Here is a 55829-nt window from a genome sequence, read left to right on the forward strand (position 1 = left end):
ATGCTCGGCAAGGGGCATTACCGGGAAAGCTCCTGCCGAGCATGGCTCGGCACTACATTGCACCTTTACCCGGAAAGCCCCTGCCGAGCATGGCTCGGCACTACATTGCACCTTTACCGGGAAAGCCCCTGCCGAGCATGGCTCGGCACTACATTGCACCTTTACCGGGAAAGCCCCTGCCGAGCATGGCTCGGCACTACCGGTCACGCGGCTCAGCGATCGAGGGCTTCGCGTAGCGGCTTGAGGAACGTCGCAGCCGCAGCCTCCGGGTCCGCCGTCTCAGCCATTGCCGAGACCAGCGCACTGCCAACCACCACGCCATCAGCATCCACCGCCATCGCCGCCGCACTGGCCGCGTCCTTGATGCCGAAGCCGGCTACCACCGGTGCACTTGAACGACTACGCAACAGGCGCAGGCGCTCGCTGGCGGCCGTACTGTCCAGGCGTTCGGACGCGCCGGTCACCCCGGCAAAGCTCACGTAATACAGATAGCCCTGCGCCGTCTGGCACAGACTGTCCAGGCGCGCATCACTGCTGGTCGGCGAAGCCAGCAGAATCAAGGCCAGCCCGGCGGCCGCAAACGCGGCGCGCGGCTCATCAGCCTCTTCCGGCGGCAGATCGACCAGCAGAATGCCGTCCACGCCTGCGGCCACTGCCTCCTCGGCATAACGCGCATAGCCACGGATCTCGACCGGATTCAGATAACCCATCAACACCACCGGGGTTGTCGTGTCGGTCTGGCGGAAACGCGCCACCGTATCCAGCACGTATTGCCGCCCCGCCCCGCGTTCCAAGGCGCGTTCCGAACTGCGCTGGATGGTTGGGCCATCGGCCATCGGGTCGGAGAACGGCACACCAAGCTCGATTACGTCAGCACCAGCCTCAACCAGCGCATGCATCACCGGCACGGTCGCCTCCAGCGAGGGATCGCCGGCGGTAATAAAGGGAATCAGTGCCTTGCGGCCGGAGCTACGCAGGCGGTCGAAGCATTCATCAATTCGGGTAACAGCCATCTCAGGCACATCCTTCAATCAGTTCAACCGCATCGGGCCGGCCCCAGTAGATGGAGGTAACCAGGCCATTGAGTGTTTCCAGGCGCAGGGCCAGCTTGGCGTCCTTGTCGGTCCAGGTCAGGTAGTCGCCGTTCGGCGAGTTGTAAGCGTGCGGACTGGTGACCACACCGGCCGGCAAGCGCTGCTTGGCCTCACTGACGGTCATGCCGACCCACAAGCCATATGGCAACGCCACTGCACCGGCTGGCGGTGCGCTCACGCGCTCGCCGGGGTCATCGACAGCGTCCACCTCGAAACGGGCGATGCGATCGGCAATCACCATCATCGACATGCCTTCAGGCAGCGAGCCCTTGTCGTAATACTCGCAATCGCCTTCCATCGCTTCGCGCATGCCGGCCGAGACGAAGGCCTTGTCGCCAGGAGCCTTGCCAAACGGCGCACCGATGCGCAGCTCGCCCACCTGGCCCAGCTCGACCGGGACGCTGGCGACAGGCTTCGGCGCAGGGGCCGGCGGAGCCGGTGCAGCCGCCGGCGCCGTCGGCAGATCGGTCGCCGCTGCAGGTGCCGCCGGTTCCGGCGCCGGGGAGGACGGCGCACACGCTGCCAAGGCCGCGGCCAGACCCAGCAGCAACGGCGTGCGCAACAATGGATTGCACGGGAGGCCCGCCATCACAGCACCAGACCTTCGCGCGCGGCAATGGTGTGCACGTCCTTGTCGCCACGACCGGACAGATTGCACAGCACCAGCGCGTCCTTGGGCAATTCACGCGCCAGCTTGATCGCATGGGCGACCGCATGACTGGATTCCAGTGCCGGCAAGATGCCCTCGATGCGGGTCAAGCGATGGAAGGCAGCCAGCGCTTCCTCATCGGTGATACCCACGTACTGGGCGCGACCGGTATCGGACAGGAAGGAGTGCTCGGGGCCGACACCGGGGTAATCCAGCCCGGCGGAAATCGAATGGGTTTCGGTGATCTGGCCATCGTCATCACACAACACATAAGTGCGATTGCCGTGCAGCACGCCGGGGCGACCGGCCGAGATCGAGGCGGCGTGACGACCGGTATGGATGCCATCGCCGGCAGCTTCGGCGCCGTAGATCTTGACCTCGCGGTCGTTGAGGAAGGCATGGAACAGGCCGATCGCATTGGAGCCGCCACCGACGCAGGCGGTGATCGCATCGGGCAGACGGCCGTAGTCCTCCAGCATCTGCGCACGCGCCTCGCGGCCAACGATGGCGTTGAAGTCACGCACCATGCGCGGGTACGGGTCGGGACCGGCAACGGTGCCAATGATGTAGAAGGTGTCGCGCACATTGGTGACCCAGTCGCGCATCGCCTCGTTGAGTGCGTCCTTGAGCGTGGCCGAGCCGCTGCTGACCGGCACCACGGTGGCGCCAAGCAACTTCATCCGATAGACATTTATCTTCTGCCGCTCGATATCGGTGGCGCCCATGTACACCACGCACTCCAGGCCCAGCCGCGCGGCAACTGTGGCCGAGGCCACGCCGTGCTGGCCAGCACCGGTCTCGGCGATGATGCGGGTCTTGCCCATGCGCGCGGCCAGCAAGGCCTGGCCAATGGTGTTGTTCACCTTGTGCGCGCCGGTGTGATTCAGGTCTTCGCGCTTGAGCAGGATCTGCGCGCCGCCCACGTCCTTGCTCAGGCGCTCGGCGTGGTAGATCGGGCTGGGGCGGCCAACGTAGTGCTTCAGATCCTTGTCGTAGGCGGCAATAAAGGACGGATCGACCCGGGCCTGGTCATAGGCAGCTGCCAGTTCCTGCAGCGGCCCAACCAGGGTTTCGGCGACGAAGCTGCCACCAAAACGGCCAAAGTGCCCACGCGCATCAGGGAAGGCGTGGAAATCGGAGATCGACGGATCAGTCATGGCGTCACGGCTACAAGGAACAGGCAAGCACTCTAACGCAGGGCCGATGACATAAAAATGGATAATTCAGCCACCTCATGTTAGAAAAACTCACATGAAGACCAGTCAATCCCTGCCCTCGCTCAATGCCTTGCGTGCCTTCGAGGCCGCGGCACGGCTGCGCAGCGTCAGCCAGGCTGCCGCCGAACTGCATGTCACCCATGGCGCGGTGAGCCGGCAACTGCGGGCACTGGAGGAAGAACTGGGACTGACCCTGTTTGAACGCGACGGCCGCGGCATCCGCCCCAGCGCCGCCGGCCATCGCTTGCTGGAAGCAACCTCAGGCGCGTTCTCGCAACTGCGCGATTGCATTTCCTCGCTGCGCCGACCGCAGCGCACCGATGCCTTCGTGCTGGGCTGCCCCGGCAGCCTGCTGGCCCGCTGGATGATCCCGCGCCTGCAGGACCTGCAGCGTGATCTGCCCGGCCTGACCCTGCACCTGGCGGCACAGGATGGCGATTTCGCCCCGCGCCTGGATGGGCTGGATGCAGCGCTGATGCTCGGCCAGGCGCCCTGGCCCAACGGCTGGCAGGTACACACGCTGGCACCCGAGCGGATCGGCCCGGTGTTCAGCCCATCAATGCATGGCGCGCATGTATTGGCCCGGCAGCCTGTCGATGCCGTGCGCGAGCATGCGCTGCTGCATACGCGCTCGCGCCCCCAGGCCTGGCCAACCTGGGCTGCACGCAATGGCATTGATGCGGATGCGCTGACTTATGGGACCGGCCTGGAGCACCTGTACTACATGCTGGAAGCGGCAGTCGCCGGATTGGGCATCGCGATTGCGCCGGAGCCCCTGGTCGCCGACGATCTGGTCAACGGCCGCTTGATCGCGCCGTGGGGCTTTGTTGAGACGGAAGGCTGCTGGGCCTTGTGCACGACCGGCGAGCAGCAGGACCCGCGTGTGGCTGCACTGGCGGATTGGCTGCGCAAGCAGCTGCTTTAGGCATTTGTAGGAGCGGCGTCAGCCGTGAAGCTGGCAATGCTTGAAAGGCCTGAAAGCCTACCCCTCCCAAACCCTCCCCTTTGCTGCGCAAAAGGGAGGGAGACAAGCCTTGTCTTCGGCAAAGAGAGGGGGTGACTGCGCTGGTGCCAGCGGTGTCTGACGCATCAGCGGTTTCGCGGCTTACGCCGCTCCCACAAACAACGCCCCCCTAAATTCAGCTGCCCTGCGTCGGCTGTGCCAGCCGCTGCTGCACATCTTCGCGCAGGCGCGCCAACTCGACCTCCGCCTGTTGCCGCTGCTGCATGCCTTCGCGGTGGATGCTGCGCACCTCTTCCACGGTCGCGATCAACTGCTCGTGGACATGACGCAAGGTGGCCACATCGATCACCGCACGCTGGTTGGCCTTGGCCGTTTCCACCGAGGTCTGCCGCATCAGATCGGCGTTACGGCGCATCAGCTCATTGGTGGCATCGTCGATGGCATTGGACAGATCGACCGCGTTCTTCTGCTCGCCCAGCGACAGCTGGATGGCGAACTGGCGCTTCCACGACGGGATGGTGATGTCGCGTACGGCGTTGAATTTCTCGATCAGCTGGATCGCATTGGCCTGGATCAGGCGGATCATCGGCAGCGTCTGGTCGGCCGCATGCTGCATGACGGTCAAATCACCCACGCGTTTGTCGAGCAGGCGGATCGCATTGTCGATCTCGCCACGACGGATACGCGACTGCGGATCCTCCAGGCCAACCAGCGCGTGCAATTCGCTGTTGAGTTCGGCCAGCCGCTGTTTGCCGGCAGCGATGTGCAGGCCAAGGCTCTGCCGCTCGTCGCGAACGATGGTGTGCATGCGATCGAACTCGCCGACGCGCTGGCCCATCAGCGCCTGTTGCGCGCCGACATCACGCAGCAACTGTTCGATCTGCTGGTTGGTGTCACTGAACTTCTGTACCAGCTCGCCCTTGGAGGCACGCATGCGGTCGATCAGGCCACCGATCACCGGCACCTTGGAACGCTCGTTCAAACCGTCCAGCTTCAGCGAGCGGGCAATGCGCACCACCTCACCGAGCTTTTCGCCCGAGGCATCCAGGTCGCGGTTGCGCACATGGTCCAGCAACTGACTGGAGAAGGCCGCACTCTTGCCCGCCGCCTCGCGGCCGAATACATGCAGGTTGCCCGGACTGATGTCGTCCAGCGTGCGCACGATCTGCGCGATCTGCGGGCGGTCCGCTTCGCTCAGGCCCAAGGCGACCAGCAGGGTGCCATCAACATCGGCGGAGGGGCCGGCCGGCAGCGGCAATGTATCCTGGGTCATCAGCAGTTCTCCTTGAGCAAGTGGCGCCACGCGGCGCGCAAGCAATCATGTGCGGGAAGGTTCTCAGCGCAGTCTAGCCTGCATCGCCGTCACCTCGTCCAGAATCCGGGCCTGTGCCTGCGCAGCCTGTTCCAGTTGCGCCTGCCTGTCGGCTGCGCGCAGAGCCAGGCTTTGCTGCCGCCAAAGCGGCAACAATACGTCGCGGATACGCTGGTAGCGTTCGATCAGCTCCACCCCCTGGGCGTACAGCAAACGCAGCTGCTCGGCCTCGGTATAGCGCAGCTGGGCGAGCCCGCGCAGGTGCTGCAGACGACGCTGCAGCGCGGCCTGTGCCAGGGTGTCAACCGGCGCTGGAATCGCCTCACCGGCAGCTGCCCACTCCTCGATAGCCGCCACCGCCACCTGCATCCGGGCGACCTGCTGCAGATTTAGCTCCAGCTCCTGCAGCAACTCCTGTACGCAGCCATCGGCGCGCAGCAAGCAGACATCCAACTGCCTCGCCAGTTGCTCAGCCCGCGCCTGCGCCTCGACATCACGCCCCAGCAATCGGCCCAGCAAGCCAACGGAACGACGGATCTGGCGACCATCGGCTGCCGACATCGCCTGGCGGATATTGTCCATCTCCGCGACCAGCCGCGCTGCCGCCACGCCGGTCTGCGGCGTACCCAGCATCTGCTCGATCGCGTCCAGCAGTTCCGCGCCGTAGCTGGCCACGGCCAGCGCGTCATCGGGCTGCAGCGCTGGCTGCGGAGGCAGCGGCAACACTGGCGGCGTCACATCAGGCATCGTCCGGCGTTGCATTGCCACGACTGCCCTGCTGCCCCGGCACCACCACATTGCCGCCGTAGAAATGCCGCATCAGCGCTTCGTCCAATGCCTTCTCTTCCGGCGTGCGCGCGCGCCGCACGCGTGGTGCTGGCTTGCTGCCCGCGCCGCCGTCCTTGGACAGCCACTCCTGCAGCTGCGTGGCCAGGCCGGCCAGGACATCGCCAACCTCGCCTTGGCGCTGCTGGGCTGTCGCCAATACCTGCAACAACGGGGTCAGATCCTGCACTGGCGCAACCGGCGCCGCTGCCGCAAGCGGTGCTGCGACCACCGCTGCGGGACGCTCGGCAACCGACTGCAGCAAGGCCACGATCTGCTCCCACGGTGCCTCGACCTGCGGCGCGACCGCAGCAACCGGCGCGGGCTCATCAGCACGCAGGCCCTGCAGGCCACTGGCAATATCGGCCAACTGCGCCACCACGCGCGCACCGGTGTCGGCATCGTCGCCGCCCATCGCCTTGTCACGCATGAAGTCGCGCTTGATCTGCTCCCAGCGCGCCAGCTGGGTCGCATCCAATACCTCGCGCAGTTCACCCAGCTTGAGCAGGTTTTCCTCGGAGCCACTGGTCAGCAGCTGCGATTCGCCGAGGTAATGGTCGGTGACCAACTGCTGCAGCTCGGCAGCATTCATCACAGGCGAGATCTTCTCCGACAGCTTGTTCATGTTGCGATAGCTGCCCTGCAGGCGGAACGGCGGTTCCACGCGGTACTTGTCAGCCTGGGCGGCACTGGCGATGTACTGCTGGTTGACCCGGTACACCACCTCGCGTACCTGCATCAGCCGCTGCAGGGTGGCGACGATCTCGTTGATCTCCGCGCCACTGTAGGCGTGACTGAGCGCATTGGTCGAAACTTCTTTGCCCAAGGCCTTGTCGACCAGCAGGTACAGGTCGGCCAGGTCACGGGTCGCCATCGGCGCCAACACCTGGCTGGAGGTCAGGCTGTTCTCGATATAACTGAGCTTGAACGCCTCTTCCATACCGCCGAGTACGTCGCCGAGGTTGTAGATATCGGCACGGTTGGCCAGCATGTCCGGCACCTTGAACACTTCACCGGACTCGGTATACGGGTTGCCGGCCATCACCACGCAGAATTTCTTGCCGCGCAGGTCATAGGTCTTGGTGCGGCCCTTCCACACACCCTCGATGCGACGGGTGCCGTCACACAGGGAAATGAACTTCTGCAGGAATTCGGGATGGGTGTGCTGGATGTCGTCGACATACAGCATGGTGTTGTTGCCCATCTCCAGCGCCAGGTTGAGCTTGTGCAACTCCTGCCGCGAGGTGGCATCCGGTGCCTGCTCCGGATCCAGCGAGCGCACTTCGTGACCCAGCGCCGGACCATTGATCTTCATGAAGACCAGGCCCAGACGGTTGGCCACGTATTCCATCAGCGTGGTTTTGCCGTAGCCCGGCGGGCTGATCATCATCAGCAGGCCCATCAGGTCGCTGCGCTTGTTCTCGCCCACCGTGCCCATCTGCTTGGCGAGGTTGTCGCCGATGATGGGCAGGTAGACGTCATTGATCAGCTTGTTGCGAACGAAGGAGCTCAGCGGCCGCGCCTGGAATTCGCTCAGCCGCAGGGCATCGCGCTCGCGCGCACTGATGCGATGACGCAAGGCCTGGTAACGCTCGAATCCTGGCTGGAATTGGCGGCGATGCGACTGCCAGCGTTGCAGGAAGTCATCCACCGCCAACTGCAGATGGCCTTGGGCGATGCGCGCATGCTCACCGAGCAGGCCACCGACATCGGCAATCAAGGTCACCTCGCGCACCTGGCTGCGCAAGGCACGTTCGCCCAGCAGCATTGCGGCGGCTTCGGGCACATAGCCCACCATGGCGGCAAACTTCGGCTGGCCACACATTGCCTGCAACCACTGCAGCACCTGTGCCCATTGCAGGGCCAAGCGCGTGTTCAACCGTTGCAGGCTGCGATCAAACGCATCGGCTTGACCGGCCGCTTGCAGCTGCTCGCGCAGGCCATTGAGCAATTGCCGTGCGTAGCCGCTGAAGGAGAAGGTCGGCTCGCCGTTGCCGAGCTCGGCGAGCAGATACTCGGCGGCCAAGGCGGGCAGGCCGCTGCCGAACGGCAAGCCATGCTCTTCCTGGAAGGCCAGCAATGCCAGCGCGATCTCCGCACGCAAGGCTTCAAGTCCGTCCCGCACATTGAACAACTTGGCGATGGCGAACGCGCCGGCGGCACGCTCCACCCACTGACTGATCTCTTCACGCTTGCCCTCGCGCGCCCAGAACAGCAAGGCAAGCGCGCGTGGACCCGCTGCATGCACCAGTGAACCTGCCGCCTGGTATAGCGGCAATGACGCCTGCAGGATCAGCGTTGCATCGTGATCGTGAATGCCTTTCTCGTAGCCTTCGCGGTAGCGCGGCGCAGCGAAATCACGTACCCGCTTGGCCAATGCATCGGCCTGTGCGGCATCGCGCAGCAACAACTCGATACTGAGGCCATCGCGACCGTTGATGGCCGCATCCAGCAGCAGGCCCGCCAGATACTCGCCGCGATAGAGTACGGGTGACTCCGAATCCAGCGTCACCGGCCAATAGTCGCGCAGTTCGTCCAGTTCTGGATCGACGATGGATTCGTAGTAATCCGTGCCGGTCAGATGCACGGCCAGACCATCGCCGCGTGGCAGGATGGTCAGGTCCAGCGGCTGGGTGTTGACGCTGAAACGGTGCCGGCCCAGGCGGATGACATTGCCACCACCTTCGAACAGGTCACTGCGATCACGCAGCGCCCGCACCGCCTGGTCGCGCACACCCTTGAGGCGTGCCTCCACGTCGTCGGCCTTGACGCTGTCCTTGTAATCGCGCAGGCGATCGGCCAGCTCACGCAGCTTCAGGATCAGCGGGTCACCGGCGAAGAAAGCGTTCAGCTCATCAACGGTGGTGAAGCGCTCGGTGCGCTTGGCCAGGCCATCAAGGATGCGGTTGGCCGCGTCCAGTACCGACTGCGCCTTGCGTTGGCGCGCATCCAGCAGCGTCTGCTTGTGCGACTCGAAGGTATCGAGCAGCTCCTCGCGCTTGTTGAGGATGTCACCGAGGAACTGTTCGTGCTCGCCGAACTGGCTCTCCAGCTCCTCCAACTGCACCATCAGGCGCGACAACTGCTCATCGGCACGTTCGGGATCGGTAGCCAGTCCCAGAGCACTGGTGATGGCCTGGCTGAACAATGAGAACTGCGCGCCGAACTGGGCCACGGCTTCGGCCGAGCCCAGCGAACGACGGCGCTGGTCCGCACGTGCGCGCGCCTGGTTGAGTTTGGCGTAGATGGCAGAAATGGCTTCGACAACGCGCGTGCGCTGCGCGGCATCGTCCACCTTCAGGCTGGCCATCAGCTCGGACAACATATCCAGATCGCCCGACATCCCCTGCATCTGCGCGATCTGCTCGGACAGCTGCTTGGCGGTCTGTGCCACCTGTGCGGCCGCGTCCAGCTCCTGCAGTCGATCGGCAAACGGCTGCAGTGCCTTGTCGCTGCCGAGGAATTCACCCGCCGCTGCACCCACCCGGTCATGCGCCTCCTGCAGCGACGCATTCATTGCGTCGATGGCGGCAACGTCCACATAACGGAAGTCACGCACGGTCAGCAGGCGGCCACGCAGCTTGCCGATCTCGCCCAGCGATTCGACGAACTCGCCGATCTTCGTCCAGTTCTGCGGCTGCAACCGCCCAAGCAGCGTCTTGTGCGCGGTGGTGACCTCAGCCATCGCCTGCGCCGACTGCTTGCGGATGCTCTCGACCTTCTCATACTCGTCGAGCATCGATTCGCCGGTGGCGCTGATCTCGCGCAGCAGCGTCGCGGCACCGTCACAGTTGGCATCGTCCAGCCAATGGTGGGCGTCGAACAGACGGCGCGCGTTATGGGTCAGCAGCTCGTAGCGCGGCAACGACACCTCGCGGCTGTCGATCTCGCGACCGAGATCGAGCAGATTCGAGATGCCACGCACCAGCTCGGCATTGCCGATGCGGGCCATGAAACTGGTACCGGTCGGCGTGTGCGCAGCAAACTCATCACTGCTGAACGGGGTCTGCCATACCTGCATCGGATGGACGCGGGTAGGCTCGTCATTCTCGGCATTGAACAGGACCATGCGACCATCACGCATGAAGGCGTAGCCCAAGCCGAACACCGGATTCTGCAATATGCGCTGGATACTGTTGTAGACGAACAGCGCCGACTTGCCGGCTTCGCGCTCGTAGAAGATGTACAGCATGTCCTCGCCGTTGGGCGAACGGATCGAGCGCTTGTAACGCATGCCCTGCATCGAGGCGTCGAACGCCTTGTGCTCGCCGCTTTGCAGGTAATAGCCACCGGGAAAGATGACGCCATGGTCATCGGGCAGCTGCACGCAGGCCTGGACAATGGCGTCGTTACGCACCACCTTACCGGTCAGCGTGTTGTAGATCAGGCCACGCCAGCTATCTTCGCGGTAGGGCTGGATCTTCAGCAGGATCAGCGAACCGACCCTGGCGAAATCAATGGTCGCGTCGTCCACCGACTGGGTGCTGTCCTCGACCGGCTCGCTGTAAACGCCCTGCCCTGTCTCGGTATTATTCTCGACCTTGATGGTCAGGTCACCACCGGTGGTCTCGACGAAGATGGTGTCGAGGATGTTCAGGTGCGGAAAGCGGCCGGTGATCAACATGTCACGGCCAGCACGCACCCACTCGAAATCGAAGGGCGGCGGCAGTGCGATATCGCGCTCGCCACGTGCATCGATATAGGTCAGCTCGCCACTGGGCGCCATCGCCCAGCGGAATACACGCACGTCGGTGCTGCGCTCGCCGATCTGGAACGCGGCCAGCAACTTGCCGTCGCGCACGATCAGCTGCAACAGGCGCGCATTCTTGTAGTACGCGTAGAGCTCGCCGAAGTCATGGACGAAACCGGCCTGCGCCAGGAAACTGCTCTTCAGGTCAACCGGGGTGACGTCGTAGCCTTCGGCGCCATCGACCAGACGGTAGAGCCCGAACACATCCTCGATGCGGGTCTGGGTCTTCAAGCCGATGAAGACGTTGTAGCCGAACAGCAGCAGGTCATCGCCGACCTGCACCACATCGCGGCCAACGCAGTTGTTCTCGCTGCGGATGCGGAAACGTCCGATTACTTCCATCCGGCTGTCGCCGAACTCCTGCAGCCGGCGCTGGTTCAGCGCGTCCACCACCTGCCGCAGACGTGCGCCCTGATCGCTCAGGCGTTTGCGCAGCACCTCATAGGCACCGCCCTGCGCCACCGCCTGGTCGGCGATGGAGCCGCCTTCCGACGTGTTGGCGGCGTCCAGATTTGTATCGGCCATCGATTGTTCCCTGCTCTGACATCGGCAGATTCCGCCCTCGGGACGGAATCCCTGACGCCCTCATCCTCGTGTGCCACCAGCTTCAGCCAGGCGGCGCATCAACGCCCCACGCGGTACAACCGCGCGGGGCATGGCTTCACTCAGCCTGCGTCCGAATTCGCTGCAGACGTATCGCCGATACGGCGCGCCGGCAAGCCGCGCGCGGACATGTCCACACCCAGGTAGCGCTGCATCAGGTCCTGCACGATCGGGCTCTTGTCGGTCAGGCCTTCAATCGACTTGCCCAGCGACACCGCCTTGACCAGGTTCTCGAACATGCCACCGTCGCCGCCGACCATGTCGATCTTGGCGTTGCGCAGCGCGCTGGCGATGACCTCGGCATTTTCCTTGGTCACTTCCTTGCCGGCATCGATCGCCGCCAAGGCCTGGCGCAGGCCGGTCTCCAGGGTCATGCGGAACTCTTCGTGGCCGCGCGCGGTATCGCCCAGCGAATCGATGGCCTGGAACTTGCGGGTCAAACCGTCGGCTTCGGCGAACAGCTTCTTCTCGATGACCGTGGCTTCGGCCACGCCCAGCGTTTCGGTTGCCGTTGCCTTGGCACGGCCCATCTGCTCTTCGCCCTGCGCACGCGCGGCCAGTTGCTCGGCCAGCACCTTGGCTTCGGCCGTACCCTGCTTCAGGTTGGCATCGGCCATCGCATCGACCACGCGAGCTTCGGCAATACCGACCTTCTCGATGGCCAGCGCGCTGGCTTCCTTGACCTGGGCATCGGCCAGACCCGGTGCGGCACGCTCGGCGCGCACGCCATCGGCCAGTGCCTTCTTGGCTTCGGCCTGCTTGCCGGCGGCATCGAACTCGGCCTGTGCCAGCGTGGTGATCTCCACCGCGCGGTGCTTGGCCGCGGCTTCGCTGGCCTCGGCTTCCTTGACCTGCTTGAGCATGGCTTCCTGCGCCTGCGCCTCGGCTTCGAGGATGGCGACCTGCTTCAGGCGATCCGCCTCGGATACCTGGCGTACTTCCTTGATGCGCTCTTCTTCCTGCGCCACGGTCTTGTCGATGGAGATGCGTTCACGGGTGATGTTGGCCACGTCCATCTTGCCTTGCTCGACCACCTTGTCGCGCTCCACGCCTTGCAGCTGCACTTCGCGATCGGTGGTGACCTGCTCCAGCTGGCGGGCACGTGCGACGCGCTCGACTTCGATGGCGACGGCGCGCTGGCGGTTCTGCTCAGCCACTTCCACTTCGCGCAGGCGGTTCTGGTCGCGGATGTCGATCAGCTGCTGCGCTTCGATACGCGCATTCTCGGACAGCTGGCGCTGTTCTTCCTGCACCTTCAGGGTCTCGGCTTCCTCGCGGGCGCGGATGGTTTCCACCTCGCGGCGCTGGCGTGCCTCGGCCTCGGCCTGCTGGCGTTCGAGGGCCAGCGTGGCTTCCTTGGCCTCTACATTCTTCTTGGTGATCGCCAGGCGCTCGTTCTGCGCCAGTTCGTTGGTGATCACGTTCTGCGCAGCCGTCAGTTCAGTGATCTTGCGAATGCCTTCGGCGTCGAGGATGTTGCTCGGGTCGAGCAGCGACTTGGGCGTCTGCTCCAGGTAGTCGATGGCCACGTCTTCCAGCGCGTAACCGTTCAAGTCATTGCCGATCACCGCAATGATCTCGTCGCGGAACTCCTGACGCTTCTCGAACAGCTGGGTGAAGTCGAACTTCTTGCCCACGGTCTTCAGGGCTTCGGAGAACTTGGCGTTGAACAAGTCGTCGACCGCGTTCTTGTCCGAGGCGCGGTCAGCGCCGATGGCCTTGGCGACGCGCAGCACGTCGGCCTGGGTTTCATTGACGCGCAGATAGAACGCCACGGTGATGTCGGCACGCATGTTGTCGCGGCAGATCAGGCCTTCCTTGCCACGACGATCAACCTGCAGGGTGATCAGGCTGATCTTCATGTGCTCGGCGCGGTACAGCACCGGAATGATCAAGGCGCCGGTGAAGTGCACCTTCGGCTGCGAGCTCATGTCGTTGACGATCAGCGCGGTGCCCTGGTCAACCTTCTTGTAGAAGGCTTTGAACAAGCCCGCCAAACCAAGGAAAAACACCAGCAGGGCAGCAACCCCGATAATGAAAGGGGCCAGCGCAGCAGTACTCATCAGTGGATCTCCTTGTCGCCTGATACATCAGAAGGGAAAACGTCCAAGCCTGGCAGGTCGGTATCGGCGACCACCAGGTAGTGATTCTTGTCGGGCAGGTATTCCACCAGCCTTACACGTTGGCCACGCGGCAAACGGCCGCCATCGCGTACACGCACATGCAGGATCAGACCGGCGCCGCCGTCGTCCATGCTGGCATAGCCCTGCGTGGCGGTGACTTCCGGTGAGGTCACCTGGGCAAGCCGGCCGAGGATGGACTCCTGGGCAACCGGGCGAAGCTTGAGCAACAGTCGGCGTATTGGCCGCAGCACCCAGGCCGATACCACCGCACCGGGAACCAGCGCAGCAATGGCCACCACCGTGCCGATGCCCCAGCGCAACGGCGCCGGCAATGACTGCAGGAAGAAGAGTTGAACCAGATAGGTGATGGTCCAGCCGAAAAAGGCCAGCAGCAACACCACCAGCATGGTCGGTGCACCACCGAGGCCGAGCCGCGCGAACATCGCGGCAATGCCGGTCGCGCCATGTTCGCCGCCATGGGAATGAAAGTCGGCACCGTCACCGCTGCCGATTCCGCCGTCATCGACGATACCGGTCGCTGCCAGCAGCCAGTAGATGACCGCAAACGACAACACGACGCTGTACGGCAACGTCGGGTAAGACAGCGCTACTTCCAGAAACTCCACCATGCACACTTTCCTTGTGGCGCCCAGCTGCCTTGCGAGACCTGTCCCGGCATCGAAGCCGCAACAGCTACCGCCCCTCCCCGCAGGCATCCGTGCTTGTCGCCGAGATCGCCATCATAAGGGAATCAGCGCGAACATGGCCCGCAGCCGTGTCCCAAAGAGTGCGACATATCGCGGTACTGCCGCGTGAAACACGCCTGCGTATTCAGCAGATATCTTCAGTCCTGCTCGACATGCAGGTCGGCACGGCGCACTTCCTCGACGAACTGCCGCATCCTGTAGCCGTCCTTGATCCCCGGCGACACCTCGATGCCGCTGGACACATCCACACCCCAGGGCTGGGTGGCGAGAATGGCGTCATGCACGTTTTCCGGGCGTATGCCCCCGGCCAGCAGGTACGGCCGATGCACACCCGGTGGAATCTGCGACCAGTCGAATGCCACCCCGGTGCCACCGCTGCCACCCGCCACATGGCTGTCAAACAGAAAACCCGCTGCATGCGGGTACATCTGGTGCAGGCCACGCGCGGTGACCTCGCTGCGCCCCCCCATGGCGATCGCCTTCAGGTAAGGCATGTTGAAACTGCGGCAGAAGGCATCGTCTTCGTCGCCATGGAACTGCAGCAGGGTCGGCCGCACCGCACGCAGCACCTCGCGGATCTCCTCGCGGTTGTTGTGCTGGAACAGGGCGACCACTTCCACCATCGGCGCAATTGCCTGGCGCATAGCGCGCGCCTCCGAGGGTGCAACCCGGCGTGCGCTGCCCTTGGCGAAAATGAAACCGATGGCGTCCACGCCCAGTTCACTGGCCAGGCGGATGTCCCCAGCGCGGGTCATGCCGCAGAATTTGATGCGGGTGCGAAACAGCGTACGGCTCACAGGGTCACCTCGTCCGGCAGTTTCCAGTGCTCAGGATACAGCGGCCCGACGAATACCAGGCCTTGCGGCGGCGCGGTTGGACCGGCCAGGTTGCGATCGCGCCCTGCCAGCAACTCACCGATCCATTTTTCCGGCTTTTCGCCCGACCCTACCATCAGCAGCGAGCCAACGATGTTGCGCACCATGTGGTGCAGGAAGGCATTGGCCTGGATTTCGACCTCCACCACTTCACCCTGGCGGTGCACGGCTATCGACTGCAATTCGCGACGTGCATGCAGGGCCTGGCACTGGGCACTGCGGAACGCGCCAAAATCGTTTTCGCCGAGCAGGGCCTGCGCCGCGCGATGCATGGCATCAGCGTCTAGCGGGCGTCGATCCCAGCTCAGGATCTGCCGGTACAGGGCCGGCCGCACCTGTCGGTTGAGGATGCGATAGCGGTAACGCCGCGCCTTGGCCGAGAAGCGCGCATGGAAATCATCCACCACCGGCACACACCAGCGTACGCACACCGACGGTGGCAGTCGGGTGGTGGTACCCAGCACCCAGCCACGCGGGGCGCGCTCGACGTCGCTGTCGAAATGCACCACCTGGCATTCACCGTGCACGCCAGCGTCGGTACGCCCGGCGCAGACCACACTGATCGGTGCATTGGCGACCGAGGACAAGGCCTCCTGCAAGGTAGCCTGCACACTTGCACAGCCGCTCTCACCGAGCTGTTGCCAGCCCTTGAACTCGCTGCCGTCGTACTCCACGCCCAGCGCATAGCGCATCATTGAACCTCTGATAATCCTGTTGGAGCCGCGCGATCCAGGCGCGACTCAGTCGCTGTCGCGCTCGGACCACACCGCAAGCTCGTTGCCGCCCGGCTCGGTGAACTGGAACCGGCGACCGCCCGGGAACGAGAAGATGGGCTTGACCACGTCGCCCCCCTGCGCAGTCACCGCCGCCAGCATCGGGCCGAGCTGGGCAGCGTACAGCACCACCAATGGAGCGCCCGCGCTGGCGGTCAACGGCGTGCCGCGGAAGAAGCCACCCTGCAGCTCGCCATCATCAAAGGCGGTGTAATCGGGCCCGTAGTCTTCGAACTTCCAGCCAAACACCTGCTCGAAAAAGCCGCGGCTGGCCGCCGGGTCGCGCGACGCAAATTCCACATAGTCAATCCGGCGTTCGCGCTTCATCTGGAGTCTCCGTCAAACCATGCGGGCCAGCAGTTCCAGCGCTTCGTTGCGCGCCTGCGGGTCAGTACTGGTCGCCACTTCCGTGAGCAGCGTCCGGGCGGTTTCGGCATCCCCCAGATCCAGATAGGCGATGGCAAGTTCCAGGCGCTCACGACCGGCAGGTGCCGGATTCAACGGCGCGATCGCTGCCACGTCGCCTGCCAGCCAACTGGCTTCATCGGCGGCTGCGGGCTCAGGCTGCGCGGGCACCGGCTCGGCGACGACATCGAACTGACGCGAGGCTTCAAACAGCAGCACCGGCTTGTGCGGGACCTGCGGCGCTGCGCTCGGCAACACCGGTTCCACGCGAGCGGTGGGACTGGATTTCAGCCACGCCGGCATGGGCTCTTCATAAGCCTCCGGCGAAGCTGGCTGCGCGGCCGGCGGCGTCTGCACATCCGTGTCCTCCATCGCATCGAATACAGCATCAGAGGCCTGCGGATCCAGCGGTGCCGGCACAGCTGCGGCGGCGCCCATCACCGGTAGTGCAGCAGCCAGGCGGTCACCGGCGACGTCATCACGCGGCGGCGCTACCGGCAGCGGCTTGCGCCGCCGTCCCAGTGCCCAGCCAAGCGCACCGAGCAACAACAGCACCAGTCCGAGCCAAGCCCAGCCGAACGAACCTGCGCCGTCGCGCTTGGCCGCCTCACCCAGCTTCTGCTGCGCAGCCGCCAGGTCCGAATCCTTCATCGCAATCAAGGTCTGCTGCTGCTTCTGCAGTTTCTCCAGCTCGCCGACGCGATCACGCAGTTCCTGCAGTTCCGCGTCACGCGTTGCCAGCTCTTCCTTGGCTTGCTGCAGCTGTTCGTTGGCCAACATGTCACCCTCACCACCGGCATCAAGACCGGTCGTCATTCCTGCTGTCTGTTGCGCACCGGCCACCGCCGGGGCGATTTCCAGGCGCGCCCCCGTGGGCAGCGCACCCGACGCTGCGGTTGCAGCGGCCTTGGCCGGTGCCTGCGCCGCATCGGCGACTGCCGGCTGCGGGATCGGCGCCCGCGCCTGCCGCCACTGCGCCGCCTGGTCACGAACGATGGCACGCGCCTCGGAAGCATCCACCCGCGCCAGCTCTTCCTGTGCCGGGGTACGCAACACCGCACCCTGCTTGAGCAGGTTGATGTTGCCGCGAATGAAGGCTTCCGGATTGGCGCGCATCAGCGCGACCATGGTCTGGTTCAAGGAGACGCCGCTCTCGCGCGACAACTCGCGGGCGATCTGCGACAGGGTCTGACCGTGCTGCACCGGGGCCAGCTGGCCTTCGCTGGTCGTGATCGCGGCCGGTACGGAGCGCGCTGGTGGTGCAGCGACAACCGCCGGGGTCGGCGCAGGCGTGGCTGGCGCCGGCGCAGGCAGCATGGGCAGCGGCTCTGGTTCGCGTACGATCAGGTTGGACTGTGCCGCTGCCGGCGCTTCGATCACCGGTTCGGCCACCGCGGTTGCAGCCTCGGGTGCCGCCACCAGCGCGGAGTACTCGCGCACCAGGCGGCCTTGCCCCCAATCAACCTCGATCAGGAAGCCCACTGCCGCCACTTCGACCGGCGCGGCACTGGTGACACGGATCACCGCGCGGCCATCGCGGTCCTGCGCAAACTGGAATTGCAATTCCCCTACCAGGCCGGTCGGCGCGGCCAGACCCACGCGCTCGAAGGTTGCCGCAGAGGCCAGCCCGGCCTTGGCATTGTCCAGCTCGCCCGGATCACTGGTGATGACCGGAATTTCCGCCAGCAAGGGCTGGCCCGGCTTGGACAGGACCCGGATGTTGCCCAGCCCCAATGCCATCGCAGCGCTACTGAACAGCGCCAGGCCGAGCACCAGCACACCTTGTAATGGGCGCATCGCGCCCCTGCCCCATAGTTTCATGGCGGCCAATATAACGGCTGGCCCGGCTTTCGAATACCGCTGTACCGCCCGGATGCGACGACGCCGGCATCAAGCCGGCGTCGTTGCGTGCCTCAGCCGCCGTTGGCGACCAGTTCGGCGACCTGCACCGCGTTCAACGCGGCACCCTTGCGGATGTTGTCGGCCACCACCCACATGTTCAGCCCGCGCGGGTGCGAGATGTCCTCGCGGATGCGGCCGACATAGACCGGATCGGTGCCCGAGGCGTGGGTCACCGGGGTCGGATAGCCGCCTGCCTTGCGCTCGTCCACCACCTTCACGCCCGGCGCGGCTGCCAGCAGTTCACGGGCCTGCTCGGTGCTGATCTTCTTCTTCGTCTCGATGTTGACAGCCTCGGAGTGGCCGTAGAACACCGGCACGCGCACCGCGGTGGGGTTCACCAGGATGCTGTCGTCGCCGAGGATCTTGCGGGTTTCCCAGACCAGCTTCATTTCTTCCTTGGTGAAGCCGTTGTCCAGGAACTCATCGATATGCGGGATCAGGTTGAAAGCGATCTGCATCGGGAACTTCTTCGGCTCGATCTCCTGGAAGCCCAGCAGCTGCGAGGTCTGCTTGCCCAGCTCTTCCATGCCGGTCTGGCCTGCGCCGGACACCGACTGGTAGGTGGCGATGTTGATGCGCTCGATGCCGTACTCACGGTGGATCGGCGCCAGCACCGGCATCAGCTGCATGGTCGAGCAGTTCGGGTTGGCGATGATGCCGCGCGGACGGTTCCTGGCTGCCTCCGGGTTGACCTCGGACACCACCAGCGGCACGTCGTCGTCGTAACGGAAGGTGGAGGAGTTGTCGATCACCACCGCACCGGCGGCGGCGAACTTCGGCGCGAACTCCTTGGAAATGCCGCCGCCGGCGGAGAACAGCGCGATCTCCACGCCTGCCGGATCAAACGTGGCCAGGTCTTGGATGGTGATCTTGTCGCCTTCAAAGTCGACCTGCTGGCCGGCCGAACGCTCGGAGGCAAGCAGGGTCAGCTTGCTGATCGGGAACTTGCGCTCGGCCAGGATGGCCAGCATGGTCTGGCCGACAGCGCCGGTGGCGCCAACAACGGCTACGTGGAAACGACGGACTTCATTGCTCATGGGGATACTCGAAAGATAGGAGGGGGTAGACACACATCGAGCCAGGTTCGGGGAACCTCCAGCGCACGGCCACGGAGGCTCCCTATCGTTTTTTGTCGTCGATTTTTTTGCCGGCCACGCACAGGCGCGCGGTGCCGCTGGTCAGCAGTTCGGCATTGAGGGCATTGGCCGGCTGGCCGGCATCGGCACCGATGCCCAGACCGGCCAGCAGGTTGTCGACCGCCAACTGCACCATCGCCCGGCGTGTTGCCAGCGAGGCGCTGCCGATATGCGGGGTCAGCACGATATTGCGCAGCGCCAACAGCTCCGGGCGCACATCGGGTTCATTCTCGTATACGTCCAGCGCCGCCGACGCCAATCGGCCATTGGCCAGCGCGTCGGCCAGCGCCAACTCATCGACGATACCGCCACGGGCGATGTTCACCAGCGTCGCGCTGGGCTTCATCCTGGCCAGTGCGGCGGCATTGATGAGGTGATGGTTCTGCGCGGTATACGGCAGCACCAGCACCAGGTGATCGACGCTGGCAAGCAGCGTATCGAAATCGACGTAGCGGGCACCGACCGCCTGCTCCTGTTCGGCCGGCAACTGCGAACGGTTGTGGTACAGCACCTTCATGCCGAAGCCGTGGTGACCACGGCGGGCAATGGCCTGGCCGATCCGGCCCATGCCCAGGATGCCCAGCGTGCTGCCGTGCAGGTCGGCGCCGAGCATGGTGGTGAACGACCACTGCCCCCATTGACCCTCGCGCAGCCAGCGGTCGGACTCGACGATGCGGCGCGCCGCTGCCATCAGCAGCGAAAAACCAAGATCGGCGGTGGTTTCGGTGAGGACGTCGGGGGTATTGCTGGCAACGATGCCGGCCGCGCTCAGCGCGGCAACATCCAGGTTGTTATGGCCAACGCCGACATTGGCGATCATCTTCAACGCTGGCGCATTGGCAACTTCCGCCGCACCGATGCGGTCGTTGAGGGTGACCAGGGCGCCGTCGACCTCGGCCAAGCGGGCCGCGATTTCAGCGGCGCTGTGGGCACTCACCTGCGCGGTGGCAACCACGTCGCAGTACGCCGCCAGCTGCGCGACGGTATCGTCGAACAGGGGCTGCGATACCCAGACGCGGGGCCGCCGATCAGCCATCGAGCTGACCGGGAATACGCGGGCTCATGTCACCGACATCGCCGCACTGGGCACGATGGCGCATGGCCTGGTCCATCAACACCAGTGCCAGCATCGCCTCGGCGATGGGGGTGGCACGGATGCCGACGCAGGGATCGTGGCGACCGGTGGTGATGACCTCGACCGCGTTGCCGGCCGTATCCACCGTGGCACCTGGCAGGCGCAGGCTGGAGGTCGGCTTGAGCACCATGGCCGCGACAATCTGCTGGCCGGTGGAAATACCCCCGAGGATGCCGCCGGCATGGTTGGACTGGAAACCCTGCGGGGTGATCAGGTCGCGGTGTTCGGTGCCCTTCTGCGCGGCGCTGGCAAAGCCGTCGCCAATCTCCACACCCTTGACCGCATTGATGCTCATCAGTGCCGCAGCGATATCGCCATCGAGCTTGCCGTAGATCGGCTCGCCCCAGCCCGGCGGCACGCCGTCGGCAACCACGGTGACGCGCGCACCGACCGAATCACCGGACTTGCGCAGCGCATCCATATAGGCCTCCAGCGCCGGCACCTGGTTGGCGTCGGGCCAGAAGAAGGGATTGTCTTCGACCGCACTCCAGTCAAAACCGGCCGGGGTGATCTCGCCCAGCTGCGACAGATAGCCGCGCACGCTGACGCCATGACGCTGCAGCAGCCACTTCTTGGCGATGACGCCAGCGGCCACGCGCATGGTGGTTTCGCGCGCCGAGGAGCGGCCACCGCCACGCGGGTCACGGATGCCGTACTTCTGCCAGTAGCTGTAGTCGGCATGGCCCGGGCGGAACTGCTGGGCGATGTTGCTGTAGTCCTTGCTGCGCTGGTCGGTGTTGCGGATCAGCAGGGCGATCGGCGTACCGGTGGTGCGGCCTTCATAGACGCCGGACAGGATCTCGACCTCGTCGGCCTCACGGCGTGCCGAGGTATGGCGGCTCTTGCCGGTGGCCCGGCGCTGCAGATCGTGGGCGAATTCCTCGGGCGTGATCTCCAGACCCGGGGGACACCCATCGATCACGCAACCGATCGCCGGCCCGTGGGATTCACCGAAGGTGGTAACGCGGAGGAGTTGTCCGAAGGTATTCAATGCCGTTGTGCTCTTGCGGTTGCTCTTGCGGTTGCCTTGATGCCGTCATTCCCGCGAAGGCGGGAATCGCTCTTGCTTGTGCTCTTGCTTGTGCTCTTGCTTGTGCTCTTGCTTGTGCTCTTGCTTGTGCTCTTGCTTGTGCTCTTGCTTGTGCTCTTGCCTCACGCCAGCCAAGCAAAGGCCGGAGCCAGAGCCAGAGCGATTCCCGCCTTCGCGGAAATGACGACCTTGAAAGCAAGAGCTCGAAGCCAAAGCCAAAGCCAACACCAAAAGTAAAAGCCAAAACCAAAACCAAAACCAAAACACTACCCAACTATCTCATCCCACAAATCCCGCCACTCGGGATTCACCTCTTCCACCAACCGCAACTTCCACTCCCGGTTCCACCTCTTCAGCTGCTTCTCTCGAAGAATCGCCGCTTCCATGCACCCGTGAAGCTCGTACCAGACCAGCTTGTCCACGTTGTAGCGTTTGCTAAAACCATCAACCACATGCTGCCGGTGTTGCCAGGTCCGCGCCACCAGATTGCTGGTGACGCCGATGTAGAGCGTGCCGTGTTTCTTCGATGCCAGAAGATAGACGGCGGGTTGTTTCATTCACTCTCGCTCAAGAGCCAGAGCGATCCCCGCCTTCGCGGGGATGACGAGCCAAACAGGAGCAGAGCGCATCACGCCCGCGCAGCTGCCAGCTCGGCGATGCGAGCATGGTGCGCACGCAGCTCGGCCACTTCGACAGCGAAGATGCCCATCTGCCCGACCTTGAACTCGTTCCAGGACATGTAGACCTCCGGCAGCAGCTTGATCAGGTGCTGTTCGGAATCGCCCACTTCGCAGATCAGCAGGCCGTCTTCGGTCAGGTGATCCGGCGCGTCACGCAGGATCTTCAGCACCAGATCCAGGCCGTCGTCGCCGGCACGCAGGGCCAGATCCGGCTCATGCTGGTATTCCTTGGGCAGCGCGTCGGTCTCGTCATTGGTGACGTAGGGCGGATTGGTCACGATCAGGTCGTAGACGCGACCCTGCAGTCCCGCGAACAGATCGCTCTTGACCAGCTCCACGTTGTGGGCAAGCAGGCGCTCCTTGTTTTCTACCGCCAACGACAGCGCGGCGTCATTGACGTCACTGCCATCGACCTGCCAGTTGGGGTAGTAATGGCCCATGGCGATGGCGATGCAGCCCGAGCCGGTGCACAGGTCCAGCGCGCGACTGACGTCACGGCCAGCCAACCACGGCTCGAAGCCATTGAGGATCAGCTCGGCGATCGGCGAGCGCGGCACCAGCGCGCGGGCATCGCTCTTGAAGCTCAGCCCGGCAAACCAGGCCTCACCGGTCAGGTAGGCGGCCGGCAGGCGCTCGTCTATGCGGCGCTGGAACAGTGCCAGCACCCGCTGCCGCTCCTCCAGCAACAGCTTGGCCGCGCCATAGGCCGGACCCAGGTCCGGTGGCAGGTGCAGGCTGTGCAGGGTCAGCTGGGTGGCCTCGTCTAGCGCGTTGTCATAGCTGTGGCCGAAGCTCAGCCCGGCAGCATTGAAACGGCTTGCGCCGTAGCGGATCAGATCGACGATCGTATGGAGTTCAGCGGCCGCTTCGGCAGTCATGGCAATACGGAAATACTTGAAAGGTCTGCGATTATAGGCATCCGACCGGTATATTGACTGCCCAGTTGCAGCCGAAACTTCGGCTTTGGCCTCCAAAAGGCACCCAAACGCCGGCCAAACCACCGGGATGTACGCCTGCAATCCCCTACACTCCCGTATCCCGCCCACGGCGGACGCCCTGTCCCGCCGCCGTACCCGAACGGAAGCCCGCGCGCATGTTCAATCGAAACACCGGCATCATCCTGGCCATCGCCCTCGCCGCCGGCCTCGGCCTGCTGTTGGCGCAGAAGGTCTTTGGCCCCTCCAACAAGGGCAGCGAGGGCACCAGCAGCATCCTGTTCTACGGCACCCCGCGTACCCTGCCGGAGTTCGACCTGGCCCAATCCGATGGCACCCGCCTGATCCCCGGCGAGCTGCGCGGCCATTGGACCCTGGTGTTCCTGGGCTTCACCTCCTGCCCGGACGTATGCCCGACCACCCTGACCGAGCTGGCCAAGGCCCAGAAACAATGGGAAACCATCCCCGACAGCCTGCGCCCGCGCGTGGTGCTGGTGTCGGTGGACCCCGAGCGTGACACCCCGAACCGCCTGGGCGAGTACGCCCATGCCTTCCACAAGGACACCATTGCCGCCACCGCCGACGTGCCCTCGCTGGAGCGTTTTGCCACCTCGCTGGGCATGGTGTTCCAGAAGGCCCCGGGCAAGCACTTCGAGCAGAACCCGGACGACTACAGCATGGACCACTCCGCCAGCATCGCCGTGCTCGACCCGCAGGGCCGGCTGGCCGGCCTGATGCGCCCCCCGTTCAACCCGCAGGCCATTGCCAGCGACCTGATCAAGCTCACCGAGAAATCCGCACCATGAGTCTGGTTACACGCCTCACCTATGTATTGCCGCACCGCCTGCTGTCGTCGATGGCCCGCTCGCTGGCCTATTCGCAGAACCCGCGCATCTCGCGCTGGCTGATCGACACGGTGACCGCCAAGTTCAACGTCAACCTGGCCGAAGCCGCCAACCCGGACCCGCGCAGCTATCCCAGCTTCAATGCCTTCTTCACCCGTGCCCTGAAGCCGGGCGCACGCGTGCCCGCCGCCGATCCGCGCACCCTGACCATGCCGGCCGACGGCCACATCAGCCAGCTGGGGCCGATCGAGGAAGGCCGCATTTTCCAGGCCAAGGGCCAGTCCTTCACCGCTGCCGAGCTGCTGGGCGATGCCGCCGACGCGGTGCCGTTCGACAACGGCCTGTATGCCACCGTGTACCTGTCGCCGCGCGACTACCACCGCGTGCACATGCCGTGGACCGGCACCCTGCGGGAAACCGTGCACGTGCCCGGCCGGCTGTTCAGCGTCGGCACCGATGCGGTGGCCAATGTGCCGCGCCTGTTTGCCCGCAACGAGCGCCTGGTCTGCCACTTCGACACCGATTTCGGGCCGATGGTGCAGGTGATGGTTGGCGCGCTGCTGGTCAGCGGCGTGGAAACGGTGTGGAGCGGCGAGGAAATCCCCGCCTACGGCGACCACATCACCCGCAAGGACTGGCGCGGCAAGGGCATCACGCTGGAGCGTTTCGCCGAAATGGCGCGTTTCAACTACGGCTCGACCGTGATCGTGCTGCTGCCGCCGGGCGTTGCCGATTTTGACCCCTCGCTGACGGCCGAGAGTCCGGTGCAGCTGGGACAGGCGCTGGCCAAGCTGCGCTGACAGCGGCGCGTCCGATTGTAGGAGCGGCGTAAGCCGCGAAGCAGATAGGCCCTCAGATTGCAGAAGCTCTGAGCGCTGAAATCATCCCAGCTTCGCGACTTACGCCGCTCCTACAAAACCAAACAAAAAAGGGCGCCTTTCGGCGCCCTTCCTGGTTCAACGGCCGCAGCCTTCCAGCTTCAGGCTTTGCCCGGGCTTGAGTGCGTAAGCCGGCGCGCGCAGGCCATTGGCGCGCGCCAAGGCCGGCAATTCGCATTGGAAGCGGTTGGCGATACCGCCGAGGGTGTCGCCGCGGGCAACCTTGTAGCTGCGTACTGCCGGCCGACGTGCCGGCGCAGCCGGACGCGGTGCCGGGGCTGCCACCGGCGCCACCGCCTGCGCGGCCTGCATCGCCTGTACATCACCCACTGCCACGCTACCGGTAACCGTCGCCGCCGAGGGGCGCTTGATCGCGGCGTTCAGGTCCGCCGTGATCAGCGCACGGGCCAGATCGGCGCGCGGGCCACTGACGCAGTAACGGTTGTACAAGCCAGCAATGCGAGTGGTCACATTGATGGTGGTGCCGCCCGGAATCCAGCCATCGGCCTCATAACGCGGATTGAGATTGCGCAGCGCGCGCATGTAACCGTCACGGGTACCGGTGCTGCCCAGGCAGATGGTCAGCTCGTAGATGGTGGTCGACTTGGCCAGGCGGAGTGTCGCCGGCTGCGCGTTGAGCTTGGGGAATTCCACACCGTACTGCTGCGGATGCAGGAAGATCCACGCCGCGGCGATCACCATCGGCACGTAATCCTTGGTCTCGCCCGGGAACTGGTTGTACGAGGTATCGGTCCAGAAGCTCTGCCCGCCGGTTTCGCGGTAGATGCGCGCGGCACGGCCTTCGCCACCGTTATAGGCAGCCAAGGCGTATGCGATGTTCTTGTTGAGCCCGCGCATGCGCTCATTCATGTAATCGGCACTGGCACTGGCTGCGCTGCGCGGATCAAAGCGGGTATCGAAGCCGGTGCCGTCCGGACCCAACCCGAAACGGCGGCCAGTGGCCGGCATGAACTGCATCAGCCCGGCCGCGCCAACGCGCGAGGAGGCATGCACGCGACCATTGGATTCCTTGGCCATGATGCCGAACAGCAGGGCTTCGGGCAGGCCGTCCTTCTCCCATTCCGGCCACATGATCCCGCGCAGGTTCATGTAGTTCTCATAGCTGGTCAGCAGCGAGGGCCGCATATCGGTGAGCCAGCGACGGATGCCGGCCTGGATGGCCGGGTTGTACTCGACCATGTCGTCGAAGGCATGGCGATGATCGTTCAGCAGTGCTGCCGCACGCGCGGCTTCAGGCACGTCGGCCACCAACGGCGCGATATGGTCCGGATCGGCTTCCAATGGGCCGCCATCTTCACCTTCCGCGTCGCCGCTGGCATCAGCCCGTTGCTTGAGCAGGCGTTTATAGGTTGCCAGCAGGTTGCTGACCTGGCAGCCCTTCTGCGCGATGCAGGCACTGATCACGTCCTCCATGTCTTCCAGCGCCGCGTCGCCCTCGGTAGTGCCCTTGGGGTCGGCATTGGCAACCAGCACCAGCGCATCGCTGTAACGCTTCTCGGCCGCCGTCATCCGCGCTTCGATGGCATCGACCTTGACCTTGTCGCGGGCTGAGATCGCCTGGGCGGCCGGAGCCACGGTCAACAACGAGGTCGCCAGCAGCAACGACCAACGACGAGCAGGTAACAGGGATACGGGCATCAGCAGCACTGCATGACAAAGGTGAGGCAGGGTAGCTGGCAGACTGACCCGGGGGCAACATTGCCACCGCCGCGATACAGTCGGCCGTTAGAATCCTTCCTTCATTCATCAATGAGTGCCTCCATGGACCCGATCCTGCTCGGCAAAGGCGTCACCGACGACATCGCCGTCACCCTGCTCCCGCGCTTCGGCAACCGTCACGGCCTGGTGGCCGGCGCCACCGGTACCGGCAAGACGGTGACCTTGATGACGCTGGCCGAGGGTTTCTCGCGGCTGGGCGTGCCGGTGTTCATGGCCGATGTGAAGGGCGACGTGGCCGGCCTTGCGGTTGCCGGCGAAGGCGGCGAGAAGCTGGCCCAGCGCGCCGCCGAGATCGGCGTCGACGGCTTTGCCCCGGCTGCCAGCCCGGTGGTGTTCTGGGACCTGTACGGCAAGCTCGGTCATCCGGTGCGCACCACCGTCAGCGAGATGGGCCCTACCCTGCTGGCCCGCATCCTCGAACTCAACGACACCCAGTCCGGCGTGCTCGACATCGTCTTCAAGCTGGCCGATGACCGCGGCCTGCTGCTGCTCGACCTGGACGATCTGCGCGCCCTGCTCGGCCTGGTGGCCGAGGAGCGCAAGGACATCTCCACCGAATACGGCCTGGTCAGCGCGCAGTCGGTGGCGGCGATCCAGCGCTCGCTGCTGCGCCTGTCGCAGGACGGCGGTGAAGCCTTCTTCGGCGAGCCGGCGCTGGAACTGGCCGACATCATGCGGGTCAACCACGATGGCCGCGGCGTGATTGGCATCCTTGCCGCCGCGCAGCTGATCCTCAAGCCGCGCCTGTATTCCACCTTCCTGCTGTGGCTGCTGTCAGAGTTGTTCGAGCAGCTGCCGGAAGTGGGCGACCTGGAAAAGCCCAAGCTGGTCTTCATCTTCGACGAGGCGCACCTGCTGTTCGACGATGCACCGCCAGCACTGGTGCAGCGCATCGAGCAGGTGGTGCGCCTGATCCGCTCCAAGGGCGTGGGCGTGTACTTCTGTTCGCAGTTCCCGGATGACGTGCCCGGCAACATCCTCGGTCAGCTCGGCAACCGGGTGCAGCACGCACTGCGCGCCTTCACCCCGCGCGACCAGAAAGCGGTCAAGACGGCGGCCGAAACCTTCGTGCAGAACCCCAAGCTCGACGTGGTCGCAACCCTGTCGCAGCTGGGTACCGGCGAAGCACTGGTATCCACGCTGCAGGACAAGGGCGTTCCCTCGCCGGTGCAGAAGACCCTGATTGCGCCGCCACGCTGCCGCATGGGTTCGATCACCGATACCGAGCGCGCCCAGGTGCGTGCCGGCAGCCCGGTCGGCACCCGCTACGACAACGCCGTCAACCGCGAGTCCGCCGCCGAACTGCTGGCGCAACGCGCGGAGAAGGTGGTCGAACAGGCACCCGCAGCGCGTACGCGCCAGCAGGACGAGGCACAGGAAGGTGGCTTCGGCCAGAGCATCAAGGATGCGATCTTTGGTACCAAGCGCCGCCAGGGCATGATCGAAACCATGGCCAAGCAGACCACGCGCACCGTCGGCACCAAACTGGGCAACCAGATCGTGCGCGGCATCCTCGGCAGCATCTTCGGCGGCAAGCGCTGAGCAGCAATACCGGGCCCGCGGCAGGCGGCGCCCCCCCGCCCCCGACCCGCCGCCGACGGCCGCCCCCCCCCCGCTACGGCCACAATCATTGCCTGACCCAGGGGGATGTCATGGAAGACCGCAAACGCGGCGCGAGCGCGCAACGTCCACAACCGTTCTGGCAGCGACTGCCTGCGATCACGCTCTATCCTGTGCGAGGGCCGGCGCTGTACTCGCTGATCGCGCTCACCTTGTGCACCCTGCTGACCTGGTTGCCGGCGATTGGCTGGCTGCTGGGCATCATCACCTGGGTGGCGATCTACCGTTACGCCTTCGAGGTGCTGCGCGAAACCGCCAACGGCCGCATGTCCTCCCCGGAGAACACCCTCAGCAGCAGCGATGGCACCGTCATCCGGCTGCTGGGGCTGATGATACTCATGGGCATTTTCGTGGTGGCGGTGGCGATCTTCACTGGCCCGGTGATCGGCTTGCTGACACTGGGTGCGGTGGTCCTGCTGCAGCCGGGCTGCGTGATCTCGCTGGCGATGGATGGCAGCCTGCGCCACGCCGCCAATCCGGCCACCTCGATCACCATCGCCTTCCGCATCGGCTGGCCTTACCTGGCGGCCTTCCTGCTGCTGTTCGTCATCCAGGCCAGCGCCTTGACTGCCGGCCAATGGCTGCACACGTTCATGCCGCCCGTTGTCGGCGAGCTGGTACTCAATTTCTTCAGCATCTGGGGCCTGTTCAGCGCCTTCCACCTGCTCGGCTATCTGGTCTACCAGTACCACGAGGCGCTGGGTTTCGAACCGGAAGGTGCTTACGACACCCTGGCGCGGCATGACCCGGACCAGCGGCTGCTGGATGAGGCCGAGCACTTCGTCCGCGAAGGCCAACTCGATGCCGCCCTGGATGCCCTGCGTGGCTCGGTGCGCTCACGCGCGGTGAGTCTGCCAGTGCACGAGTTGTACCAACGCCTGCTTCGACGCAAGGGCGCATCGGATGCATTGCGCGACCATGCCCGCCAGTACATCAACCGTCTTCTGATCGAAAAGCAGGAGCGCGAGGCGATGAACGTACTGCGCGACATGCTCGAAGTCGACCCGGACTTTACCCCGGCCGATCCGCAGCAGGCCGCACAACTGGCCGAACGCGCGCGCCTCGGCGGGCAGCTGCAACTGCAGATGGATACCTTGCGGGCCATGTTCAAGGCGTGGCCGCGTGCGCCGGAGGCAGCGCAATGGGCCTTGCAGGCCGCCCTGCTGCTGGGCGAACGCTACAACCGCGACGCCGAGGCACTGCAACTGATCGACGAGGCGCTGCAACGCTGCGAAGACGAGGAGCAGCGCCGCAAGCTCGAGGCCGCCAGGCAGGCCTTGCAGGTCAGTCCGGCCTGACGCAGCACGCTTGCGAGCACCGCCGCACAGCCAACGTAGCCCGGGTAAGCGCAGCGCACCCGGGAAGCAAGGACATCTGGGCGGATCTCCGTTCGTGCGGCAGCAGCCCCGGGTGCGCTGCGCTTACCCGGGCTACGGAGTGGTACCAGCAGACCGACCTTGCTCGCCTTGAAGCTGATGCGGCACTCCCTTCAGTCGTTCTCCAGCAGGAAACGCGCCTTGCCGGCCTGCGGCGTGCTACCAAACCGCTGTTGCAGCAATTCCAGCAGGCGGCGGCGCTGCGCATGCGCATGCGCCTCGCCGTGTCGCAAGGCCAGCCGGAGCCACCCCTGCGCCTGCGCCTCACCGGATAACTGCGTCGCCTGTTCCCATACTGCTTCCGCTTCCTGCAGCCAGCCGGCCTTGAGGCAGCGCTCGAACGCAGGTTGCGCCAGTTCGGCGACGACACCCTCGTGCAGCAGCTGCTGCACGATGCCCCGTTGCGCGGCCAAGCTGTTCGCATCATCAGCATCCAGCCGCAGCACGTCCGCTGCGCGCACGCGCTGATCGTCCAACTTGCCGGCGTTGGCCGCCACGCGATAACGCGCCAGTGCAACATCCAACCGCTGCGGTTGCTCGACGGCCAGCTCAGCCAGCACGCGCTCGGCCGCGGCATTCTCCAGGCGTCCCATGTATTGCTGCGCCTGTTCCCAGCGTTGATCGCTTGCCGACGCTTCGACCTCGTCGGCCATGAACGCTTCGCGGGTCTGCCGGGTCAACACCAGGACGGCACCCAGCAGCGCACCGCAGATCAAACCGCCGGCGTGGGCATCAAAGCCGATTCCGGCTTCGTCATTGGTCAGCAGGTTGAACACTTCCCAACCAAGCCACAGCGGCAACAGCCAGATCGCCGGCGCGCGCACATAGTTGAAGATGACCCCGAACCAATAGAAGAAGCGCACCGGCCGCATTCCCCATACCACGCAGAAGGCACCCATCACGGCCGCGATCGCGCCCGATGCCCCCAATCCGCCTCCCACCTCGCCCCAACGCCACAACACGCTGGCGACACTGGAGCCGACCGCCCCCAGCAGATACAGCCCGAGGAAACGCCAGGCGCCAAGTGCACCTTCCAGCAACAGCCCCAACACGACCAGGAACAGCATGTTCCCCAGCAGGTGCATCACGCTGCCGTGCAGGAACGCCGCCGACAGCAGTCGCTTCGGCGACCACTCCGAACTGCGCAGGATATGCCGCAGGGTGAATACCTGGTCCAGCTGCGCCTGATACGCGCGGCGCAACGGCGCCCAAGCCGCCTGCTCGTCTTCCGACTCGAACAGGCCACCGTTCTCCAGCGCTCGCTGGAACGCGACATCGCTCAAAGTCGCCATGCCAACGTAACCGCCCCGCTGTGCCACAGGAACGGACTGCAGTTCGGCCAGCGCTTCGCTTTGCGCACCCAGACGCAGGTGTTTTTCATACGCTGGCACTTCGTACTCCGCCAGTCCCGACTGCTGGTACCAGGCCTGCGTCGCCTGTACCTTTTCTTCGTCGCCGGCCTGCCAGGCAAAGAACACATAGATATTGACCAGCACCAGCAACACGGTCACCACGGGCAGCGTGCTCAGGTTGAGTGGCTTGTGCAGCGGCAGGATCAACATCGACCGAACTTCCTTGTCAGAGAACGCGAAGCTTCGGGCATCGATTGGCCTTGCGCAAGCAAGCCCGGCTACCATGCCCGCATCCACGCAATGCATGACCGCAATGAGCCGCTGGCGTCCCCCTGCAGAAAAAAGCACCGCCCTGATCACCGCCCAGGGCCATGCCCGGCTCAAGGCCGAGCTGGACGAACTGTGGCGGCAACGGCGGCCGGAAGTGGTCAAGGCGTTGGCGGCGGCCGCCGCCGAAGGTGATCGTTCGGAGAACGCCGAATACACCTACCGCAAGAAGCAGCTGGGCGAGATCGACCGCCGCGTGCGCTACCTCAGCAAGCGGCTGGAAGCCCTGCGCGTGGTCGACACCACGCCCAGCGACCCGGAAGCCGTGTTCTTCGGTGCGACAGTGGAGCTGGAGAACGTCGACTCCGGACAGACCGTCATCTACCGGATCGTCGGTCCCGACGAAACCGATGCGCCAGCGGGCTGGATCAGCATCGATTCGCCGCTGGCACGGGCACTGCTCAAGAAGCGCATCGATGACGAATTCGCTGTGGAGCTGCCCGGCGGCCTGACCCGCTTCGCGATCCTCGACGTCAGCTACGGCTGAGCCTGAGCGGCTGCGGATAAACCCGCCCTTCGCGTAGCGGGCGAAAGTAGTCGGTCAATTGATAAAAGGCCGCGTCTTGGGGCGCATGCCAATGGGGGATGCCGGCCAGCGGCAGTGGCCGCAACTCGGCAGGGTCGACAAGCAAGGCATCGCCTTCGATTGCCGCCGCCACTGCGGCGACGCAAGCCACTTCGTCATCGCCAACGACAACCAGGCACTTCCCTACCAGCAATCGATCGGGCAGCAAGGCCTGCTCCATCAGCGCATGGCCAATCACCGCGCAGACCGCGATATCGCCTTCGCGCCAGCCATCCGGATCGAACAGTGCTGACCAGTCATGTCGATCCCATGCCGTCAGCAAGCCTGCATCGCGGACACGCACGATCAGCCCGGTTTCATCGAACTGGGTCAACGCCGCCTGCGCGCGATTGCGCTGGCTTGCCCCCATCACTGCGATATGCCGGCACTGCTGCGCATTGAGTGCGCGTTTGATCACGGGGTGGCGTGCCCACACCAGCGCGTTGAACAGGTCATGCCAGTTCCGCGCGCGGGTGGCGATACGGCCCTGCGCAATACGCTGTTCGTAGTGCAAGCCGTCATCCAGCAGCGCGTCGTCCTGGGTCACGAAGCGCTTGCCCTGCACGGGCAACAGCGCATTCAACGCATCGATGCCCGGCCAATCGACCGAATGCATCATTGCTTCAAAACCGTGGAAATCCGCGAACAGCGGATGATCAAAGCAGCGCGGATCCACCTGGCCGCGCAATGGCGCTATAAAACGACGCCGGCCCACGCCGGCATCGCTTGCGGCCGGCGCTGTGGTCACAGCACCTTGAGGTCGAACGGCGCAGCCTTGGCTTCGATGAGCGCATCACCGAACAGATCGTGCTCGTCGCTGTCGGTGATCTCGACGTTGACGAAGTCACCGACCCGCAGCTTGGCCTCATCGGCATTCTGGATATGCACCAGACCGTCGATCTCCGGCGCATCGGCCTTGGAGCGAGCCACGGCGATGCCGTCCTCGATGCCATCAACCAGACACTGCTGCACGCTGCCGATCTTGGCTTCGAGCTTGGCTGCGGAAATGGCGGCCTGCTTTTCCATGAAGCGGGCTAGTCGCTCCTGCTTCACTTCTTCCGGTACCGGGTCCGGCAGCTGGTTGGCGGTAGCACCTTCCACCGGCGAGTAGGCGAAGGCGCCGACGCGGTCGAGCTGTGCGGTATCGAGGAAGTCCAGCAGCTGCTCGAACTCGGCATCGGTCTCGCCCGGGAAGCCGACGATGAAAGTGGAACGCACGGTGATGTCCGGCGCGATCTCGCGCCAGCGCAGCACGCGCTCCAGGGTCTTGTCGACTGCACCTGGACGCTTCATCAGCTTGAGGATGCGCGGGCTGGCGTGCTGGAACGGGATGTCCAGGTACGGCAGGATCTTGCCCTCGGCCATCAACGGCACCACGTCATCGACGTGCGGGTACGGATAGACGTAGTGCAGGCGGGTCCAGGCATCGAGCTCGGACAGGCCTTCGCACAGCGCCTTCATGCGGGTGGCATATTCCTTGCCGCGCCAGGTACCCGGCGCGTACTTGCGGTCCACGCCATAGGCCGAGGTGTCCTGCGACACCACCAGCAGCTCGCGCACGCCGCCCTTGACCAGACGCTCGGCCTCACGCAGCACTTCATCAACCGGACGCGATACCAGGTCGCCACGCATCGAGGGAATGATGCAGAAGCTGCAACGGTGGTTGCAGCCTTCGGAAATCTTCAGATAGGCGTAGTGACGCGGGGTCAGCTTGATGCCGTAGTCCGGCACCAGGTCGACGAACGGATCGTGCTTGGGCGGCAGCGCGGCATGCACCGCCTCCATCACCGTGGTGTAGTCCTGCGGACCGGACACTGACAGCACGTCCGGGTAATGCTCGCGGATCATGTCGCCCTTCTTGCCCAGGCAGCCGGTGACGATGACCTTGCCGTTCTCGTTCATCGCCTCGCCAATCGCATCCAGCGATTCGGCCACGGCCGAGTCGATGAAGCCGCAGGTATTGACCACCACCACATCGGCCGAGTCGTAGGACGGCACGATGCTATAGCCCTCCACCCGCAGCTGGGTGAGGATGCGCTCGGAATCGACTAGGGCCTTCGGGCAGCCAAGGCTGACGAAGCCGACTTTGGGGTTCAGCTGGGACATGATCTGGAAATCCTGGGGCCGGGCCGGAATGGCAGCAGGGCCGGAAAGCCGGGCAGTATACCGGGCCACGGCCGCGACGCCCTGCGGCTGGCTTAATACGCAGGAGAGCTGATAATCAGTCTCATTGCGGGAATGACTGACTAGAGCCCCTCTCCCGCGAGCGGGAGAGGGGTTGGGGTGAGGGGAAGCTTCTAGCAAGCAGACCCCGCTCTAAAAGCTCCCCTCATCCGCCCCTTCGGGGCACCTTCTCCCGCAGGCGGGAGAAGGAACTCCGCCTTTCGCCCCTTACCCCGGAGCCCCTCATGTCTCAGTGGATCACCCTCCCCACCCCACTTGGCCCGGTCCGCGCCTGGCAGGCCCTGCCCTCCGGCAGCCCACGCGCCGGCCTGGTGGTCATACAGGAAATCTTCGGCGCCAACGCGCACATCCGCCATGTCGCCGAGCAGTACGCCGCCGAGGGCTATGGGGTGCTGGCGCCATCCTTTTTTGATCTGATCGAGCCGGACCTGCAGTTGGACTATGACGCGGACGGCGTCAGCCGCGGCAAGGCGCTGGTCGACGAGCTGGGCGTGGACCGCGCGGTAACCGTGGTCGAAGCCGCCGCTGCGGCATTGGCGCCCTACGGCAAGGTCGGCACGGTCGGCTATTGCTGGGGCGGCACCATCGCCATGCTGGCCGCGCAACGGCTGGGCCTGCCATCGGCCAGCTACTACGGCGCGCGCAACGTGCCGTTCCTGGACACAGCGTTCAAAGCCCCGGCCATCTTCCACTTTGGCGACCAGGACGCCTCGATCCCGGCCGCCGCCGTTGCAGCGCACCGTGAAAAACAACCCGACTTGCCTGTATATGTCTATCCAGCCGACCACGCCTTCAACCGCGAGGTCGGCATGCACTACCACCCAGCCAGCGCCGACCTGGCGCGCGAACGCACCTTGGCCTTCTTCAGCGAGAACCTGCGATGACCGAAGCTGTGACGTCCGATTTCGTACTTGACACCCGCCTTGCCGCCGACAGCGTGCTGATTGCCGATGGCCCCCTGTCGCAGATCCGCTTGATGAACGACGACCGCTTCCCTTGGGTCGTGCTGGTACCGCGCGTGCCCAATGCCAGCGAGTGGATCGACCTGGACGGTGCCCAGCAACGCCTGCTGCTGGCCGAGATCAACCAGATCTCCCAGCACCTCAAGCACAAGCCAAACGTCAGCAAGATCAACATCGGTGCGCTCGGCAACATTGTGCGCCAGTTGCATGTGCATCTGATCGGCCGCAACGAGAACGACGCCGCGTGGCCGGGCCCGGTCTGGGGCAGCGGCAAGGCACAGCGCTTCGATCCGGAGGTGCTGGCCCAACGTGTCGAAATCTGGCGCCAGCGGCTACGATAAGCACCTTCTTCCTTACGGACTCCGCAAGCCGATGCGCTCCAATCTGATCGCCGCCCTGATCCTGATCATCGTTGGCCTGTTCTTCCTGGCCAAGAACCTCGGCTGGATCAACGGCAACATCGGCACCATGCTCGCCACCTGGTGGCCGGCCATCCTGGTGGCCGTCGGTATCGGCATGCTGTTCGGGCGCGGCAAATAAGCCGCTCCGCCGGATCCTGCATAAAGAAAAAGGCGCCTGACGGCGCCTTTTTCATTTCAGCTCAAACCGCACTCAGGTGCGCGGCAGAGTAACGCCGGTCTGGCCCTGGTACTTGCCGCCACGATCCTTGTACGAGGTCTCGCAGATGTCATCCTTGTCGGCCTGGAAGAACAGCATCTGCGCCACGCCCTCGTTGGCATAGATACGTGCCGGCAGCGGCGTGGTGTTGGAGAACTCCAGCGTCACATGGCCTTCCCATTCCGGCTCCAGCGGGGTCACGTTGACGATGATGCCGCAGCGCGCATAGGTGCTCTTGCCCAGGCACACCACCAGGGTGTCACGCGGGATGCGGAAGAACTCCACCGTGCGCGCCAGCGCAAAGGAGTTCGGCGGGATGATGCATTCATCGGCCTCGATATCGACAAAGCTCTTCGGGTCGAAGTGCTTGGGGTCGACAATGGTCGAGTTGATGTTGGTGAACACCTTGAACTCACGCGAGCAACGCACGTCGTAGCCATAGCTGGAGGTGCCGTAACTGACGATGCGCTGGCCATCCACCTGCTTGACCTGGCCGGCTTCGTACGGCGCGATCATGCCCTGCTGTTCGGACATTTGGCGGATCCAACGGTCGCTCTTGATGCTCATTCAGTGATCCTGTTCACGTTGTGCCGCAGCATGCCTGCGGCCGGGGGTGGTCGATTCTAGCCTAGAGCCGGCCAGGAGCCGGCAAGCAATCGCCTGCCAGCAATTTCTGCACACTCTATATAAGGCAAGGCCCGCTGAGCGGGCCTTGCTTGCTACCCAGCTGGCGACTGCCTCAGATCAACGAGGACAGGATTGGAATGCTGGCGCGTGGGCGCTTGGCCAATTCTTCCGCCATCCGCTGCGCCGCCGCCATATAGGCCTTCGCCGCGGCCGAATTGGGCTGCGCAACCACGATAGGCGCACCCACATCACCCTGCTCGCGGATGCCGATGTCCAGCGGCAGCGAGCCCAACAACGGCACCCCGTACTGCTCGGCCATGCGCTGGCCGCCACCTTCGCCAAACAGATGCTCGACATGACCGCAGCTGCTGCAGGTATGCATGGCCATGTTCTCGACGATACCCAGCACCGGCACCTCGACCTTTTCGAACATATTCAAAGCCTTGCGCGCATCCAGCGTGGCAATGTCCTGCGGCGTGGTAACGATCACCGCGCCGGCCACCGGGATCTTCTGCGACAGCGTCAGCTGGATGTCACCGGTACCCGGCGGCAGATCGATCAGCAGGAAGTCCAGGTCACCCCACAACGTGTCGTTGAACAGCTGGGTCAACGCGGAAGTGGCCATCGGACCGCGCCAGATCATCGGGGAGTCCGGCTCGATCAGGAAACCGATCGACATTGCCTCGACCCCGAATGCCCGCAGCGGCTCGATGGACTTGTTGTCCGGGCTCTCCGGCCGCCCGCTCAGGCCCAGCATGGCCGGCACGCTGGGGCCATAGATATCGGCGTCCAGCACACCAACCCTGGCGCCCAGCGCTTTCAGCGCCAAGGCCAGATTCACCGCCGTGGTGGACTTGCCCACCCCGCCCTTGCCCGAACCGACCGCAATCACATTGCGGATACGCGGATGGGGGGAGAGCCCCTTTTGCACACGATGAGTGGCTGGGCGGGACTGATCGTAAAGCTGCATGACGTGAAGAATTCAAAAGAGTTGGCCGAGATAGTGCCACACCCGACTTTCGCGAGAAAAATCAAAGACCCCCCACGTAAAAACAAGCCACAGCATTGACGAAAATACAGCATTCATTCATCTTCGACGCAAATGTGCCACGACTCGGCACATAAGCCACAGCCAAGGACGTCACATCGATGAAACAACTCAAGTGCGCCAAGTTTGCCCTCGCAGCCAGCATTGTTCTGGCTGCGACAACCACCCAGGCCGCCCCAACCCCCTTACCGACGGAGAGCTTTGCGAAGATCCCGGCCATTCAGTCCGTGACAATGAGCGCGGATGGCAAAAGGCTCGTCGCCATCATCGCCGCGCCAGGCAGCAACAATGGCGATACCGCACTGGCCAACTGGGACATGGACAAGCTGGGCAGCGGCCCCACTTCCATCACCCCTTCGGGTGATCGAATGAAGTTCATTGCCGCCAGCGCACTCAAGGCAGGAAAGACACTGGTCATTGGCCGTCAGGAATTCACCGGCCAGTTGTCAGGCTGTGGCGAGGGCAACTCCACTGGCGCCACCAAGACCTTCCTGACCAAAGCCTATCTGACAGACCCAAGCCAAACGAAGTTCGACGAAGCGTTCGCCGACAACACCCGCAAGCTCGGCGTCAGCGAGCAGACACAGCGCTGTCTGGAATTGGCCGGCTCTGCATCGCTGGTCCACTCGCTTCCGCTTGATCCTGACAAAGTCATCATCTCGCAGATGAATGAGTTGACCTTGTCGGCAAATTACTATCTTTTCAACCTTGTCACCGGAAAGACCGAACTACTGTTCCGTGGCGGCACACGTTCCGCACCGGGCCTCTTCCATCCACGGAACGGCGAACTGCTTACCCGCAGCCAGATCGAACCCCTTGGGTCGAACGATTACGAACAGCAGATCCTGATCAAGAACAAGGGCAACGGGCAATTCGACAAGCACGATGCCCTTACAACCAAGCTCAGCGACCGCTACACCATGGAAGTGGCCGGAATCGATGACGCTACGGGCAAGCTCTACATCCTGACTGACAAGTTCTCTGATCAGGTCCAGGCATGGCAGTACGACCCTGCGACCAAAGCCTTTGACAAGGAACCGCTGGCAGCTCACCCCGAGTACCCAATCGGCAACCTGATCCTGGGCACACGCCCAAGCAACTTCAATCAGGTTCTCGGCTTTTACGTAGACGGCCCGCGCCGCGAAGCCATTTACGTCGACCCACAGATGAAGGCACTGAGCGACAGCCTGAAGCAGGCCTACCCAGGGCAGTACGTCAGCATCACGGGCTATAACGACGACCTGTCCAGGGTGCTCTACACCACCAGCAGCGCAAGCAAACCGACCTCCTACTTTGTCCTTACAGACAAGAAGAACGTGACCCAATTGGGTAGCGAACGCCCCTGGATCGACAGCAATCAGATCGGCGAACAACGCTGGATCACCTACACAGCGCGCGACGGCCGCAAGATCCCGGCGATTCTTGACCTGCCAGCAGGCTGGAAGGAGGGTGATGCCACCCTGCCGGCGCTCGTGCACCCGCACGGCGGTCCGTGGGCACGTGATTACACAGGCTGGGACGTATCCGGCTGGGTCCCGTACTTCACGTCCCGCGGCTACGCGGTAGTCCGCCCACAGTACCGTGGCAGCACCGGCTTCGGCCGCGACCACTGGATTGCAGGCGACAAGCAGTGGGGCCTGACCATGCAGGATGACAACGATGATGCTGCCGCCTGGCTGGTTTCCCAGGGCATCGCAGCAAAGGAACGCATTGCCATCTTTGGCTACTCCTATGGCGGTTTTGCCGCCGCAGCAGCCACAGTTCGCAGTCCTTCACCGTTCCAGTGCGCCATTGCAGGCGCCCCGGTGACCGACCTGGCTCGCCTTGGCGTGTCCTGGAGCGAAAACCGCCTCCAGCGCATCCTCCAGGGACAGACGGTCAAGGGCATGGACCCAATGCAGCACACCGCCAACGCCAACATCCCCGTACTGCTCTACGTGGGTGACCGCGATGTACGCACACCCGCCTTCCATGCCCGCGGCTTCTACAACGCGGTCCAAGGCAAGGTAGCAGCCAAGTTCGAATTGATCCCGGACATGCCCCACAGCATGCCGTGGTACCCCCGGCACTACCAGGCAACGCTTCCGCTGATGGAGAGCTTCCTGCGCAGCGATTGCGGCCCGAACGGGCTTTGACCCCCCCTCCCCAGCCCTTCGCCTCGCGAAGGGCTGAATGGGCCTGCAACAAAAATAGTTACAAATGTTTGATATTCACCTTGCATTTACATTACTTGCTACCTAGACTCAGTTAACCGAAACATAACAAGACGGGGAAAAAGCAGCATGCGCAAAGCAAATGGACACACTTCGCCAATTCGCCTGCCTCTGACACTTGCGGTTCTGGCCTGCCTCCAGGCGGCTCCCGCCTTCGCACAGGAAGCCACTACTTCCGAGAGCGACAAGTCAAGTCAGCAGCAGACGAACGCCGGAGCAACTGACCTTGACAAGGTAACCGTCACCGGCTCTCTGCTTCGCCGCGCTGACTACGACACCATTTCCCCCGTCTTCACCATCGAGACCGAGACCAACACGGCACAAGGCCAGGTCAACGTTGGCGAATTCCTGCAGAAGTCCGCCATCGGCGCTGCCGAAACGCAGATCACCCACCAGTTTGGTGGCTTCGTGGTTGATGGCGGTACTGGCGTCCAGACCTTCTCGCTGCGTGGACTTGGCGCCAATCGCACCCTGGTGCTGCTCGACGGCCAGCGTCCCGGCCCGGCAGGCACCCGTGGTGCAGTGGGCGCGTTCGACCTGAACGTCATCCCGACTGCCATTCTGCAGCGCGCTGAGATTGTGAAAGACGGTTCGTCTTCGATCTACGGCTCCGACGCGGTCGCTGGCGTGGTCAACCTGATCACCAAGAAGAATTTCGAGCGCCCTGAACTGACCGTCACCTCGCGCATCCCACAGCACGGTGGTGGCGAAGTATTTGCCGCCTCGCTGGCCAACGGCTGGAACTTCGATAAGGGCAGCGTCGTCGCCGCCGTCGAGTGGTACCGCCATAACGAACTGACCCGCGGTGAGCGAGACTTCCTCAACTGCTCGGAAGATCGGGTCACGGATGCGGACGGCAACCGTATTGACCGCACCGATGCCTCGATCTACGGCCCGCGCCCGTTCTGTCTCAACCTGCAACACAATTACATCGCGGAATACGGCACCGCGAAGGTTTGGGTACCTACCGCAAACGGCAGCACAAACGGTCCGTTCGCTGGCTATGCTCCAAGACAGGACAAGACCTACGCAAACGGCAGCACCCAGGCCTATACGCAGATCCCATCCAACTTCAATCGTTGGGGTGAAGCCCACATCATCAACCGCCAGGAGCGTAAATCCGCTTACTTGGCCGCTGATTTCGGCTTCGATTCGTTCAATTGGAGGAGCCAGTTCCTCTACAACCAGCGCGACACCGAGAACTTCAGCTGGCGTCAGTTCTTCCCCATCCTGGAAGCACCGGGCACCGTGAACGGAATGGCCCAGCCCGTCATGCCGTTCAAATCCATCACCCAGGTCCAGGTGGACTATTACTACCTGGCCAACAAGCTGGATGGTCTGTTTGCCGGTACAGATTCCTGGGGCTGGGAAGTCAATGCGAACTACAGCCGCTCCAGCGGCACCTATCGTAACCTGGGCATTGACACTCGCCTGACTGGCGACCTCAGCTATGAAGATAGTGGTACGCCCGCCGGGAATTTCTTCGACCCAGGCTATCTGAGTGGCGCCAAGGTTGATGAGCTGGTTGATATCCTCGGCATCTGGCACACAGGCAAGACCACCTTTGACCAGGCTACCGTCAATGCCGTTTTCAGCGGTGAATTGTTCGACCTGCCAGCAGGTGCTGTGGGAATGGCTGCCGGCCTGGAGTACCGCTATTACAAGATTGACGATCAACCGAGCCAGGTCTCGCGCGATGGCTTCATCTGGGGCTCCTCCAGCGCAGATGTGACCAAGGGCAATGACAAGGTCAAGGAAGCGTTCGTGGAACTCGAGGTGCCGCTGCTCAAGGGCATCACGGGCATCGAGTCGCTGACTGCCAATGCTTCCGGTCGTATGTTCCAGTACGACTCGGTCGATGGGTCGGACAGCGTGTGGAAGGTCGGCCTCAGCTGGCAGATCAATTCCGCGCTCCGTGTTCGCGGCACCTTGGGCACCTCGTATCGCGCCCCGGGCCTGTATGAGCTGTACCTTGGAAACCAGACCGGGTTCCAGCAACAGACGGCGATCGACCCGTGCATCCGCTGGGGTGAAAAGAGCAATGACCAATTGGCGGCAAACTGCGGCTCCTTGGGTATTGCTCCCGACTACGCAGGCAATGGCTCCAGCGCAACGATTTACACCAGTGGTGGCGCAGGCCAACTGAAGCCGGAAACCTCGCGTGCCAAGAGCGTCGGCCTGGTCTTCACGCCATCGTTTGCAAATCTGAATGTGGCAATCGACTACTTCGACTATGAAGTCAATGACCAGATTGCCTCGCTGGATGCGAGCGACATCGTCGGTGGCTGCTACGGGTCCACGGCGTTCCCGAACAAGTTCTGCGACCTGATGAGCCGTAACCCTTCGACTGATCCGAATGAACCTTTCCGGATTACCGAAGTGCATGCGCAGTACATCAACATCAACAAGCAGCGCACCCGTGGTTGGGACTTGACGGCAAACTGGGAACACGAGTTCGGTTTCGGCAAGTTCACGGTGGATTCGCAGGTCACCTACACGCTGGAAGACGTGATGCAGTTGTTCGACAGCGCGGAGGCCAGCGGCCTGAGCAATTCGGACCAGCTGGGCTTCATTGGCCGTCCGGATCTGGTCGCCAATTTGGGGCTGACCTTCAAGCGTGGCGATTGGAGCTTCAACTGGCTGACCTCGTACATCGCCGAAACCAAGAACAAGGACCTGAAGGAACAGTTCACCTATCTCGGCCGTCCTGATTCCTACCGCGACATCACTGCTGACGCTCGCTACTACCATACTGCGTCGATGACGTACGACCAGTCGGACTGGCAGATTCTGGTTGGCGTGGCCAATGTCTTCGATGCCAAGCCGCCATCAATCTCGACCGGCGCCGGCACGCGTTACGGCAATGTGCCTGCGTTCGCTACGCAGTACGACTACTACGGCCGCACCCCGTTCGTGCGTCTGAAGTACAAGTTCTGATAAGCAGTTGAAGTTGAGTTGCAAGAAGAGGAGGCGACGCAAGTCGCCTCCTCTTTGTTTATCGTTCCTGGTGTCACACAATCGTCCCCGTCAGCACTCGGCCAATAAGGTTTTGGCCGCATTGAACCCCGGCGCACCTGTCACGCCGCCGCCTGGGTGGGTACCTGATCCGCAGAGATATAGCCCTGGGATTGCGCCACGGTAGTTGGCCTGCCCCAACATCGGGCGGGCACTGAACAACTGGTTGAGGCTCAGTGCTCCATGGAAAATATCGCCTCCTATCAGGCCAAAGGTGCGCTCCAGGTCGAGCGGACTCATGATCTGCCGGCCCAGGACGGAGTCCGCAAAGCCTGGAGCGTGCTTCTCTACAGTAGCGATCATCAGATCCGCGACTTCTTCGCGATGGTCGTCCCAGCTGCGTCCATCTGGCAGCTGCGGGGCTACGTGCTGACAGAACAGGCTGGCGACGTGTTGTCCTGGCGGTGCAAGTGAATCATCCAGCGTGCTGGGGATCAGCATCTCGACTATCGGCTCACGCGACCAACCATATTGGCGGGCATCCAGATACGCACGGTCCATATAGTCCAGGCTGGGCGCGATGATGATGCCTGCGGTCAGATGGTCGCCCTGCCCCGGCAAAACGCTGAAATCCGGCAACTTTGACAACGCCACATTCATGCGGAAGGTTCCGGAGCCGCAGCGCCAGTTGGCCATGCGCTCCAACGTAGCCGCCGGAACATCGGCAGGATCGAAAAGCCGCTCGTAGAGAAGCTTCGGATTGACGTTTGCAACGATGGCCTTGCCACGCAGCACTTCGCCATCAGCAAGCACGACACCAATCGCACGCCCCTGCTCGACCAGCACCTTGCTGACGGCAGCATCAGTACGAATCTCAACACCGGCTTCGACCGCCGAACGCGCCATCGCCTGGGTGATCGCCCCCATGCCGCCGATGGCATGCCCCCAGGCACCTTTGATGCCATTGCTTTCACCAAACACGTGATGCAGCAGCACGTAGGCGGTACCCGGCGCATATGGGCTGGCGTAGTTGCCAACGATGCCATCGAAGCCAAACAAGGCCTTGATCGGCGCGCTCTCAAACCAGCGGTCCAGGTATTCGGCGGCGGAGATGGTGAACAGATCCATCAACTCCTGTTGCAAGCCCGGATCCAGACGCTGCAGCTGTCGGCCGAGTTGCCCTGCCTTCCAAAGTTCAGGCAAGGCACGCAGCCAACCGTTGCCGCTGATATTGGGCGGCGCCTGCAGCGCCTGTGCCCGCAACACGTCGGCAAAGATCTCAAGCCGCTGCTCGTACTCGGGCAGGCGCGCGGCATCGCGTGCGGAAAAACGCGCGACCTGTTCTGCCGTGCGTCCGCCACCGGCCAATAGATAGTCATCCTTGCCAAGCGGCAGGAAGTTGTTGAGCTTGCGCGGAACCACCCGCAGACCATGCCGCTCCAGCTCAAGCTCGGCAATCACCTTGGGCTGCAGCAGCGACACCGTATAAGAGGCCACCGAGTTGCGGAACCCGGGATGGAACTCCTCGGTGACCGCCGCGCCCCCAACCACTGATCGCCGCTCAAGCACCAGCACGCGCTTGCCGGCCTTGGCCAGATAAGCCGCACACACCAGGCCGTTATGGCCGCCGCCGATCAGGATCGCATCCCACTGCTTGCTTGATGTCTTGGTCATTCCCGCTGTATAGCACCGGCGAGCGGCTGCCGCCCATAGGAAAGACCCGGGAGCGACCATGACCTTCTACACCCTTTCCTCATCGGTTTCAGGCGTATCTTCCTGCTTCGGTCCCGGCTTCGGGGCCTCACTCATGCTCTGAAATCGGCCTGGAGGCCTTTCCCGTGATCGTTCGCAAACCCCAGATTCTCCTGCTGTCGCTGGCCGTCGCCGCCGCGCTGACCGGTTGCCCCAAGCAGGAAGAGCAGTCCCCGCCCGCCGCCACCGCCGCTGCGCCGGCCGCCACCGAACTGAAGCTGGACGAGTCCAAGCTGCCGGCCTACAACGCCTTCACCGCCACCGACCTGGACCCCAGCAAGGACGCCTGTACCGATTTCGGCGGCTACGTGAATGACAAGTGGCTCACCGCCAACGAAATTCCGTCCGACCGCACCAGCTGGGGCGCCTTCACCATCCTCGACGAGCGTTCGGTGGCCGTGCAGCACCAGCTGGCCGAGCAGGCCGCGGCGATGAAGAACGCCACCGGCATCGAGAAGATCGTCGGTGACTTCTGGGCCTCGGGCATGGACGAAGCCAAGATCAACAGCCTGGGCATCACCCCGCTGAAGGCCGACCTGGCCGCCATCGACGGCCTGCAGGACAGCGCCGCACTGGCCGACTACCTGCGCAGCACCGCCGCCAAGGGCGAGAACTTCCTGTTCGGTTTCGGTCCGGAAGCGGACTTCAAGAACTCGACCATGAACATGGCCTACGCCAGCCAGGGCGGTCTGGGCCTGCCGGACACCACTTATTACACCGACGCCAGCAAGGCCGACAAGCTCAACGCCTACAAGGCCCACGTGGCCAAGGTGCTGGAGCTAAGCGGCGTGGCCGCGGCCGACGCCGCCAAGCAGGCCGAGGAGGTGATCAAGTTCGAGACCCGCCTGGCCAAGGCCTCCAAGTCCAGCGTCGAGCTGTCGCGCGACGTCTCGCTGTACTACAACCCGGTCACCGTTGCCGATGCCGACAAGCTGACCCCGAACTTCAGCTGGACCGAGTTCTTCAAGGCCCAGGGCATCACCGCGCCGGAGAAATTCTCGCTGGCCATGCCCGCCTTCCACCAGGAAGTAAGCAAGATGCTGGCCGATACCGACCCGGCCGCGTGGCGCGCCTACCTGCGCTTCCACACCGTGGACGGTGCCGCACCGTACCTGAGCAATGAGTTCGTGCAGGAGAACTACGCGTTCTACGGCAAGGAACTGAACGGCCAGAAGGAAATCAAGCCGCGCTGGAAGCAGGTGCTGGGCACCATCGAGAACGATGCCGGCGATGCTTTCGGCCAGATGTACGTCAAGGTTGCCTTCTCGCCGGAAGCCAAGGCCAAGATGGAAGTGCTGGTCAAGAACTTGGCCGACGCACTGAAGGACCGCATCCAGAACCTGACCTGGATGAGCGACGAGACCAAGGCCAAGGCCATCGCCAAGTGGGAAACCTTTACCCCGAAGATCGGCTACCCGGACAAGTGGCGTGACTGGTCGGGCCTGAGCACCACCCACGATGACTACCTGGGCAACGTGCGCGCCGCCAACGCCTTCAACTACAAGTGGGCGCTGGGCAAGATCGGCCAGCCGGTGGACAAGACCGAGTGGGGCATGACCCCGCAGACCGTCAATGCCTACTACAACCCGCTGCAGAACGAGATCGTGTTCCCGGCCGCCATCCTGCAGCCGCCGTTCTTCGACCCGAACGCCGACGACGCGCTGAACTACGGCGGCATCGGCGCGGTGATCGGCCATGAAATGACCCACGGTTACGATGACCAGGGCAGCCGCTTCGGGCCGACCGGTAACTTCGAGAACTGGTGGACCCCGGCCGATGCCAAGGGCTTCTCCGGCCTGACCGGCAAGCTGGTCAACCAGTTCAACGAGTACAAGGTGGGCGACCAGAAGGTCAACGGCTCGCTGACCCTGGGCGAGAACATCGCCGACCTCGGCGGTCTGGCCACTGCTTACGACGCCCTGCAGAAGGCGTCGGCCGGCAAGGAAGACGCCAAGGTTGACGGTTTCACCCGCGACCAGCGCTTCTTCTTCAACTGGGCCACCGTGTGGCGCACCAAGTACACCGCTGAAAACGCCAAGGTCCGCCTGGCCACCGACCCGCACGCCCCGGCGCAGTTCCGCGCCATGGGTGCGCCGTCGAACCTGCCGACCTTTGCTGCGGCGTTCCAGTGCAAGGCCGGTTCGCCGATGGTCCGCACCGGCGACAAGCAGGTGGTGATCTGGTAACCGCTGCCCCGCAGTGAGCACCGAAGAAGGCCCGGCAATGCCGGGCCTTCTTTTTGCCCGCGTAACAGGAATGTGGGAGCGGCGTAAGCCGCGAAGCTGAGCAAGCCCAAGACGCCAGAAATCAACGCAAACCAGTCAATACCAGCCGCATCATCCGCAGTGGCTTCGCGGCTCACACCGCTCCCACAACCACCGGTTTTGATGCAGTACCCAATTCCGTGCCCTGCCCCGGCACCAATCCGCCGCCAGCTTGTTAAACTCCGCCCACTTTGTCCTTCTGCGGATATGCACCACATGCCCAACGTTCGCCCACTTACCCTGGCCCTGGCCTTCTCCCTGGTGACCTTGCTGTCCACCAACGATGCGCAGGCCGCCCGCAAGAAGCCTGCGGCACGGGCACCGGCAGTGAGCGCGGCCTGTACGGACTTCTACGAAGCCACCAACGGCAACTGGCTGAAGGCCAATCCGGTGCCGCAGACCGGCGCGGTCAGCGCCCTCGGCACCCTGGCGGACAACACCCGTACCCAGCAGCGCCAGTTGCTGGATCGCGCAATGACCGCGCCGCAGGGCAATGTGCAGAAGCTGCTCGGCGATTTCTGGGCCAGCGGCCTGGACGAGGCCGCCGTGGAAGCCGACGGCTCCAAGCCAATCGCTCCCTTGCTGACCCGCATCAACGCCATCAAGAAGGCCAAGGACATCCCGGCCTCGATCGCTGCGCTGCATCAGGTCGGCATCCCGGTGGCCTTCAACTTCGCCCCGGACGTGGACCTGAAGGCGCTGGACCGCCACATCGGTTACTTCATGCAGGGCGGCACCGGCCTGCCGGACCCGGCCTTCTACACCCGTACCGATGCTGACACCGTCGCGCTGATGGGCCGCTACCGTGGGTATGTGAAGCAGATCCTGGCGCTGACCGGCACCCCGGCTGCGCAGCTCGATGCCGAATCGGCGCTGGTCATCCAGCTTGAAACCGAACTGGCACGCAGCGCCCACTCGGTGGCCGACATCAACAACCCGTTCAACAACTACGCACCGGTCGCCACCAAGGACCTGAACAGCCGCTACCGCAACCTGCAGCTGGATGCCTTCCTGAAGGCCCAGGGTGTGAACGACGACCTGGTGTCACTGGCCGATCCTTCCCTGTTCCAGCAGCTCAATGGCATGGTCAGCCGCCTGCCGGCCAATCAGTGGAAGGCCTACCTGCGCTGGCGCGTGGGTGACGCGATGGCCCCGTACCTCTCCAAGGCCTACCGCGACGCCGAGTTCGAGTTCCGTGGCCGCGTGCTGCGTGGCCAGATCATCGCGCCGTCGCGTCCGGATGCCGTGCTCGACGCCATCAACGTGGCCGCCGGCCCGATGCTCGGCCACGAATACGCGGCGACCTACCTCAACCGCGACACCCGCCGCCAGGCCGGCGTCATGGTCGACCAGGTCCGCGAGGCACAGATCGCTGCCGTCAAGCGCAGCAGTTGGCTCAGCGCCGAGGCCAAGACCGAAGCCGAGGCCAAGCTGGCCGCGATGAAGATCGAGATCGGCACCCCGCTGCGCGACCTGGACTACACCGTGCAGCCGATGGGCCGCGGCAGCTTTGGCGGCAACATCCTGATCGCCTCCACCTGGCGTCATGCCCAGGAAATGAAGCGCATCGGCAAGGGCAACGCCGACCGCCGCTGGGACGTGCTGCCGCAGCAGCCTTCCATTGCCTATGACATCGCCCAGAACCGCCTGATCGTCACCGCTGCCGCACTGCAGGGCCCGATTTTTGCCAGCAACGCCAGCAATGCCGAGAAGTTCGGTGCCTTCGGCGGCCTGGTCGCACATGAAGTCAGCCGCGCGATCGACGTCAAGGGCGCGATGATCGATGCCAAGGGCGAACTGCGCAGCTGGTGGACACCGGCCGACAAGAGCGCCTGGACCCTGCTCGGCAATCGTGTCGCCGCGCAGTACAGCGCCTACCCGTTCCCGGGCGTCAAGGATGCCAAGGTCAATGGTGAGCTGACCCGCGACGAGAACATGGCCGACCTGTCGGGCATGGAGATCGCCTGGGAGGCATTCAGTGCCGCCCAGGCCGATGCCAAGCAGACCGACAAGCAGGACTTCTTCAAGGGCTGGACCAGCCTGTGGGCGCAGCAGCTGTCGCCGAACGAGGCACTGCAGCGCCTGCGTACCGACGTACGTGCCCCGGGCCGCTGGCGCAGCAATGCACCGCTGTCCAACCTGCCGGCGTTTGGCGCCAGCTTCAGCTGCAAGCCGGGCCAGCCGATGCAGCGTACCGACGCCGAGCAGATCAGGATCTGGCGTTGATGCGGTATTGAAGCAAGCAAAAAGGCGCGGACTCCGCGCCTTTTTGCACTCTTACTGTAGTGCCGAGCCCTGCTCGGCAGGGGCTTTACCGGTGAGGCCCCTGCCGAGCATGGCTCGGCACTGCATCTTTCGGCTCTGGTGGTAGAGCCCCTGCCGAGCATGGCTCGGCACTACATCTTTCAGCTCTGTTGGTGGAGCCCCTGCCGAGCATGGCTCGGCACTACATCTTTCGGCTCTGTTCGTAGAGTCCCTGCCGAGCATGGCTCGGCACTGCATCTTTCGGCTCTGTTCGTAGAGTCCCTGCCGAGCATGGCTCGGCACTACAGTTGCCTGTTATTTGACGCGGCGCAGGTGTGGGCCGCGCTTGTTGAACGGCGGTTGGCCGCGCCAGTAGCGGATCAGCAGCCAGCCAAACAACATGCCGCCGAGATGCGCGAAGTGGGCTACGCCCGGCTGCCAGCCGGTGAAGCCCAGCAGCAGTTCAATCGCACCGAACACGATCACGAAAGTGCGTGCCTTCATCGGGATCGGCGGGAACAACAACATCACCCGCTGGTTCGGGAACAACATGCCGTAGGCCAGCAACAGCCCGAACACGCCACCGGAGGCGCCCAACACCGGGTTGTATTCACCGGCAAATGCGGCCACCAGCAACTGGCACAGGCCGGCACCGACCACGCAGACCATGTAATAGGTCAGAAAGCGTTTCTCACCCCAGGTCATTTCCAACGGCGCGCCAAACATGAAGAGCGCCAACATGTTGAAGAACAGGTGGCCGAGGCCGCCATGCAGGAAGCCATAGCTCAACAGCTGCCACGGCTCAAACCCCGGGGAGTCGGCAAAGAACTGCTGCGAACCCAACGGCCACAGCATCAACTGGGTAAAGATGCCCGCCGTTTGCGGCAACTGCTGCAGCAGGAACAGGACGACGTTGGCGATCAACAGCGTCTGGGTGATCTTGGGTAGGCGCGGGAACATGATGGCATCCGGGGAAACTGGCTACATCATAGCCGCAGCGGCTAGCCAGGGCCCCAGATCGCCTCGTCCAGGCTGCGCGGCGGTTTGGGCCGCTTCACCCTGCCGTTCTCCACCGCCACGCCCTCGGCCCGCAGCCGCTGGCTCTGTTCGCGCCAACCGCGCGAGCCCTCCGGCATTGCGATGCGACCGTCCGAGCGCAGCACTCGATGCCAGGGCAGCTCCGGGTCCTCATTGTTGCCCAGCAGGCGCGCCACCAGCCTTGCCCTTCCGGGCAGCCCGGCCTTGGCCGCCACTTCGCCATAGCCAAGCACCTGCCCACGCGGAATGGCACGAATCGCCTCGAGGATGCGTGCATGCCCGGCGGCGGCACTGGCCTCCGGGCTCATCACTTCTTCTTCGCCACGCCGCTGCCCACCAGCAGCACGCCCAGCAGCACGCCCAGCAGCACCAGCACCGTCCCGGCGCTTTGCCAAATGCCCATCGGTTCGTCGAGCAGCCATACGCTGAGCACAATCGTGGAAACCGGCCCCAGCATACTCACCTGTGCGGCCAGCGAGGAACCAATCCGCTTGACCCCGATCATGATCGCCAGCACCGGCAAGACGGTACAGACCGTGCCGTTGAGCAGTGACAGCCAGTACACCGGCGGCGCGTACTCCCACAGCGCTGCCCACGGCTGGAACAGCAGGTATTGGCCGATGCACAGCACGCAGGCCACCATGCTGGCATAGGCGGTCAGGCGCACCGCACCGATCCGTGCCACCGCCTGACCACTGCCGAACAGATACACCGCATAGCTCAGCGCACTGGCAAACACCAGGGCCGAGCCGATCAAGGTACGCCGGCCTTCGAGCTGGATGTCATGGCCGAAGGCCAGCAAGACACCCAGATAGCTGACCAGCAAGGCAGCTATCTGGATGCGGGTGGGCCGTTGTTTGAGCATCACCAATGCGATCAACACCACCAACGTGGGGCTGAGATACAGGATCAGCCGTTCCAGCGTGGCGCTGATGTATTGCAGGCCAAGGAAATCCAGATAGCTCGACAGGTAATAGCCACTGAAGCCGAGCAGCAGTACGCGCCAACGATCACCAGCCGACAAGGGTTGCGCACGCCTTGCCGCCCACATGCCCATGGCGATGAAGAACGGAAACGCGATCATCATCCGCAGCGCAAGCAAGGCGGTGGCATCGGCACCATGCCGGTAGGCGAGTTTGACGATCACGGCCTTGCCGGAAGCAGCGATGGCGCCGGCGGCCGCCAACAGCAGACCACTGATCAACAAGCGACGCGAGCTGGTGGGTAGTGTTGGCGTGGCCATGGTTGCCTCGCGCTGGTTTGGAGCAGTCACGCTGTTACGGCATCCGGGGGAGATGGCTTTCTATTATGGACGCCAAGGGATTTGTACGGGCTGGCGGGTAGGACCAAGTTTCTTACCGGAGAAGAAGCAAGATCAACTGCACCCCTCCCCAACCCTCCCCTTGCCTACGGCAAAGGGAGGGAGCAACGGCCGAAGCATTGTCGGCGACTGCAGGATCAGCCTCCTCCCTTGCGCGCAGCGCAGGGGAGGATTGAGGAGGGGTGCCTTTGTGCTGTTGCTGTTGCTTTTGCTGCGGCCCACTCACCTCAGCGCATCAGAACAACTTCCTCAGCCGAGGTCGGATGGATCGCCACCGTCTCCTCCATCTGCCTGCGCGTCACCCCGGCCTTCACCGCCACCGCAAACCCCTGCAGGATCTCGTCGGCGCCCTCGCCCAGCAGATGGATGCCAACCACCTTCTCGTCCTCGCCAACACAGACCATCTTGAACAGGCTGCGCACTTCACCCTGCCCCAGCGCCTGCAGCATCGGCCGGAAGCGGCTGTAATAGGTGCTGACCTTGCCAAAACGCTTGCCCGCCTCTTCCTCGCTCAGACCGACACTGCCCAGCGGCGGATGCGCGAACACGACGCTGGGAACGTTCTCATAATCGAGCCTGGCCTGAGACTGCCCGCCCAACACGCGGTCCATCAGCCTGCGCGCGGCAGCAATCGCAACCGGCGTCAGGGTCACCCGACCGGTAACGTCGCCAACCGCATAGATGCCGGGTACCGAGGTGTTCTGGTAATCGTCAACTTCGACCTGGCCCTTCTCGCCCAGCTTCACACCTGCCCGTTCCAGGCCCAGCCCCTGCGTGTTCGGGCCGCGCCCGGTCGCGAACAACACCGTGTCGAACACCGCCTGCTCGGGGCCGTTGTGCAGCTGCGCGCGGATCTGCGCGTGCTGCCGCTGCAACGCTTCCACCTTGCAACCGAAGTGAAGCTCCACGCCTTGCAGCCGCAGGTTTTCCGCCAACTGGTCCGCCACTTCCGCATCAAACTTGTCCAGCAGACGCTGCCCACGTACCAGCAACGCAACCTCGCTGCCCAAGGCGCGCAGCACCCCGGCCAGCTCCACCGCGATGTAACCACCGCCTATCAAGGCGACGCGACCGGGCCGCGCCTGCAGCGCGAAGAAATCATCCGAAACACCACCCAGCTCGGCCCCGGGCAAAGTCGGTTTCAGCGGATGCGCGCCGGTGGCGATGACGATGTGTTCGGCCCGGAACTGGGTGCCGTCCTCGCACTCGACGGTGTGCGCATCAATCAGATGCCCACGATTGCTGATCCGCACCACCCCGGTTTCATCAAGCCGCTTCTGATAGCTGGAGTGGATATTGGTGATGTACTGCTGGCGTCGCTCCAGCAGTGTCGACCAGGCCAGCCCCGGCTCCGCCGGCACATCGAAACCCATCCGCCGCGCCAGTCCAATGCGCTCGGCCAGGTCCGCGGCCAGCCACATCGCCTTCTTCGGCACGCAGCCCACGTTGACGCAGGTCCCGCCCAGCGGCGCGGGCTCCAGCATCGCCACCTTGGCGCCGTAGGATGCTGCGCGGAATGCGGCAGCCAAGCCGCCCGAGCCGCCCCCCAGTACCAGCACATCGTAATTGCGCGCACTCATTGGAAACGCTCCACACGATACGGTGCAGGGTCGATTGCGGGCGCCCGCCCGGTGATCAAATCAGCCATCAGTTGTCCGCTCCCGCTGCTCATACTGATGCCGAGCATGCCATGACCCGCTGCTAGCCAGACGTGAGCATGCAAAGGTGAGCGCCCCAATATCGGCATGTCATCCCAGGTCATCGGCCGCCAGCCGTACCAGCGCTCATGGATGACCTCACCAATTGGCTGGCGGAGATACTGCCGTGCTACCTGTTCCAGCGCCTGCAGGCGGGTTCCATTCAAACGCGGGTCCTGCCCGGAAAACTCCATGGTGCCGCCCAGGCGCATCTGCTCCGCCCAGGCAATGACAAATACCGAACGGTCCTTCAGTACCACCGGCCGGCTCGGCACCTGCACCGCGCAGCTGCCGGTGATGGAATAGCCCTTGCCGGCCTGGATGGGCGCGCGCAACCCCAATCGGGCAGCCAGCCGTGGCGACCATGCACCGGTCGCCAATACCAGCTCGGCGGCATCGCGGCGGCCTCGATTGGTCTGCACGCGCACGCCGTGCCCGTGCGGTTCGAATGACCGCACCGAGCAGTCTTCTTCGATCAACACGCTGCGCGCGCGCAGTATCCGTCCCAGCTCGGCGGTGTAGCGGTCAGGGCGCAGACTGGCATCGCCCGGGAAACGGATCGCGCCAACCACGCCATCATTGAACGCGGGCTCAGCACGGAGGTACTCACCGCCATCGATGATCTCGGTGGCGATACCCAGCTCGGCCAACGCGCCGCATTCGGCCGCATGGACGTCGAAATTGCGCTGCTGGCGGAACACATAATCCAGACCCTTTTCGGCGAACTCGCAATCCAGCTGATAGTGCTGCACCCAATCGGCCAGACGGTGCCGCGAGTCGTTCAACAATGCGGCGCGCCCCTGCGCGCTGCGCAGCCAGTCGTGTCGATTGCAGCGCGCAGCGAACTTCAGCAGCCAGCGCCAAAGCGCGGGATCAAGGCGCGGAGGGATATACAACGGTGCCTGCGGCGACAGCATCCAGCGCAAGGCGCGCAGCGGCACGCCCGGCGCCGCCAGCGGCGGTGCGTGGCTGGGAGTGATGGTGCCGCAGTTGCCGTGCGAGGTCGCGCCGCCAAGTTTGCCAGCGTCAATCACCCGCACCTGCCGGCCCGCCTCGCTCAGCGCCAGCGCAGTGGCCAAGCCGGTCGCACCGGCGCCAACAACAAGGACGTCGTCTTTGGGGGAGTTCACCCCCCGGATTTTAGTATCCCGAATGCATCAGCGCCGAAGTGGTGGCAATTGCAAGTATGTGAACCCACGCCACAGCCACTCTACCGGGCCATACTGGAAACGTCGCAACCATAGCTGGCTGAGCAGCACCTGCAAGGCGAACAGTGCAACCGCGAACAGCAGTTGCGCGGCGCGCCCCATTTGTTCGAACCAACCCAGGCCATAACCATAGAAGACCAGCGTGCATAACAGGGACTGCCCCAGGTAATTGCTCAAAGCCATGCGCCCGGCCGGCGCCAACCATTGCAGATGGCGACTCCAGCGCACACCCCATGCGAGGTAGCCCAGACACATCATCAAACCGGCAACCGCCGTCAGCGCATAGGCACCGGCACTACGCATATCGAATCGCCCCGGCGCGTTATACGGATGCAACCAGACACCCAGCAGCATCACCAACAGGCCCGCCGGTAACAGCAACCAACGCAGTCCTCCCCACAGCCGCGGATAGCGCGCGGGGTCGGCGATGGCGCCACTGCGCGCGAACCACGCGCCGATCAGGAACATGCCCAGCACCTGAGGGCCCACGACCAATAGCGCGCCCAGTGACGCCCCCACGTCTCGCAGGCGCTGCGCCACCGCCTGCAGGTAACTGCCATGCGCGTACGCCTGCCGCTGCGCTTCGATCGCATTCACCGCAGCAGCGGCCTGTGTGCTTGCGGCATCGGCGGGGGCGAACTGCATCAAGGCTCCCAGCAGCAACATCAGTACAGCTGCGCCCAGATAGGCCAGTGTCCCCAATGCCGGCAACCAACTGCGCGGGGCCTCGCGAAAGGCCAGCAATACGAAGGACAGCAGCGCATAAGCAACCAGGATGTCACCTGACCACAGCAGCAGCGCGTGCAACACACCGATGATCAGCAAGCCCAGGCTGCGGCGCAGGTAGAAGCGGGTGAAGTCGCGCCCGGCACTGCTAGCCCGCTGAGCCATCACCGCGAATCCGGCACCGAACAACAGCGAGAACAGGGTAAAGAACTTGCCTTGCACGAAGACATAGACGAAGGCATCGGCCCAGTAGTCGCCCCCCTGCCAATGCGGATCGATGCCGGTGAAGGACATGTCCAACGGGCCACTGAAGGCTTCCATGTTCATCAGCAGGATGCCGAACAGGGCAAAGCCGCGGAGCACGTCCAAGGTGGCGATGCGCTCATTGGCCGCCACAGGCTGGAAAGCAGAAGTAGACAACGACAACATCCTTCAGCAGCAGGTGCGCGATTAGAGCATGCCGGAACAAGGTAGTGCCGAGCCATGCTCGGCAGAGGCTTTCCCGATAACGCCGCAACGGCTGCCCTCACCCCAACCCCTCTCCCGCAAGCGGGAGAGGGGCTTTAAGCAAAAGCGGGATCTGTAGTGCCGAGCCATGCTCGGCAGCGGCTTTACCGATAACGCCGCAACAGCTGCCCTCACCCCAACCCCTCTCCCGCAAGCGGGAGAGGGGCTTTGAGCAAAAGCGGGATCTGTAGTGCCGAGCCATGCTCGGCAGCGGCTTTCCCGCTAACACCGCAACAGCTGCCCTCACCCCAACCCCTCTCCCGCAAGCGGAAGAGGGGCTTTGAGCAAAAGCGGGGTCTGTAGTGCCGAGCCATGCTCGGCAGCGGCTTTAACGATAAAGCCGCAACAGCCGCCCTCACCCCAACCCCTCTCCCGCAAGTGGGAGAGGGGCTTTGAGCAAAAGCGGGATCTGTAGTGCCGAGCCATGCTCGGCAGCGGCTTTACCGATAAAGCAGCAACGGCTGCCCTCACCCCAACCCCTCTCCCGCAAACGGGAGAGGGGCTTTAAGCAAAAACGGGGTCTGTAGTGCCGAGCCATGCTCGGCAGAGGCTTTCCCGCTAACACCGCAACAGCTGCCCTCACCCTAACCCCTCTCCCGCAAAAGGGAGAGAGGCTTTGAGCAGAAGCGGGGTCTGTAGTGCCGAGC

At 63.9% G+C, this 55829-nt stretch carries 43 protein-coding genes; 13 read left to right on the top strand and 30 right to left on the bottom strand.

What is annotated here, in order from left to right:
- Positions 1 to 212: 212 nt before the first annotated feature.
- The 3 genes from trpA to trpB are packed head-to-tail and all read right to left on the bottom strand — an operon-like array spanning position 213 to position 2900.
- Positions 213 to 1013 carry a tryptophan synthase subunit alpha gene (trpA, locus tag AC1VXC_RS10470; protein WP_481538589.1) on the bottom strand — a complete coding sequence of 267 codons (801 nt, stop codon included), beginning with the start codon at positions 1011 to 1013 and terminating at the stop codon, positions 213 to 215.
- Position 1014: 1 nt separating this feature from the next.
- The gene (locus AC1VXC_RS10475; RefSeq protein ID WP_313173589.1) at positions 1015 to 1683 is read right to left on the bottom strand and encodes a hypothetical protein; all 669 of its coding nucleotides are present in this window, start codon (positions 1681 to 1683) and stop codon (positions 1015 to 1017) included.
- Positions 1683 to 2900 carry a tryptophan synthase subunit beta gene (trpB, locus tag AC1VXC_RS10480; protein ID WP_282266633.1) on the bottom strand — a complete coding sequence of 406 codons (1218 nt, stop codon included), beginning with the start codon at positions 2898 to 2900 and terminating at the stop codon, positions 1683 to 1685. Before trpB ends, AC1VXC_RS10475 begins: the two co-directional genes overlap by 1 nt.
- Before the next feature lie 94 nt (positions 2901 to 2994).
- Here trpB and AC1VXC_RS10485 point away from each other — a divergent pair, with 94 nt between their 5' ends.
- A complete protein-coding gene (locus AC1VXC_RS10485; protein ID WP_313173588.1) occupies positions 2995 to 3885 on the top strand; it encodes a LysR family transcriptional regulator in 891 nt (296 codons plus the stop codon).
- A 214-nt stretch (positions 3886 to 4099) separates the two neighbouring features.
- Here the strand turns inward: AC1VXC_RS10485 and AC1VXC_RS10490 are convergent, their stop codons facing one another.
- From AC1VXC_RS10490 to prmB, 14 genes are all read right to left on the bottom strand, one after another.
- Positions 4100 to 5197 carry a toxic anion resistance protein gene (locus AC1VXC_RS10490; RefSeq protein WP_313173587.1) on the bottom strand — a complete coding sequence of 366 codons (1098 nt, stop codon included), beginning with the start codon at positions 5195 to 5197 and terminating at the stop codon, positions 4100 to 4102.
- Between the two features lie 63 nt (positions 5198 to 5260).
- A complete protein-coding gene (locus AC1VXC_RS10495; RefSeq protein ID WP_481538588.1) occupies positions 5261 to 5983 on the bottom strand; it encodes a hypothetical protein in 723 nt (240 codons plus the stop codon).
- Positions 5976 to 11336 (bottom strand): DNA repair ATPase, encoded by a 5361-nt coding sequence (locus AC1VXC_RS10500; RefSeq protein WP_481538587.1) that lies wholly within the window; start codon positions 11334 to 11336, stop codon positions 5976 to 5978. The genes AC1VXC_RS10495 and AC1VXC_RS10500 overlap by 8 nt, the downstream gene beginning before the upstream one ends.
- A 140-nt stretch (positions 11337 to 11476) precedes the next feature.
- Entirely contained in the window at positions 11477 to 13477 is a 2001-nt protein-coding gene (locus AC1VXC_RS10505) for a hypothetical protein (protein WP_313173584.1), read from the bottom strand.
- Positions 13477 to 14166, bottom strand: a complete 690-nt coding sequence (locus AC1VXC_RS10510; RefSeq protein WP_481529026.1) for a hypothetical protein — start codon at positions 14164 to 14166, stop codon at positions 13477 to 13479. Before AC1VXC_RS10510 ends, AC1VXC_RS10505 begins: the two co-directional genes overlap by 1 nt.
- A 215-nt stretch (positions 14167 to 14381) precedes the next feature.
- On the bottom strand, positions 14382 to 15041 hold the full coding sequence (locus AC1VXC_RS10515) for a phosphoribosylanthranilate isomerase (protein ID WP_313173582.1): 660 nt from the start codon (positions 15039 to 15041) through the stop codon (positions 14382 to 14384).
- Positions 15038 to 15811, bottom strand: coding sequence for a tRNA pseudouridine(38-40) synthase TruA (gene truA, locus AC1VXC_RS10520; protein ID WP_481529029.1), 774 nt, complete (start codon positions 15809 to 15811; stop codon positions 15038 to 15040). The genes AC1VXC_RS10515 and truA overlap by 4 nt, the downstream gene beginning before the upstream one ends.
- Before the next feature lie 48 nt (positions 15812 to 15859).
- Positions 15860 to 16219: a VOC family protein gene (locus AC1VXC_RS10525; protein ID WP_313173581.1), complete on the bottom strand. Its 360-nt coding sequence runs from the start codon at positions 16217 to 16219 to the stop codon at positions 15860 to 15862.
- 12 nt (positions 16220 to 16231) lie between these two features.
- Positions 16232 to 18094: a FimV/HubP family polar landmark protein gene (locus tag AC1VXC_RS10530; RefSeq protein WP_481538586.1), complete on the bottom strand. Its 1863-nt coding sequence runs from the start codon at positions 18092 to 18094 to the stop codon at positions 16232 to 16234.
- A gap of 116 nt (positions 18095 to 18210) precedes the next feature.
- Positions 18211 to 19236: an aspartate-semialdehyde dehydrogenase gene (locus tag AC1VXC_RS10535; protein ID WP_481538585.1), complete on the bottom strand. Its 1026-nt coding sequence runs from the start codon at positions 19234 to 19236 to the stop codon at positions 18211 to 18213.
- A gap of 82 nt (positions 19237 to 19318) precedes the next feature.
- Positions 19319 to 20371 (bottom strand): 2-hydroxyacid dehydrogenase, encoded by a 1053-nt coding sequence (locus AC1VXC_RS10540; RefSeq protein ID WP_481538584.1) that lies wholly within the window; start codon positions 20369 to 20371, stop codon positions 19319 to 19321.
- Positions 20364 to 21461: a chorismate synthase gene (gene aroC, locus AC1VXC_RS10545; protein WP_481538583.1), complete on the bottom strand. Its 1098-nt coding sequence runs from the start codon at positions 21459 to 21461 to the stop codon at positions 20364 to 20366. Before aroC ends, AC1VXC_RS10540 begins: the two co-directional genes overlap by 8 nt.
- 305 nt (positions 21462 to 21766) lie before the next feature.
- Positions 21767 to 22057, bottom strand: a complete 291-nt coding sequence (locus AC1VXC_RS10550) for a GIY-YIG nuclease family protein (RefSeq protein WP_481529318.1) — start codon at positions 22055 to 22057, stop codon at positions 21767 to 21769.
- Between the two features lie 71 nt (positions 22058 to 22128).
- A complete protein-coding gene (prmB, locus tag AC1VXC_RS10555; RefSeq protein ID WP_481539394.1) occupies positions 22129 to 23058 on the bottom strand; it encodes a 50S ribosomal protein L3 N(5)-glutamine methyltransferase in 930 nt (309 codons plus the stop codon).
- Between the two features lie 215 nt (positions 23059 to 23273).
- Between prmB and AC1VXC_RS10560 the strand changes: the two genes are divergently transcribed.
- Together AC1VXC_RS10560 and asd are read left to right on the top strand one after the other, a co-directional pair.
- Entirely contained in the window at positions 23274 to 23921 is a 648-nt protein-coding gene (locus tag AC1VXC_RS10560) for an SCO family protein (RefSeq protein WP_481529320.1), read from the top strand.
- Positions 23918 to 24760, top strand: coding sequence for an archaetidylserine decarboxylase (asd, locus tag AC1VXC_RS10565; RefSeq protein ID WP_481529321.1), 843 nt, complete (start codon positions 23918 to 23920; stop codon positions 24758 to 24760). Before AC1VXC_RS10560 ends, asd begins: the two co-directional genes overlap by 4 nt.
- Before the next feature lie 156 nt (positions 24761 to 24916).
- Here the strand turns inward: asd and AC1VXC_RS10570 are convergent, their stop codons facing one another.
- Positions 24917 to 26497, bottom strand: a complete 1581-nt coding sequence (locus AC1VXC_RS10570; protein ID WP_481539395.1) for a transglycosylase SLT domain-containing protein — start codon at positions 26495 to 26497, stop codon at positions 24917 to 24919.
- A gap of 123 nt (positions 26498 to 26620) precedes the next feature.
- Here AC1VXC_RS10570 and AC1VXC_RS10575 point away from each other — a divergent pair, with 123 nt between their 5' ends.
- Together AC1VXC_RS10575 and AC1VXC_RS10580 are read left to right on the top strand one after the other, a co-directional pair.
- Positions 26621 to 28120, top strand: coding sequence for a helicase HerA-like domain-containing protein (locus AC1VXC_RS10575; protein WP_313494462.1), 1500 nt, complete (start codon positions 26621 to 26623; stop codon positions 28118 to 28120).
- A gap of 110 nt (positions 28121 to 28230) precedes the next feature.
- Complete coding sequence (locus AC1VXC_RS10580; protein WP_313494464.1) at positions 28231 to 29496, top strand: hypothetical protein; 1266 nt, start codon at positions 28231 to 28233, stop codon at positions 29494 to 29496.
- Positions 29497 to 29687: 191 nt separating this feature from the next.
- On the opposite strand, the gene AC1VXC_RS10585 is transcribed toward AC1VXC_RS10580, so the two are convergent.
- Positions 29688 to 31136 (bottom strand): rhomboid family intramembrane serine protease, encoded by a 1449-nt coding sequence (locus AC1VXC_RS10585; RefSeq protein ID WP_313173570.1) that lies wholly within the window; start codon positions 31134 to 31136, stop codon positions 29688 to 29690.
- A 103-nt stretch (positions 31137 to 31239) separates the two neighbouring features.
- Here AC1VXC_RS10585 and greB point away from each other — a divergent pair, with 103 nt between their 5' ends.
- Positions 31240 to 31740, top strand: coding sequence for a transcription elongation factor GreB (gene greB / locus AC1VXC_RS10590; protein ID WP_313173569.1), 501 nt, complete (start codon positions 31240 to 31242; stop codon positions 31738 to 31740).
- On the opposite strand, the gene AC1VXC_RS10595 is transcribed toward greB, so the two are convergent.
- Together AC1VXC_RS10595 and rimO are read right to left on the bottom strand one after the other, a co-directional pair.
- The gene (locus AC1VXC_RS10595; RefSeq protein WP_481539411.1) at positions 31727 to 32566 is read right to left on the bottom strand and encodes a DUF3025 domain-containing protein; all 840 of its coding nucleotides are present in this window, start codon (positions 32564 to 32566) and stop codon (positions 31727 to 31729) included. The genes greB and AC1VXC_RS10595 overlap by 14 nt on opposite strands.
- Complete coding sequence (rimO, locus tag AC1VXC_RS10600; protein ID WP_313173567.1) at positions 32563 to 33924, bottom strand: 30S ribosomal protein S12 methylthiotransferase RimO; 1362 nt, start codon at positions 33922 to 33924, stop codon at positions 32563 to 32565. Before rimO ends, AC1VXC_RS10595 begins: the two co-directional genes overlap by 4 nt.
- 302 nt (positions 33925 to 34226) lie before the next feature.
- Here rimO and AC1VXC_RS10605 point away from each other — a divergent pair, with 302 nt between their 5' ends.
- From AC1VXC_RS10605 to AC1VXC_RS10615, 3 genes are read left to right on the top strand one after another with little or no spacing between them, the layout of a single operon-like run.
- Positions 34227 to 34886: a dienelactone hydrolase family protein gene (locus tag AC1VXC_RS10605; protein ID WP_481529035.1), complete on the top strand. Its 660-nt coding sequence runs from the start codon at positions 34227 to 34229 to the stop codon at positions 34884 to 34886.
- Complete coding sequence (locus AC1VXC_RS10610) at positions 34883 to 35305, top strand: HIT family protein (protein ID WP_313494466.1); 423 nt, start codon at positions 34883 to 34885, stop codon at positions 35303 to 35305. Before AC1VXC_RS10605 ends, AC1VXC_RS10610 begins: the two co-directional genes overlap by 4 nt.
- A gap of 31 nt (positions 35306 to 35336) precedes the next feature.
- Entirely contained in the window at positions 35337 to 35504 is a 168-nt protein-coding gene (locus AC1VXC_RS10615; protein WP_170183049.1) for a LiaI-LiaF-like domain-containing protein, read from the top strand.
- A gap of 72 nt (positions 35505 to 35576) precedes the next feature.
- Here the strand turns inward: AC1VXC_RS10615 and dcd are convergent, their stop codons facing one another.
- Positions 35577 to 36149: a dCTP deaminase gene (dcd, locus tag AC1VXC_RS10620; RefSeq protein WP_313173564.1), complete on the bottom strand. Its 573-nt coding sequence runs from the start codon at positions 36147 to 36149 to the stop codon at positions 35577 to 35579.
- Between the two features lie 172 nt (positions 36150 to 36321).
- On the bottom strand, positions 36322 to 37179 hold the full coding sequence (gene apbC / locus AC1VXC_RS10625) for an iron-sulfur cluster carrier protein ApbC (RefSeq protein WP_481539410.1): 858 nt from the start codon (positions 37177 to 37179) through the stop codon (positions 36322 to 36324).
- A 179-nt stretch (positions 37180 to 37358) separates the two neighbouring features.
- Here apbC and AC1VXC_RS10630 point away from each other — a divergent pair, with 179 nt between their 5' ends.
- The gene (locus tag AC1VXC_RS10630) at positions 37359 to 39392 is read left to right on the top strand and encodes an alpha/beta hydrolase family protein (protein ID WP_481539409.1); all 2034 of its coding nucleotides are present in this window, start codon (positions 37359 to 37361) and stop codon (positions 39390 to 39392) included.
- Between the two features lie 147 nt (positions 39393 to 39539).
- Positions 39540 to 42407, top strand: coding sequence for a TonB-dependent receptor plug domain-containing protein (locus AC1VXC_RS10635; protein ID WP_313173561.1), 2868 nt, complete (start codon positions 39540 to 39542; stop codon positions 42405 to 42407).
- A 90-nt stretch (positions 42408 to 42497) separates the two neighbouring features.
- On the opposite strand, the gene AC1VXC_RS10640 is transcribed toward AC1VXC_RS10635, so the two are convergent.
- Positions 42498 to 44099 (bottom strand): phytoene desaturase family protein, encoded by a 1602-nt coding sequence (locus tag AC1VXC_RS10640; RefSeq protein WP_481539408.1) that lies wholly within the window; start codon positions 44097 to 44099, stop codon positions 42498 to 42500.
- Between the two features lie 167 nt (positions 44100 to 44266).
- Here AC1VXC_RS10640 and AC1VXC_RS10645 point away from each other — a divergent pair, with 167 nt between their 5' ends.
- Together AC1VXC_RS10645 and AC1VXC_RS10650 are read left to right on the top strand one after the other, a co-directional pair.
- Positions 44267 to 46363 (top strand): M13 family metallopeptidase, encoded by a 2097-nt coding sequence (locus AC1VXC_RS10645; protein ID WP_481539412.1) that lies wholly within the window; start codon positions 44267 to 44269, stop codon positions 46361 to 46363.
- Positions 46364 to 46657: 294 nt separating this feature from the next.
- Entirely contained in the window at positions 46658 to 48667 is a 2010-nt protein-coding gene (locus tag AC1VXC_RS10650) for a M13 family metallopeptidase (protein WP_481539407.1), read from the top strand.
- Positions 48668 to 49000: 333 nt separating this feature from the next.
- Here AC1VXC_RS10650 and AC1VXC_RS10655 read toward each other — a convergent pair whose 3' ends face one another.
- The 6 genes from AC1VXC_RS10655 to AC1VXC_RS10680 form a co-directional block, all read right to left on the bottom strand.
- A complete protein-coding gene (locus AC1VXC_RS10655; protein WP_313494469.1) occupies positions 49001 to 49645 on the bottom strand; it encodes a rhomboid family intramembrane serine protease in 645 nt (214 codons plus the stop codon).
- Between the two features lie 41 nt (positions 49646 to 49686).
- Positions 49687 to 50031: an MGMT family protein gene (locus AC1VXC_RS10660; RefSeq protein WP_313173557.1), complete on the bottom strand. Its 345-nt coding sequence runs from the start codon at positions 50029 to 50031 to the stop codon at positions 49687 to 49689.
- Positions 50031 to 50966 carry a DMT family transporter gene (locus AC1VXC_RS10665; RefSeq protein WP_481539920.1) on the bottom strand — a complete coding sequence of 312 codons (936 nt, stop codon included), beginning with the start codon at positions 50964 to 50966 and terminating at the stop codon, positions 50031 to 50033. Before AC1VXC_RS10665 ends, AC1VXC_RS10660 begins: the two co-directional genes overlap by 1 nt.
- A gap of 305 nt (positions 50967 to 51271) precedes the next feature.
- Positions 51272 to 52624, bottom strand: coding sequence for a glutathione-disulfide reductase (gorA, locus tag AC1VXC_RS10670; RefSeq protein ID WP_481539919.1), 1353 nt, complete (start codon positions 52622 to 52624; stop codon positions 51272 to 51274).
- Positions 52621 to 53871: an NAD(P)/FAD-dependent oxidoreductase gene (locus tag AC1VXC_RS10675; protein ID WP_481539918.1), complete on the bottom strand. Its 1251-nt coding sequence runs from the start codon at positions 53869 to 53871 to the stop codon at positions 52621 to 52623. Before AC1VXC_RS10675 ends, gorA begins: the two co-directional genes overlap by 4 nt.
- 27 nt (positions 53872 to 53898) lie before the next feature.
- Positions 53899 to 55104 carry a DUF418 domain-containing protein gene (locus tag AC1VXC_RS10680; RefSeq protein WP_481539917.1) on the bottom strand — a complete coding sequence of 402 codons (1206 nt, stop codon included), beginning with the start codon at positions 55102 to 55104 and terminating at the stop codon, positions 53899 to 53901.
- Positions 55105 to 55829 lie beyond the last annotated feature (725 nt).

It is taken from the genome of Stenotrophomonas sp. STEN033 (assembly GCF_056856655.1).

Coding starts and splice junctions, on each gene's coding strand:
- trpA (WP_481538589.1), bottom strand. CDS start 1,013: ATGGCTGTTACCCGAATTGATGAATGCTTCGACCGCCTGCGTAGCTCC.
- AC1VXC_RS10475 (WP_313173589.1), bottom strand. CDS start 1,683: ATGGCGGGCCTCCCGTGCAATCCATTGTTGCGCACGCCGTTGCTGCTG.
- trpB (WP_282266633.1), bottom strand. CDS start 2,900: ATGACTGATCCGTCGATCTCCGATTTCCACGCCTTCCCTGATGCGCGT.
- AC1VXC_RS10485 (WP_313173588.1), top strand. CDS start 2,995: ATGAAGACCAGTCAATCCCTGCCCTCGCTCAATGCCTTGCGTGCCTTC.
- AC1VXC_RS10490 (WP_313173587.1), bottom strand. CDS start 5,197: ATGACCCAGGATACATTGCCGCTGCCGGCCGGCCCCTCCGCCGATGTT.
- AC1VXC_RS10495 (WP_481538588.1), bottom strand. CDS start 5,983: ATGCCTGATGTGACGCCGCCAGTGTTGCCGCTGCCTCCGCAGCCAGCG.
- AC1VXC_RS10500 (WP_481538587.1), bottom strand. CDS start 11,336: ATGGCCGATACAAATCTGGACGCCGCCAACACGTCGGAAGGCGGCTCC.
- AC1VXC_RS10505 (WP_313173584.1), bottom strand. CDS start 13,477: ATGAGTACTGCTGCGCTGGCCCCTTTCATTATCGGGGTTGCTGCCCTG.
- AC1VXC_RS10510 (WP_481529026.1), bottom strand. CDS start 14,166: ATGGTGGAGTTTCTGGAAGTAGCGCTGTCTTACCCGACGTTGCCGTAC.
- truA (WP_481529029.1), bottom strand. CDS start 15,811: ATGCGCTATGCGCTGGGCGTGGAGTACGACGGCAGCGAGTTCAAGGGC.
- AC1VXC_RS10525 (WP_313173581.1), bottom strand. CDS start 16,219: ATGAAGCGCGAACGCCGGATTGACTATGTGGAATTTGCGTCGCGCGAC.
- AC1VXC_RS10530 (WP_481538586.1), bottom strand. CDS start 18,094: ATGCGCCCATTACAAGGTGTGCTGGTGCTCGGCCTGGCGCTGTTCAGT.
- AC1VXC_RS10535 (WP_481538585.1), bottom strand. CDS start 19,236: ATGAGCAATGAAGTCCGTCGTTTCCACGTAGCCGTTGTTGGCGCCACC.
- AC1VXC_RS10540 (WP_481538584.1), bottom strand. CDS start 20,371: ATGGCTGATCGGCGGCCCCGCGTCTGGGTATCGCAGCCCCTGTTCGAC.
- AC1VXC_RS10550 (WP_481529318.1), bottom strand. CDS start 22,057: ATGAAACAACCCGCCGTCTATCTTCTGGCATCGAAGAAACACGGCACG.
- prmB (WP_481539394.1), bottom strand. CDS start 23,058: ATGACTGCCGAAGCGGCCGCTGAACTCCATACGATCGTCGATCTGATC.
- AC1VXC_RS10560 (WP_481529320.1), top strand. CDS start 23,274: ATGTTCAATCGAAACACCGGCATCATCCTGGCCATCGCCCTCGCCGCC.
- asd (WP_481529321.1), top strand. CDS start 23,918: ATGAGTCTGGTTACACGCCTCACCTATGTATTGCCGCACCGCCTGCTG.
- AC1VXC_RS10570 (WP_481539395.1), bottom strand. CDS start 26,497: ATGCCCGTATCCCTGTTACCTGCTCGTCGTTGGTCGTTGCTGCTGGCG.
- AC1VXC_RS10575 (WP_313494462.1), top strand. CDS start 26,621: ATGGACCCGATCCTGCTCGGCAAAGGCGTCACCGACGACATCGCCGTC.
- AC1VXC_RS10580 (WP_313494464.1), top strand. CDS start 28,231: ATGGAAGACCGCAAACGCGGCGCGAGCGCGCAACGTCCACAACCGTTC.
- AC1VXC_RS10585 (WP_313173570.1), bottom strand. CDS start 31,136: ATGTTGATCCTGCCGCTGCACAAGCCACTCAACCTGAGCACGCTGCCC.
- greB (WP_313173569.1), top strand. CDS start 31,240: ATGAGCCGCTGGCGTCCCCCTGCAGAAAAAAGCACCGCCCTGATCACC.
- rimO (WP_313173567.1), bottom strand. CDS start 33,924: ATGTCCCAGCTGAACCCCAAAGTCGGCTTCGTCAGCCTTGGCTGCCCG.
- AC1VXC_RS10605 (WP_481529035.1), top strand. CDS start 34,227: ATGTCTCAGTGGATCACCCTCCCCACCCCACTTGGCCCGGTCCGCGCC.
- AC1VXC_RS10610 (WP_313494466.1), top strand. CDS start 34,883: ATGACCGAAGCTGTGACGTCCGATTTCGTACTTGACACCCGCCTTGCC.
- AC1VXC_RS10615 (WP_170183049.1), top strand. CDS start 35,337: ATGCGCTCCAATCTGATCGCCGCCCTGATCCTGATCATCGTTGGCCTG.
- dcd (WP_313173564.1), bottom strand. CDS start 36,149: ATGAGCATCAAGAGCGACCGTTGGATCCGCCAAATGTCCGAACAGCAG.
- apbC (WP_481539410.1), bottom strand. CDS start 37,179: ATGCAGCTTTACGATCAGTCCCGCCCAGCCACTCATCGTGTGCAAAAG.
- AC1VXC_RS10630 (WP_481539409.1), top strand. CDS start 37,359: ATGAAACAACTCAAGTGCGCCAAGTTTGCCCTCGCAGCCAGCATTGTT.
- AC1VXC_RS10635 (WP_313173561.1), top strand. CDS start 39,540: ATGCGCAAAGCAAATGGACACACTTCGCCAATTCGCCTGCCTCTGACA.
- AC1VXC_RS10640 (WP_481539408.1), bottom strand. CDS start 44,099: ATGACCAAGACATCAAGCAAGCAGTGGGATGCGATCCTGATCGGCGGC.
- AC1VXC_RS10650 (WP_481539407.1), top strand. CDS start 46,658: ATGCCCAACGTTCGCCCACTTACCCTGGCCCTGGCCTTCTCCCTGGTG.
- AC1VXC_RS10655 (WP_313494469.1), bottom strand. CDS start 49,645: ATGTTCCCGCGCCTACCCAAGATCACCCAGACGCTGTTGATCGCCAAC.
- AC1VXC_RS10660 (WP_313173557.1), bottom strand. CDS start 50,031: ATGAGCCCGGAGGCCAGTGCCGCCGCCGGGCATGCACGCATCCTCGAG.
- AC1VXC_RS10665 (WP_481539920.1), bottom strand. CDS start 50,966: ATGGCCACGCCAACACTACCCACCAGCTCGCGTCGCTTGTTGATCAGT.
- gorA (WP_481539919.1), bottom strand. CDS start 52,624: ATGAGTGCGCGCAATTACGATGTGCTGGTACTGGGGGGCGGCTCGGGC.
- AC1VXC_RS10680 (WP_481539917.1), bottom strand. CDS start 55,104: ATGTTGTCGTTGTCTACTTCTGCTTTCCAGCCTGTGGCGGCCAATGAG.